Raw genomic sequence first — 57,671 nt, forward strand, 5'->3', positions numbered from 1 at the left:
CGCCTTCGCCATCTTCGCCATGTGGGGGCCGGCCCCGGCGATCGTGGTGCAGACGTGCGCCGCGTCGGTGTCCGCGTGGCGGCAGGCGCTGACCCCGCTGCGGGGCATGTTCCTGGTGAGCCGCCTGATCGTCGCCTTCGCGGCAGCGGAACTGACGGCCTACCTGATACTGGGCGACCGCCCGATCACCCAGCCCGGCGTCGGGCTGGACGGGCGCGACATGATGGCGTTCATCCCGCCGATGGTCACCTGGCTGGTCGTCAGTTTCGGGCTGGGGGTGCTGATCCGCGGGATCTGGCGCAGCAGCCTCCGTGCCGCGATGTTCGGCATACAGAACGACATTCTGAGCACCGCTGTCGCCTTGCTGGTCGTATCGCCGCTCCTGACCACCATTTCCGGATGGTGGACCGCGATGATCGTGATTCCGGTGCTCGTGCTGAACCAGGTGCTGCGCGACGAGGTCAGTTCGCAGGAACGGCTGCGCCGCGAACCGGTGACGGGCCTGCTCAACCGCAGCGGGCTGCTGTACCGCCTCGGGGCGCTGACGGCCGGCGACACGACCGGATCGGCCGGTCCCAGATCCATCGCGATCGTCTTCGTCAACGCCTACGCGGCGTTGACCGTCAGCCACAACCTCGGCCGCGGTGTCTACGAGGACATGATCGCGGCGGCGGGCGAACGGCTCAAGACCGTCTTCGGCGACAACCAGGTGGGCCGGCTGGGTGGCGAGGGATTCGTCATCATGCTGCCGGATCTCACGACCGGACAGGCGCTGGAACAGGCGGACCTGGCGGTCAGAGTGCTGGAACCGGCGATCTACGTCGAAGGAATCCCGTTCGGCGTCGACCCGACCGCCGGCGTCGCGATCTTCCCGCAGCACGGCCGCGATCTCACCACGCTGATCGGGAACGCGGAGCTGGCGGTGGCCGACGCCCACCGGGGCGCCCGGCGGGCCGCGCTCTACGCCCGCAACGCCTCCGACACCGCCCAGTACCGGCTCGACATCCTTGCCGATCTCAGCGCGGAGCTGACGGGAAAGTCCATCCGCAACGGCCTGTCGGTGCTCTACCAGCCGCAGGTCGACCTCGCCACCGGACGGCCGGTCGGCGTCGAGGCGCTGGTGCGGTGGACGCACCCCGTGTGGGGCCCGGTACCCACCGGCGACCTCATCAGCGCGATCGAATCCAGCCAGATCATGCAGTTGCTGACCCGGCGCGTCGTCCGCGAGGCCACCACCCAGCTCGCGGCCTGGAACGAGGCCGGTACGCCGATGCGCGTATCGGTCAACGTCAGCATGAACGACCTGCGTACCGATGTGCTGCCGGACATTCTCCGGGCCGCGCTGGCGACGACGAAGATCCAGCCCGAGCAGCTCACGGTGGAGATCACCGAAGGTGCTGTGATCACCGACCTGCCCAGGATCGGGCTGACCGCGCGCGCCATCACGGCCCTCGGCATCGGCCTGTCCCTGGACGACTTCGGCACGGGTTACGCCTCCCTGCAGCAGCTGCGCCGGCTGCCGCTCACCGAGGTGAAGATCGACCGCGCGTACGTCGCGGACATCGTCACGAACCCCGCCAGCCAGGCCATCATCCGCAGCCTCCACGAGCTCAGCCAGGCCCTGGGCCTCACGGTGGTCGCCGAAGGCATCGAGGACGAGGCCACCGCGGCGGCGCTGTCGCGGCTGCCGGGCATGATCGGACAGGGCTGGCTGTTCGGCCGGCCCATGCCGCCCGCCGAACTCGAACACTGGCTGCGGGAGCGCGGCGGCTGCGAGATCCTCCCGCTGGCCTGACCGGCACTCGGCCCGCACGACCTGAGGGCTCAGCTCGGGGGCAGGCTCAGCCCCTTGGCGATCGCGATGATCAGGTGGCTCACGTAGTCGACGCGTACGGTGCCGCTGGTCAGGGATGCCCGGACGCCGCCGATCTGCCGGTCCGGGTCGCTGAGGCAGGGCGCGTCGGCCGGTCGCAGGATCAGCCGGCGGCACAATCGCATCGCCTCGCGCCACGACCGGGCGTACCGGACCGCGCGGTCGGTGTCACCGGTCGCGATCGCCAGCCGGGCCGCGTCGGCGACCGCCTCGGCGACGAACGCCGTGTGGAAGCCCGGCCCGTCCGGCGACAGGTCGGTGAGGAACGCCCCGGTCGCCTCGGACTGCCAGTCGAGGGCCCAGTCGGCGACCTCGAACGCCGCGCCGGCGTACCGCGGGTCGCCGGTCGCGTCCCAGAGCGCCGCGCCCGCCTGCGGCAGCCACCCCGCCTGCCCCCACCGCCGCACCCGGCGGAACCGGGCCAGCTGCGCGTCGAACACCCGGGCACAGCGCCGTGCCGTCGCACCGGGCAGCGGCTGCCGGAAGCGCGCGAGCGCCAGAACCACCGCGCTCGGCAGGTAGTCGTTGTCGCGCTCCAGGCGTACCGGCTGGCCGTCGGGGTGGACCGAGCCGTCGTCGCGGATCAGGCTCTCGACCCGGTCGGCCAGCGCCGCGAGCCGCTCCGGCGCCGCGTCCCGCAGCCCGGCGTCGCTCACCGCCGCGAGCAGCTCGCTGTCACCCATCGGGCCGCCGCGGTGGCCGGCCAACCTGACCGTCACCGGGGCGTCGTCGCTGATTCCCGCCATCGCCGTACGCAGACCGCCGCGCGCCAGCTCCGTCCAGCCGGACCGGTCCGACAGCCGGCCGGCGGTGTCCAACCCGGACAGTCCGTGGATCTCCCGCGCGGTGCTGCCCTCGGTCCATCGCCAGCCGGGCACGGGCGTCTGCGCGTACAGGGGAAGGCCGGTGTCGTCGATCGTGGCCGCCAGGTACCCGCCCAGCAGGAGAAGGTCCTCGCGCAGCTCGGCGTCGCCCGGCTCGCCCGGCGGTTCGGCGAAACCGAACTGGTGGCTCACGGTCCCGCCGGGGCCGCCCAGCCACGTCGCGGTCCGGTACGTCGTCCAGTCGGCCGGCCCGTCACCGGCACCGGCCTTCGCCAGCAGCCGCTCGACGACCTTCGGCTTCGTCCAGTCGTAGTGCGGGCCGACCGACTCCAGCAGGATCGCCTGATGCCCGCCCTGCGCGACCGCGATGCTGTCGCGACCCAGCCGCATCTTGCGGGCCGCGTACGCGGGCGTCGCCGACCGCAGCCGCTCGGGATCGAACAGCACCGACACGCAGACGCTGAGGTCTGCGGGGTCCGGCCGCCGGTCGGTGAACCGCCGATCGCCCAGCGCGGCGGTCGCGGCGGCCACCACCGCCTCGTCCAGCTCCGCCCGATGACTGACCGCGCACCCGACGACGCCCTGCCGGTAGAGGGTGATCCCGACCCCGCTGACCGGCACCGGAACGAGACCGTCCACGCGTACGCCGGATGTCGGCACCGGATGACCGGCCAGCAGCGCGCGAACGACCTCGACGGCCCGGGCGGTCAGCGCCTCGCCGACGGCGGGGGAGCGGGTCCAGGCGTGCCCGGGACCGTCGGGGACGCCGTACGGCAGCCAGTCGCCGCCCGGCTCGGGATACTTGCGCACGTCATGCCGATAGAGGTCGTACGGTTCGTGCTCGGCCAGCCGGGCGTTGCGCAACGCCAGGTCGAGCTGCTCCCGGTCGCTGGTGAAGACCTGGGTGTTGGGCAGCGCGCCGCCGAGCTTGACCGGCCAGGCCCGGCTCTGCACGAGCAGCCCGTAGCGGGCGAAGTCGACGCCGCCGGGCGTGATGCGCTCCAGCGGGCCGAAGAAGGTGACCGCCAGCTTCAACCGGTCGAGGTCGGCCCGGGTGAGCCCGCCGTTGCGCACCGTCTTCGCGGTCGCCAGCACGACGTCGCGGGCCGGGTCGGCGTCGGCCGGCTCGAAATGCCAGAACCCGTCCCGCGCCGGACGAGTGTCCGTCGCCCGATCCCGGAACGACACCCACGTCCCGCCCCCGGCCTCGTACGCTTTGTCCAAAGTGGCCGGTGGCGTCAGCAGCTCGCCGGAGTCCAGCAGGCGCTCGGCCACCACGCGGGCGAGCACGGCGGGCGCGAGCCCCTCCGGTGCCGCGGCGCCGGCCGCCGGGAAGTCGCCGACCCGCCGGAACCCGGGCACGTAGATCGGCTGCGCCATGCCGAGATCGGCCCACACGTCGAAGAGCGTCTCGACGCGGTAGCCGAGCGCCTCGGCGCGCTCGCGGCCGCCCCGATGCGGAAAATGCACCAGGCAGATCGTGCCCTCCACGGTGAAGCCCTGCTGCTCCAGGACCCGGGCGCCGCTCAGGAACGACCGGCCGGAGCTGAGCGAGTCGTCGATGAGGACCACCGGCCGGGACGGATCCGCGACCCCCTCGATCTGCCGCCCGCCCGGTCCGCCCTTGGGCTCCGGGCGTACGCAGATGCCGGTATACCGGCCGCCGCCGAGCAGTACGCACGCCGTGACCAGCGGAATGCCGGTCGTGCCGAAAGTGGCCAACTGCGTACTGTCGAATCCGGACAGTGCGGCCAGCAGGTTCTCCCCGGCCAGCCGGGCGCCGTCGGCGGTGAGCGAGACGCCCCACGAATAGAACATCCACGGCGCGGTCTCGCCGCGGCGGTCCACGACCGGCTGTCCCGGACCCGCCCACAGGATGCCGTCCTGGCGCAGCAGCTCCCGCAACCGCGAGCGGACGTCCGGCGGCGCGACGACCGGTCGTACGAACCCGACCGTCACTGAGCGATCTCCGGTCGCTCCGGGAACTCCGGAAGTTCAGGCCGTTCGGGAAGCTCCGGCCGCTCGGGAAGTTCGGGCCGCTCCGGAAGCTCCGGCCGCTCGGGGCGTTCCGGGAACTCCGGCCGTTCCGGTAGCTCGGGCCGCTCGGGGAACTCGGGTCGTTCCGGTAGCTCGGGTCGTTCCGGAAGCTCGGGCCGCTCGGGGAACTCGGGACGTTCAGGCCGCTCGGGGAACTCCGGGAACTCCGGGCGTTCGGGCCGCTCGGGGAATTCCGGCCGTTCGGGCCGTTCCGGGAACTCCGGCTGCTCGGGTCGCTCGGGGAATTCCGGACGCTCAGGCCGCTCCGGGAACTCCGGACGCTCTGGGAACTCGGGACGCTCTGGAAACTCGGGGAGCTCCGGGCGTTCGGGCCGCTCGGGGAACTCCGGGAACTCCGGCCGTTCCGGGCGTTCGGGCCGCTCGGGGAACTCGGGGAACTCCGGGCGTTCCGGTCGTTCGGGGAGCTCGGGAAGCTCGGGTCGCTCGGGGGACTCCGGGCGTTCCGGCTGCTCGGGAAGTTCGGGTTGTTCGGGCTGCTCCGGTTGCTCGGGGAGCTCCGGAAGTTCGGGCTGTTCCGCCAATTCCGGCTGTTCGGGAAACTCCGGGAGCTCCGGGCGTTCGGGCTCCTCGGCGAGTCTTCCCTGGACCTCGTTCATCATGGTGCACCTCCACCATCGGTCCCCGGATCAGGGTAAGTGCGGAGAGGCGCTCCGAAACAGACTATTGACCAGGTCAAGTACGTGTACTACCTGCCGCGTCCCGGGACGGCGGTACCGGTTCGGGCCGGGCCGACTCAGACCAGGCCGTGCTCGTACGCGAACACGACGATCTGCACCCGGTCGCGCAGTGCCAGCTTGCGCAGGATGGCGCCCACGTGGGTCTTGACCGTGGACTCGCTGGCGAACACGCTGCCGGCGATCTCCGCGTTCGACAGGCCGCGGGCCACGGCGGTGAAGACCTCGCGCTCCTTGTCCGTCAGGCCCAGGAACGCCGGCGGAGGTGCCGCCTCGGCCTCGAACTGCCGGTCCAGCAGGGTCGCGAGGTCCTGGGGCGCGAGAACCGCGTTGCCGCCGTGCACGGTACGGATCGCGTCGCGCAGCATCAGCGGCGTGGTGTCCTTGAGCAGGAAGCCGCTGGCGCCGTGCCGGATCGCGGTCGCCGCCCGGTCGTCGAGGTTGAACGTGGTCAGCACGATGACGCGGACGGGCTTGGCGCGCCGGGCGATCCGTTCGGGGGCGAAGATCTGCCGGGACGCCTCGACGCCGTCCATCTCCGGCATCCGGATGTCCATCAGGACGACGTCCGGCCGCAGCTCCTCGACCAGGCGTACCGCCTCGATGCCGTTGCCGGCCGCGCCGATCACCCGCATGCCGTCCTGCGCGTCGATGATGACGCGTACGCCTTCGCGGAAGAGCTCCTGATCGTCGACGAGCAGGACGCTGATCTCGTCGCCCATCACGAACCGCCCAGCAACGGCAGGTACGCCGTCACCGTGAAGGTGGTGCCGGCTGCCTGCTCCCGGCTGCGTACGTCGAGGTGGCCGTTGATCGTTTCGAGGCGGCGGCGCATGCCCTCCAGACCGCGTCCCGCGCCGGAACCGGAGCCGTCGGCCGCCCGGGTGTTGGTGACCTCGATCCGCAGCGTGTCGGCGAAGCCGCCGCCCGCGGGACCGGACGGCCAGTGCCGCTCGGCGGTGATGGGCTGGTCGCGCCGGCCGTGCTTGATCGCGTTGGTGAGCATCTCCTGCAGCACCCGGTACGCCACGGTCGCGGTCTCGCGGGGCAGCGCCCGGGGCGTGCCGAGCTCGGTCGCGATGATCTGGTGCCCGCTGCCGCGTACGCCCTCGATGAGGCCGTCCAGCTGGCCGGCGTCGCCGGTCTCCGGGGCCGTGTCCTGGGTCGTGGAGAGCACCTGGCGTACGTCCTGCAGGGACGAGCGGGCCGAGATGGCGATCGTGCGCAGGGTCTTCTTCAGCCTCTCGTTCTCGTCCAGGTACTGGCCGGACTCGGCCTGCGCCAGGATGACCGCGAGCGAGTGGCCGACGACGTCGTGGACGTCGCGGGCCAGGCGGGTCTGCTGATCGCGCAGCTGCGCGATCTCCCGGGCGTGCTCGGTCGCGCGGCGGGCGCCGGCGGCGTCCTCCTCGGCGGCCAGCATCGCCGCCCGCGAGTCGGTGGCCCGTTCGAGGAAGCGCATCACGAGCCCGGCCGGCCAGGGAGCGGCGACGGCCAGCAACCCGACCAGCGACAGGACGAGCTGCACGGTCGGATGCAGGCTGAGGATCCCGCCGAGCTTCGATCCGCCCAGCAGGAGCTGCAGGGTGAGGACGCGCCCCTCGTGCATGAAGAACGCGACGACCACCGCCAGCGGCACGGAGACCGCGCTCATCACGACGGTCGGCGGCCGGCCCCACCGCGCGCCGCCGAAGAACACCGCGGTCAGCGCGAACTCGGCGACCATGATCGGCGCGTCGAGCGTCACGTGGTAGAGGCCCAGCCCCCACACCAGCGCGAGGGCGACGCCGGGCGCCCGCCGGCAGAGGCCGACCGCGAGCGCGACCACCAGGGCCTGCGCGACGCCCTCGAACGCCAGGCGGTTGGCGAACATCAGGCCGTCCGGGGCGGCGAACACCGTGGCGGTGAGGAACGTCTCGGTGAGGCCGACGGCGAGCACCAGGAAGGCCGCGACCGCCTCCGGCAGCCAGGGGCGCCAGCCCGTCTCGCTCATCCGATCATCCTGTTTCGAGGGGAAATGCCGAGGCAAGGGAATCATCTTCGCGGCCCGCCCGGCAATACGGGTGACGATCGCCACGCGGGATCAGGGCCGCAGCGCATCGCGTACGAGGAGGTCGAGCAGGGCTCCGAAGGGCGTTCCGGCCGCGGCGAACATCCTGGGCACCTGCGAGTGCGCGGTGAAGCCGGGCGTCGTGTTCACCTCGTTGAGGACCGGGCCGTCGCCGGTCACGAAGAAGTCGACCCGGGCGACCCCGGCACAGCCCAGGGCGTCGTACATGCCCACCGCCGCCTGTTCGAGCTCCTTGCGGGCCACCTCGTCCAGCGGGGCGGGGACGACGAACTCCGGCGCGCCGTACTTGGCCGCGTGATCGAAGATCTCCCCTTCGCGTACGCGGATCTCCAGGGCCGGCGCCACGATCCGGGATCCGTCGGGGCGGCCCAGGACGGCCACGTCGATCTCGCGGCCGATCACGAGATCCTCGACCAGCACCCGGTCGTCGTGGGCGAACGCGGACTCCAGGGCCGGGCCGAGCGCGGCGGCCTCGCGTACCAGGGTCACTCCGTGGCTGGAGCCGGCGGCGACCGGTTTGACGACGACCGGGTGCGTGTACGCGTACACGTGCATGGTGGCGCGGGTGAGCAGCCGCGCGGGTGCGGTGGCGATGGCGAGCGCGCCGGCGACGAGCTTGGTGGCCCATTTGTCCATCGCCAGCGCGCCGGCGCCCAGCGGCGAGCCGACCCACGGCACCTCGGCGAGGTCGCAGAGGGCGGCCAGGGTGCCGTCCTCGCCGTGCGGGCCGTGCAGGACCGGGAAGGCCACCGCGCAGGAACGCAGGACGTGGACCGCCCCGGCCAGGCCGATCGGGCGGTCCTCCGCGTCACGCCACATGCCGGCGGGATCGATGGTGAGCGGGACGGCGTGATAGCCCGCCTCCCTGAGGCCCTGGCCCACGGCGGCCGCCGAGGCGAGCGAGACGTCGTGCTCGCAGTTGCGGCCGCCGCCGATCACGGCGACGCGGGTGCTGTTCATGAGGAACTCCTTCGGTGCAGCCGGGCGCTGAGGCCCGTGACGATCTCGTGTTCGAGGGTTTCGGCCCAGCCGGCCCAGTCCGCCGTGGTGGGCTCGCCGCACGAGCCCGGGCCGAAAACGGTGACGTGGTCGCCGACGGCCGCGGCCGTGTCCGGTCCCAGATCGACGACGGTCATGTCCATCGAGATCCGGCCGGCGACCGGGCGGCGGACACCGCCGACCCACACTTCGGCCCGGCCTGAGGCCAGCCGGGGCAGCCCGTCGGCGTACCCGACCGGGATCAGACCCAGCCGGGTCGCCCGGCGGGCCGTCCAGGTGTGCCCGTAGCCGACCGGCGTACCGGCCGGGACGCGGCGGACGGTCACCAGTGGAGCGGTCAGCGTCAGCGCGGGCCGCAGCCGCACGGTCCCCGACTCGTCGATGCCCACCAGGCCCGCGCCGATCCGGCTCATGGTGTGGTGCGACAGCGGATCGCTCAGCGTGGCGGCCGTCGCGGCGAGATGGCGGTCGACCGGGCGCAGCCCCGCGGCTTCGGCCACCCGCAGCCCCCAGGCGAACCGGTCGCGGCCCCGCGCGTTGGCCGGATGGCCAGGCCGGTCGGCGCACGGCAGGTGCCCCATGACGCCGACCACGCGGACGAGGCCCAGCTGCTCGGCCACCCGGGCGTCCCGGCAGAGCTGGTCCCATTCGGCGGGCTCGGCGCCGTCGCGGCCCATGCCGGTGTCCAGTTGCAGGTGGATCCGGGCACCCGGCGCGGTCCGGGCGACGGCGTGCAGATGTTCGAGCCCCGGAACCCCCAGCTCCAGGCCGAGCCCCACCGCCGCGGCGAAGTCGGCGTCGAGCGCGTTGAGCCAGCTGAGAACGGGCACGGTCAGGCCGCCGGCCCGCAGCGGCCGGGCCTCGTCGATGCTCGTCACCCCCAGCCGGGTCGCGCCGCCGGCCAGGGCGGCCCGCGCGACGTCGAGCTGGCCGTGGCCGAAACCGTCGGCCTTGACCACCGCCATCACCTCGCCCCGCGTGCGGGCCCGGATGGTACGCACGTTGGCGGTGACCGCGTCCAGGTCGACCTGCAGGGTCGCCTGAGGCCGCAGCGCCAGCAGGTTCACGGGACCACCGGACCGTAATGGGCGGCGCCGGCCCCGGTGGCCAGCGCCCAGTACCGGTCGCCGAACGAGTAGTGCCACCACTCGGTGGGATAGTTGACCAGCCCTTCGCCCTCCAGCACCCGCGCGAGCAGATCCCGGTTGGCCCGTGCCTCGCGGCTGATCCCGTCGGCGGCGAAGTAGCAGCGGCCGCCGGACTGCTCCGGCGTGGCGTCGATCGGAGTGCCCAGATCGAGTTCCCGGCCGGACTCCTCGACCAGGGTCACGTCGACGGCGGCCCCCGCCACGTGCGGCGCCACCGCCAGCGGAGCGACGAACCGGCTGGTGAGCACGTGCAGCTCCGCCTCGCCGACGCCGGGCCGGTCGGCACGGATCTCGGTCGCGTACCGCTCGATGATCTCCTGCTGCCGGTACGCCGTCCGGAAGCCCTCCACCACCCGCAGGCCGACTCCCGCCGGCAGGGCGGCCTGAGCTGCCTCCAACCGACGGGCCAGCTCCGCGCGTACCAGGATCTGACCGGGTCCGATGGCGGGATCGAGGACGACCAGGGGTTCATCGACGGCACGGACGGGGACGGCGGAAACCCTCGGGTCCGACAGCAGGATGGGCATCGCACCACGGTCGCCGCCACGGCCGCCCGGTACCTCCGTCTGAGGTGCCGATCATCGGTCCTCAAGGCTGAGCCGCCGGAACCACGGGAGGAGGCCGCCGGACCCCGCCCCGCACATCATCGAACCATGATCCCGCTGAGCCTCGCCGACATCGCCGCCGTCACCGGAGGCACCGTGAGCGGTGATCCGGCGCTCGTGGTGACCGGCCCCGCGTACCTCGACAGCCGGCTCGCGCAGCCCGGCGGCCTGTTCGTCGCCGTCGCCGGCGACCGGGTCGACGGGCATTCCTTCGCCGCGCACGCGTACGCCGTCCTCGGCTCCCGGCCCACCGGCCGCCCCACCGTCGTCGTCCCCGACCCGGTGGCCGCCCTCGGCCGGCTGGCCCGCCACGTCGTCCGGGCGGTCGCCCCGACCGTGCTGGCGGTGACCGGATCGCACGGCAAGACCACCACCAAGGACTACCTCGCGGCCCTGCTGCCCGGCGCGGTCGCCACCGAAGGCAACCGCAACAACGAACTCGGCGTACCGCTGACCGCATTGCGGCTGCGGCCCGACAGCGACCTCCTCGTCCTGGAGATGGGCGCGCGCGGCGTCGGGCACCTGTCCTACCTGTGCGACATCGCGCCACCCCGCGTCGCCGTCGTCCTCGGCGTCGGCTCGGCCCACGTCGGCGCCTTCGGGTCGCTCGACCTGACCGCCACGGCCAAGGGCGAACTGCCCGCCGCGCTGCCCGGCGACGGCGTCGCGGTCCTCAACGCCGACGATCCCCGGGTCGCGGCCATGCCGACCCCCGCCCGCGTCCTCACCTTCGGGGAGCGGGGCGACGTCACCTGGCGCGGCCTGCACCTGGACCGGCTCGCCCGGCCCACGTTCTCCCTGGGACACGCCGGCATCTGGCATCGCGTACGCCTGCACCAGTCGGGCGCGTACCAGGTGGCCAACGCGTGCGCGGCCGCCGCCGCGGCACTCGCGGTCGGCGTACCGCTGGACACGATCGCGCAACGGCTGTCCACTGTGGAAGAGGTGTCGCCGTTGCGGATGGCGGTGTCGCACCACGCGGACGGCCTCATCGTCCTCGACGACACCTACAACGCCAACCCCGAGGCGATGCGCGCGGCACTCAGGACGCTCGTGTCGATCGGCAGCGGACGCGCGGGCCGCACGATCGCGGTCCTCGGCCCGATGCGAGAACTCGGCGAAGCCAGCGCCTCGGCCCACGCCGGCATCGGCTCGCACGCCCGGGCGCTCGGCGTCGATGTCGTGCTGTCGGTGGGCGCGACGGCGTACGCGAGCGGGATCGGCTTCAGCGACATCCCGTCGGCGGTGCACTGGCTGCGGGAGCACCTCGGCCCGGAGGACACGGTGCTGGTCAAGGGATCGCGTGCGGCAGGACTCGACGCGCTCAGCCGGGATTTGAGGCTCCATCTGAGCAGTCCGACGCCCGCGACAGACAAGTCAGCCTGATACAGTTATTGCAGATGATGCAGTTGGATCAGTTAGGGGCTCGATGTGAGCGATCTGCTAGTACGCGACGCCGAGGCGCTTCATCGAGCCTTGGCCAGGTCTGGTCCCGAAGTGCGAGTGGCCTTGTCGCGAGAGACCGCCGAACTGATGTCAGAGCTGATCGATGCCCGAGCACGCGGCGAGGAGATCGTCGTGACTCCGCGCAGCACCGAAGTCACGCCGACCGAGGCAGCGGTCTTGCTGGGTATGTCGCGCCCCCAGGTACGCAAGTTGATGGATCAGGGGCTGCTGCAATTCCGCAAGGTCGGCACCCACCATCGGATCCGCGTCTCCTCGATCCGGGCGTTCCTCGCGTCCGAGCGTCCGCGCCGCCATGAGGCGCTGGCTGACCTTGCCGCGCTGCAGAATGAACTCGGCCTTACCGAATGACACACCCTGGCGATGAGGCGGATCTCATCCGTGTCGTCCTGGCTGACGCGAACGTCTTGTACTCACGTGTGTTGCGTGACTACCTGCTCTACGCGGCCGACCAAGAGATCATCGCGGTCACGTGGAGCGCTGAAATTCTTGCCGAAGCCACCGAACACCTCCAAGAGAACATTCCTGGTTTCGACGAGGCGGCGGCCGGCCGGCTTGTACGCGCGATGAATCGTGCCTTTCCATTCGCCGAGGTCGAACCCGGTGAAGAGCATCTGCGAATGCTGGTGGGCATTGCCCTTCCCGACGAAGACGACCGGCATGTCCTGGCCGCGGCCTTGGCGGCCGAAGCGACCGTGCTGTGCACGTCGAACATCAGGGACTTTCCGACCGGCGTTGTCGCCCCCTTCGGCATCGAGGTCGTCACGCCCGACCAGTTGTTCAGCCGGCTTCTCGCCGAGTTCGAACCGCAGATGCTCCTCGCACACCAGACGGCCGTGGCGTCGCTGAAAGGGGCCACCGACCAGTCGACGATCGAGGCGCTCCGCCGATCCGGCGCACCGGAGACGGCGAACCTGGTGACCCGCTTGCTCCTGTCCGACGAGTCGTAGCGCCGAGCGTCAGGAGTCTTCTCTCGGCTCCTCGTCGTCGCCGAAGAGCTCGAAGAACTCCGCCATGGTGATCTCCGAGCAGGCGCCGGTCGCCTCGTCCACCCGGATCGGCGATGTGCCGAGCAGGCTCGTGCGCGGGTCGCCGGTCCGGGCGAAGTCCGCCGAGTTGTAGCCGACCACGACGGCGCCGTCGACGCGCCGGATCCATTCGGGTTTCGTGGCGAGCGCGATGCCGGGGTCGACGAGACCCTCGCGGGCCACGTAGGCGAGCGCGGCGTCGATCGCCTCCTGATCGGTGGGCATCAGTTCGTCCTCAGCAATCGGTAGTAGCGCCATTTCGTCGTGTCGCTGGCGATACCGCTCTGGCCGTCCAGGAAGACGATCTTACCTTTGTCGTTGATGACGTTCCAGACGTGTGCCTTCGAGCCCAGCTGCCCGTAGACGATCCCGCGCGCGCCAGGCCCCGCCTTGGCCATCTGCTCCACGACCGCGCTCAGGCCTGACATCGGCACGAACTCGCGGCCGTAGTACTCCTCGATCGGCGTGTAGGGGCCGCCGACGATGTGGGGAAGCGCGCTCGCCGGGTTCCCGGCGAGGGTGGCGTCGACCGCGAGCGCGCAGGCCCGGCAGTTCAGCTTGCCGCGGCCGGGATTGATCAGGTTGTGCAGCGCCGGCGTACGCGGAATGTAATAGGTGCCGCCGCGCAGCGTGGTCGACGCGGGACCCCACCACTGCCGGCCGGAGACACCCGCCGGATCGACGACGACGCCCGGGTCGAGCGCGGTCCCCTTCGGTACGCCCGCCAGGTTGTTGAGCAGTTGCGGCAGCGCGGTCGCCAGCAGCGCGTGCCCGGCGACCGCGGCACCGGCGAGCGCGGTCACGAGGGCGATCCCGAGCGCGGGCAGCGAGCCGTAGCAGCCGGCCAGCCCGTCGGCGACCCCACCGCAGTCGATCGGGACCCCGTCGGCCAGGAAGCTCAGCAGCATGGTCCCCCGTCCTCGGTGTCGACAGTGGTCAGACACACATGTGCATCATTCGCTGCAATATTGGGCTAGGGTAGCGCATCGGGATGACCGGAAGGGGTGTCATGACGGTCCGATCCGATCCGCCGCGTACGCCGATCATCGTGCTGACCGCCCTCGGCGCCGTCGCCGCCCTGATTCTCGCCGCCGCGGCCGTGGCCCTGGCGGTGACCTGGCCGCCCGCGCACCGGGGGAGCGACCCGATCAGCCTGCGCTACTACGCCTACGACCTGGCGACCAACTCGATCGGCTCGACGCCGCGGTCGACGTTCTCCACCGGGGAGATCCCGGCGGCGGCGGTCGACCCCCTGGCGAGCGACCGGTCCGGGGCTCTGCGCGCCACCTGGTACGACGCCTTCGGCTACCGCACCGCCCAGGCCGGGCGTACCGGGCTGGCCGACCTGGCGGCCCATCCGGTGCCGGTGAGCACCACCTCGGCCGTGCCGCCGGGCGACTACCAGTTCGTGCTGGAGGAGCTGGACGCCGGCCGGGTCGTCGCCGTGCTGGCCTGGGGGCACGTGGAGATCAGGCTATGACGGACCCCGTCCCGGCGCCGCCGGCGTACCGGCCGGTGCCGCCGCAGTTCCGGCCGCCGGCAACGTTCGCGCGGATCACGCCGCCGGAGGACCCCGCCGCGTACCGGTTGGGGCGGCTGTTGTCGGCGTTCGCGATCGGACTCGGTCTCGTCCTGCTCATCCTCGTCGCCGCGGCCGTCGCCATCGCCCGCGACGACGAGGAGACGCTGCGCGTCTTCGGCATTGTCAACCTCGTCATCTGCGGCGTCGTGCTCCTCGCCGCGGTCGTGGCGGCCACCGTCGGCTTCTCCGTCGGCGCGTCCACCTCCTCCGCGCGTACGCGCTGGCGGGCCTGGGCGATCGGCGGCGGCCTGGTGTTCGCCGTGCCCGGCGTCCCCCTGCTGTTCTTCGCCCTGGCCGAGATGGGCGTGGCCTGGCGTGGGGTGGGCCTGACGATTCCGACGACCTTGTTCGCGCTGTGGGCGTTCCGCCGCATGCAGCGCAACCACCGGGCGCCCTGGCGGCTGATCCTGGCCGCGTGGGCCTGGGGCGCGGTGGTCGCGTCGTACTTCGCCCAGATGGTCGAGGGCACGCTGCACGTGATCATCCAGCGCGACCTGCTGCCCGGCACCGCGACGATCATCGCCCACGCCGCCGCGGCGGCCGGGCCCGAGGAACTCGTGAAGGCTGCCGGAGTGGTGGTCCTGGTGCTGCTCTTCCGGCGCCGGATCGACGGCATGCTGGGCGGCATCGTCCTGGGCGCCTGCGTCGGGCTCGGCTTCCAGTTCGCCGAGTCGCTGTCCTACATGACCCACGACTTCGACTCCGTCCTGTACCAGCACTGGTACCGGCAGGTGACCGGGCTGCTGGTCAGCCACGCCACGTACGCCGGGATCATCGGCGCCGGTGTCGGCCTCGCCCTGCAACTGCCGGACTGGGGCCGGCGGATCCTGAGCGTCGGCGGCGCCTTCGCCTTCGCCGTCGCCGCCCACCTGACCTGGGACGCGATGGCGATGGGGCACTTCTATCTCGAATCCGCCAACGCGACCCTGCAGCTGTTCGTCATGCAGCCGCTCAACCTCGTCCTCCTCAAAGGACCGGCGTTCGCCGCGCTGATGTTCCTGGTGCTGCTGGCGCTGCGCTACGAGACCCGCGAGGTCTACCGGCTGCTGCTCGCCGAGGCGGCCAGCGGGTCCGGCGCCATCACGGTCGACGAGCTGCCGGCGCTGATCGACCCGCCCCGCCGGTTCCGGCTGCGGCTGGCGGCCCTGCGGGAGGGCGGCCTCACGACCTACCGCCAGGTGCGGCGCCTGCAGGCGGCTCAGCTCGACCTCGTGTTCGCCCGCTGGCGACGCGAGCGCGGCGAGTTCGAGCCGGTCGGCTCCGAGGATTCGCTGCGCCGGCGGATCAGCGGTCTGCGGGTCGCAGCCCACCCCACGCCGGCCCCGGTCACGCCGGCGCCGCTGCCGCGTCCGGGTTCCTAATCGGACGCGACGGTGGTGAGCTCCGCCAGGGTCTTCGCCACCCGATCGCGGGTCGCGAAACCGAGCTGGTCGTAGAGCTCCAGCGCCGCGCGCAGCCGGTCCCGCGCCGCCTGCGGCCGGTCGAGGGCCAGCAGCGCCCGGCCCGCGCCTTCGTGGCCGCGGGCGCGGCCGTCCGGCGATCCGATCGCGGTGGCGATGGCCACCGCCTCGTCATGGCGCAGCAGCGCTTCCGCCGGTCGCCCCTGGGCCGTCAGAGTCTCGCCGTACGAGTTGAGCGCGTGCTGGTGATTGTGCCGGCTGCCGATCTCCTGGCTGATGACCAGGGCCTGCTCGTGGTGCGCGACGGCCTCCTCGAAGCGGCCCAGGCCGGCCAGGGCCCGGCCGATGCTCTCGGTCACACCGGCTTCGCCGGACCGGTCGCCCACCTGCCGCAGGACCGCCAGGGCCTCCTCCAGCTGGACGAGCGCCTGGGCGTGGTCGCCCAGGTCCAGATGCGACAGTCCGAGACCGAGCAGCGACATCCCGATGATCAGCTGGGCGCCCACCCCGCGGGACCGGGCGAGGGCGAGTTCCATGAGTGACAGGGCGGTCTGCGGCCGGCCGAGTTCCCGGTGCATGACGGCCAGATTGATCAGGCAGCGGGTTTCGCCGAGGACGTCGCCGTCCTCGACGGAGATCGCCCGGCTCCGCTCGATGCTCTCGACGGCCTGCTCCCGCAGCCCGAGGCGGCCCTGGATGAGGCCGAGATTGAGCAGGACCCGACCTTCGCGTGCGCGGTCGCCGACCGTGCGCAGGATGTCCATGGCCGCCTCGAAATGCACCTTCGCCAGGGCGTAGTCGCCGCGTCGCATGGCCACGTTGCCGATCCCGTTGTGGCCCGACGCCCGCGCGTGCGGATCGGTGTCGCCGACGGCTGCCGTGTGCACCGTCATCGCCTGCTCGTGCAGGGACCGCGAGTCGAAGTAGCGGAACAGCACGCCGGACAGGTCGCCGGGCGCGTACGGGGCCATGGCGGTGAGGTTCGCCCGCTCGGCGTCGAGCCACTCCAGCGCCGCGCTGCCGTCGGCGTACCGGGGCAGGTCGAGTCCGGTCGGCCCGATCCGCGGGCGGTGGCGCTGCTCGGCCGGGGCGTACGTGTCCATCGCGTGGGCCGCCGCCTCGCGGTAGAAGTCGCGCAGCCGGTCCAGCCCCGCGGCCCGCTCGTCGTCGGCCGCCAACGGTGCGGCGTACTCGCGCAGCAGGTCGTGGAAGCGGTAGCGGCCGGGCGTACGCTGCAGCAGCAGATGCAGGTCGAGGAGCTCTTCGAGCTGCTGTTCGGCGTCGCCGGGGTCGGTACCCAGCAGGGCCGCGACGGCGTGCGGGGTGAAGTCGGGCCCCGGGTGCGTACCGAGCAGGCGCAGCAGGGTCCGGGCCGGCGCGCTCAGGTCCAGGTAGGACAGATCGAAGGCGGCGCGGACGTCGCGGTCGCCGCTGCGCAGTTCGGCCAGCCGCCGGCGCTCGGTACGCAGCCGGGCCGCGAGGAACCCGACCGTCCACGTCGAACGGTGGGCCAGCCGGGAACCGGCCACCCGGATCGCCAGCGGCAGATGGCCGCACAGCCTCAGCACCTCGTCGACGGCTTCGGGCTCGGCGCGTACGCGGTCACCGGCGATGCGGGCGAACAGCGTACGCGCGTCGGTCTCGTCGAGGACGTCCAGCGAGACGGTCAGGCCGCCGTCGAGCGACAGCCGGCGGCGCGAGGTGACCAGGGTGAGGGAGCCGGCGGTGCCGGGGATCAGCGGGCGGACCTGCTCGGCGGTCGCCGCGTTGTCGAGGACGACGAGGACCCGCTGGTGGGCCATGGTGTCCTGCCAGAGCGAGACGCGTTCGGACACCTCGACCGGGATCTTCGCCGGCGGTACGCCAAGCGCGCCGAGCAGGGCCGACAGCGCCTCGCCGACGTCGAGCGGCGGGTGCCCCTCGACGAAGCCGCGCAGGTCGATGAACAGCTGGCCGTCGGGGAACCGGCCGGCCAGGCGGTGGGCGAGATGGACGGCGAGGGTCGTCTTGCCGATGCCCGCCATGCCGTCGATGGCCGCGATGACCGTCTTCGCGGACCCGGCCTCGATGAGGGCCGTGAGCCGGGCGACCTCGCTGTCGCGGCCGGTGAAATCGCCGACGTCGTGCGGCAGCCGGCGCGGCGGCCGGGGGAGCGGGGCGGCCGCGGCGGGCGCGGGCCGGCCGGGTTCGTCGCGCAGCATCCGCGCGTGCAGTTCCTGCAGCTGCGGGGTGGGATCCAGCCCGTACTCCTCGGCGAGCACGCGACGCGCGTCGGCGTACCGCTGCAGGGCTTCGGAGCGGCGGCCGTCGGCCTGCAGCGCGGTCATGAGCTGAGCCAGGAAGCGTTCGTGCGAGGGATGCTCGTCGTGCAGGGCGGCGAGTTCGGCGATGAGCTCCCGGTGGTGACCGGCGGCCAGTTCGCGGTCGAGGCATTCCCCGAGCGCGGTCAGGCGCTCGGTGGTCAGGGCCTGCCGGATGCGCTGGACGGTCGGGGTCGCGCGCAGGCCGGCCAGGGCCTCGCCGCGCCACAGCGCGAGGGCGGCGCGCAGTGCGGCGGCGTCGGGCTGGGCGAGGGCGGCGACGACGCGGGCGCGGAAGTCGACGACGTCCACAGTGTCCGGTCCGGCCGTCAGCGTGTATCCGGCCCCGGCGAGCTCGATGCCGACCTGGGCCGGCCGCAGCGCGGTACGCAGCCGCGAGACGTAGGTCTGGATGAGACCGTGCGGTCGGTCGGGCAGGTCCTCGCCCCACAGCGCCCGGGCGATGCGGTCGACGGAGACGGCCCGGCGGGCGTCGAGGGCGAGGACGGCGAGAACGGTGCGCTGCATGCTCGGGCCGAGCGGGACCGGCGCTCCGCCGTACCAGACGGTGACCGGCCCCAGCAGCCCGATCCGCACGGCCGTCTCCATTGACACAGTCGTCTTCATTGACATCGTGTGACCCCCCGCATTGATCATGCTCGGGGTCATCGTGTCAGAAGGTACGGCCGGAATACAGAGGTATTCAAGTGGCCCTGCCTAGCCTCGCGATCGGTGGTTCCCGATCATGTCCGGAGGCGTGTTCCCCCCATGGCTACGTTCTCGTCCGATCACCGACGATCCCGTCGATCACCCGCATTGATCATCGCCGCGTCCGCCACGCTGCTCGCCGGCCTGCTGGTCGCGCCGCCCCCCGCCGCGGCCGCGCAGGCGCCCTACCGGCCCGCGCCGGTGCAGCGCGAGAAGCCCGTCCCCGGTACGCGCGTACGCCCCGTGGCCGCCGCGGCGACCGGCGGGAAATGGACCCCGCCCGCGCCGGTGTGGCCGGCGGCCGCCAGCGCCGACCTCGATCTGCGGGCGGCCGCGACGGATGCCGAGGAGCACCGGCTCGGCGCGCGGGCCGAGTACACCGCGCAGGCCGTCCGCGCCGGAACGGCACCGGTATGGGTGTCGGGCACCGCCGGCAAGGTGCGCGTGTCCACGTTCGACCACGCGACCGCGGTGAAGGCCGGCGCACAGGCCCTCCTGATGCGCGTCGACGGAACCAGTCCACAAGCGACCGTCGTCGCCGACTACTCCGCGTACCAGTGGGCGTACGGCGGTGGCTGGGCGCAGCGGCTGCGGTTCGTCGAACTGCCCGACTGCGCGCTGAGCACCCCCGACCTTCCGCAGTGCCAGGGCCACGCCGTCGCGACGAGCAACAACGCCGCGACGCGTACCGCCACGGCGACCGTCACGCCGCGGGCGGGCGCGCTGATGGCGCTGTCGGCGGGCCCGTCGGGCGACTCCGGCAGCTACTCGGCGACCCCGCTCGCGTCGTCGGGCACCTGGACGGCGGGCGGGAACTCCGGCGACTTCTCCTGGAGCTACCCGATGCGCAGCCCGCCGGCGCTCGGCGGCCCGACGCCCGGGGTGGCGCTGAGCTACTCGTCTTCCAGTGTGGACGGCCGGATGGCGGCCTCCAACAACCAGCCCAGCTGGATCGGCGAGGGCTTCGAGCTGGACGCCGGCTACATCGAGCGCAAGTACCGCAACTGCTCCGAGGACATGACCGGCGGCAACAACGCCACGAAGACCGGCGACCTGTGCTGGGCGACCGACAACGCCTCCCTGGCGATGTCCGGGCACGCCGGCGAGCTGCTGGTCGACGGATCGGGGACGTGGCACCTGCGGGCCGAGGACGGCACCCGGGTCGAACGGCGTACCGGTGCGGCCAACGGCGCGCGCAACGGCGAGTACTGGGTCGCCACCACCCCCGACGGGACGCAGTACTGGTTCGGCAACAACGCCGCCACCACGCTGAACGTCACGGTCGCGGGCAACCAGACGGGCGAACCCTGCCACGCCGCGGCGTTCGCGGACTCGTTCTGCGCGCAGGCCTGGCGCTGGAACCTCGACCACGTGGTGGACACCCACGGCAACACGATGACCTACGTCTACACCAAGGAGACCGGCAAGTACGCCCGCAACCTCAAGGACACCGACGTGGTGTCCTACGACCGGGCGGCCTACCTCAACCGGATCGACTACGGTACGCGTACCGACCGCTCCGAAGCCGCGCCGATGCAGGTGGTCTTCGACACCGCCGACCGCTGCCTCGCCGACTGCGGTACGCACGACGCGGCGCACTGGCCGGACGTCCCGTGGGACCAGGACTGCACCGGCAGCCCGTGCCGCAACTACTCGCCGACGTTCTGGACGACCAAGCGGCTCGCGAAGGTCACCATGAAGACCGGCGGCAAGGACGTCGAGTCGTGGACGCTGACGCACTCGTTCCCGAACCCGGGCGACGGCACCCGGGCCGGCCTGTGGCTGGACCGGATCTCGCACACCGGCCTGAACGGGACCGCGACCGCCATGCCGGACGTCACCTTCACCGGCGTCCAGCTCAACAACCGCGTCGACACGACCACCGACGGCTACACCGCCATGAACTGGTGGCGGATCAAGGACGTCAACACCGAGTACGGCGGCCGGATTGAGGTCACCTACTCCGACCGTGACTGCGTCGCCGGCTCCCGGATGCCCGACGCCGGCAACCTGGCGGCCAACCACCTGCGCTGCTATCCGGTCAAGTGGGTCCCCGACGGCAAGACCGCGCCGATCCTGGACTACTTCCACAAGTACGTCGTCAAGGTCGTCACCGAGACCGACCTGACCAACTCCAGCCCGTCGCGCACGATCACCCAGTACGACTACGTCGGCGATCCCGCCTGGCACTACACCGACGACGACGGCATCGTCGGCGCCGACTACAAGACCTGGTCGGTGTGGCGCGGCTACGGCGCCGTCCGGGCGACCAAGGGCGACCCCGGCGAGCAGTCCGTCAGCGAGGAGCGCTACTTCCGCGGCATGGGCGGCACGCTGCCGGCCGCGGGCGGCGCCCCGGCGGCCACCGACGAGGAGGCGTACGCGGGCATGACCCGTGAATCGATCACCTACAACGGGACCGCCGAAGTCTCCGGGGTCGTGTCCGAGCCGTGGCAGTCCGCCGCGACCGCGACCCGCACCGTCAACGGCAGCACCGTCACCGCCCGGTACGCCGCCGTCGCCGGCACGCGCACGCGTACCGCGCTGGACGGCGGCCGGGGCAACCGCACCACGAGCTCGTTCACCACGTTCGACGGCTACGGCCTGCCGACCACCGTGGACGACCACGGCGACGACCAGGTCACCGGCGACGAGAAGTGCACGCTGACCGACTACGCCCGCAACACCTCGCTCAACCTGCTCACCCCGGTCTCGCGGGTACGCGGATTCGCCGTCGGCTGCGCGAAGGCGAACGCGGGCGGCCTCACCGACGACGACGTCGCCGCCGACGACCGGACCTACTACGACGGCCAGGCGCTCGGCGCCGCCCCGACCAAGGGCGACGTCACGAAGCAGGAAGGGCTCAAGGCGTACAACGCGGGCAGCCCCACCTACCTCGTCAAGGCCATCTCGGAGTACGACTCCTACGGCCGCTCGGTCAAGGTGACCGACCTCAAGGGCGCCACGACCACCCAGTACACGCCGGCGGCCGGCGGCCCGGTCACCCAGACCCTGACCCGCAACCCCCTCGGCTGGGCGACCACCACGACGCTCGACCCGGCCTGGGGGCTGCCACTGGTCACCGTCGACGCGAACGGCCGGCGTACCGAGCTCGCGTACGACGGGCTCGGCCGGACGACCGCGGTCTGGCTGCCGGGCCGCGACCGGTCGGGCAACCAGACGCCGAACATGACGTTCGACTATCTGGCCCGCAACAACGCGGCCACGGTCGTGACCACCCGCAAGCTCAACGCCGCGGGCGGCTACACCGTGTCCTACCAGCTCTACGACGGCCTGCTGCGGCCGCGCCAGACGCAGAGCCTCGACCCGTCCGGCGCCGGCGCCAACGCCGTGGTCACCGACGCCTACTACGACTCGGCCGGTCGCTCCTCGCGGACCAACGACCCTTACATCTCGGCGTACGCGCCGGGCACCGATCTGATCCGCTCCACCACGGTCGTGCCGAGCCAGACGGTCACCGTCTACGACGGGGCGGGCCGTGCGACGGCGAGCGTGTTCGTCCGCAGCGCGCCGCCCGGCGGAAGTCCCGGCGGCACCGAGATGTGGCGGACCACGACCGCCTACGGCGGCGACCGCACCGACGTGACCCCGCCCCAGGGCGGCATCGTCAGCTCGACGATCGTCGACGCCGAGGGCAAGACCGTCGAGCTGCGCCAGTACCACACCGGCGTCGCGGCCGGCGGGTCCGACCCGGCGGGCTTCGACGCCACCAGGTACGCGTACGACCGCAAGGGGCAGCTGGTCGGGATCACCGACGCGGGGGGCGCCCGCTGGACCTACGCCTACGACCTGCACGGGCGGCAGACCAAGGTGGTGGACCCCGACAAGGGCACGGTCCTGACCACCTACTCCGACGCGGGTGAGGCGCTCACCACCACCGACGGCCGCGGCCAGGTGCTCGTCAACGAGTACGACGCCCTCGGCCGCAAGACCGCGGTGCGTTCGGGCTCGGCGACCGGGCCGCTGCTGACCACGTGGGTGTACGACACCCTCGCGCTCGGCCAGCTCACCAAGTCGACCCGGTACGTCGGAGGCGACGCGTACACCAAGGAGAACCTGGGCCTGACGGTCGACTACAAGCCGACCACGGTCCGCTACACCATCCCCGAGGCCGGTGTCGCCGGCACGTACGACTACACGACCACCTACAACCAGGACGGCTCCAAGTACACCGACCGCGAACCCGCGATCGGCGACCTCAAGACCGAGACGCTCAAGTCCGGCTACGACGCGTTCGGCCAGGCGACCACGCTGCGCAGTGCGTACGGGGTCAGCGCGGAGACCGACCTGGTCACCGCCACCGGCTACACGCAGCTCGGCGAGCTGGGCAACTACACGCTGCGCAACAACAACGGCAACAGCGTCGGCGTCACGCGTACCTACGACCCGGTCACCCGCCGGCTCGGTCAGATCTGGGCCGCTAAGCAGACCGCGCCGACCACGCTGTCCGACGTCCGCTACACCTACGACGACTTCGGCGGCGTGACCCGGATCGCCGACCTCAACACCGCCGACGTCCAGTGCTTCCAGTCCGACCACCTGCGCCGGATGACCGAAGCCTGGGCACCCACCAGCGGCGACTGCACCCAGGCACCCACGACCGCGGCCGGCTACTGGACCTCCTACCGCTACGACGCGGCCGGCGACCGCACGAAGCTCGTCCAGCACTCGGCGCTGGGCGACACCACCACCGACTACACGCCGACGGCCGGCCGGCACACGCTCGCCAGCACGTCCACAGTGGCCGGTGGCAGCACGACGACCGCCGCCTACACCTACGACGGCGCGGGCAACCAGCTGACCAGGCCCAGCGCCGGCGGTCAGCAGACGCTCACCTGGGACGCCGAGGGCCACCTGGCCACCACCAGCGACGCGTCGGGACCGTCGTCCTTCGTGTACGACGCCGACGGCGAGCGGCTGATCCGCCGCGACCCCACCGGCACGACGCTCTACCTGCCCGGCCAGGAGCTGCGCTTCGCCTCCGGTACCGGTGCCAAGACCGGCACCCGGTACTACTCCCAGGCCGGTCAGGTGATCGGATTCCGGGTCGGCGCCGGGCTCAGCTGGATCATCGCCGACCAGCACGGCACGGCCGAGACCTCGGTCACGGCCGTCACCCAGGCCGTCGCCACGCGCAAGACCATGCCGTTCGGCGAGGCGCGCGGCGGCACCGGCACCTGGTCGGCGCAGATGGACAAGGGCTTCGTCGGCGGCACCCGGGACAACACCGGCCTGGTCCACCTCGGCGCCCGCGAGTACGACCCGTCGACCGGGCGGTTCATCTCCGCCGACCCCGTCATCGACACCAGCGACCCGCAGCAGATGCACGGGTACGCGTACGGCAACAACAACCCGGTGACCTACCTGGACGCCGACGGCCGCTGGTCGCTGGGTGGCGCGTTGAAGAAGGTCGGCGGCGCGATCGCGAAGGCGGCCGTGACCGTCGGCAAGACGGTCGGCAACGCGGCCGTCAGCACCTTCAACGAGATCCGCAAGGATCCGCTGAAGTTCGCGACGGGCCTGGTGGTCGGGGCGCTGGTGACCCTGGCGGTCGGAGCGGTCTGCGCGACCGGCGTGGGTTGCGTGATCCTGGCGGCGGCCGCGGCCGGTGCCGCGGCGGCGGGCTCCGAGTACGGCGTCGACGTCGCGCAGGGGGAGAAGGAGTTCTCCATCGGCGAACTCGGCAAGGAGATGGCCGTCGGCGGCGCGGTCGGCGCGCTGACCGCCGGGGTCGGCACGGCCGGCGGCAAGGTCCTGCGCAACGCCCGCAACGCGCTGCGCCGGGGCGACGGCCTCGCCGACGACGTGACCGACGAGGCGGCCGGGGTGGCCCGGCAGGCGCCGGGCTGCCACAGCTTCGACCCGGCGACGCTGGTCCTGATGGCCGACGGGACGACGAAGCCGATCGGCACGGTCGCCCTCGGCGACGCGGTCCTGGCGACCGACCCGGTCACCGGCCAGACCCGGGCCGAGAAGGTCACCACCCTGCACGAGAACCAGGACTGGGACCTCACCGACCTGGACCTGGTGGCGGCGGGCCGCACCGAGACCCTGCACACGACCTGGACGCACCCGTTCTGGGACGTCACGGCCGGCGCGTGGGTGAACGCCGCCGAGCTCAAGGCCGGCCACCGGCTGCGGACCGCGGACGGCTCGACGGTCACGGTCGCGGCCGTACGCAACCGGATCGGCAGTCACGCCATGCGTGACCTGACGGTCGACGGCGCGCACACGTACTACGTGGTCACCATGGCGGGTCCGGTACTCGTCCACAACAACCCCGCCGAGATCTGCCCGATCCACCCCGACGGGGACGGCACCGTGCTGGTCGACAGCAACGGGATGCTGCCGGACTCGCGGTGCATCTGCCGGCCCGTCTTCCGGCTGCCGCGCAGCCGCGAGCTGGACGAAGCCGAGACGATCTCCGGCAAGCTCGACAGCGTCGAGCCGTCCAACAAGGTGGTGACGCGGCAGACCCGCTGGGATGCCACGCGCTCGGGCGTCGGCACCATCGTTCAGCACCACCCGAACGTCATCGACGCCACCGGCGGGGCGATCCTTCTCGCCGGCGTGACCGCCGCGACCATCGCGAACCTGGTCAGACGGGCGGCGGCCAATCTCGCCCGCTGGCGCAACAGCCTCGACTGACGACCGACCGACAACCCCTCATCGAAAGGCGACCGCAACAGTGAGATCCATCCCCGGCGGCAGGCAGGCGGCCCGCTTCGGCGCGCTCCTGCTCGCCGCCACCCTCACCCCGTTCGGGGCGGCGGCCGGCTCGGCCGCCGCCCCGGCGGCGGGATCGTGTGTGGACACCCGACCAGACACCGCCGCCGCCGTGAGCACCGCCGTGGCCTGCGGGCACCGCGTGGAGATTCTCGGCCTGCGTACCGAGACCAGCCAGACGTTCGCGAAGCCCGGCGGCGGGTTCACCACCGAGGAATCGGTGCTGCCCCAGTGGTCCCACCGGCCCGACGGCTCGTGGACCGCGGTCGACACCACGCTCGCGGCGCGTCCCGACGGCACCGTCGGCCCGCGCGCCGGCGCCCTGCCGGTCACGTTCTCCGGCGGCGGCACCGGCCCGCTGGCCACCGTCCGGTCCGGCGACAAGCAGCTCGCCATCACCTGGCCGGGCGGGGCCCTGCCCACGCCGGTGCTGTCCGCTGACAGCGCCACCTATCCCGAAGTCCTGCCGGGTGTCGACCTGCGGGTGACCGCCACGGCGACCGGCTTCTCCGAGGTACTCGTCGTCAAGTCCCGGGCCGCCGCCCGGCACCCCGCCCTCGCCGAGGTGAAGTTCGGCCTGGTGACCCAGGGCGTCACGACCAGCGCCGCGGACGGCGGCCTGGAAGCCAAGGACGACGGCGGCACCACCGTGTTCACCTCGCCCGCGCCGCAGATGTGGGACTCGTCGTCCACTGTGGGTACTCAGGGCCCGGCTGCCGCCCCCGGCAGGCAGTCCAAGCGGGTCGCGATGCCGGTGAAGGCGGCCAGGGGCGTCCTTTCGGTCGTCCCGGACAAGTCCATGCTGGACGCCGCCGACACCGTCTACCCCGTCAGCATCGACCCCTCATGGTCGGGCGGCCTGCGCAACAACAACTGGGCCATCGTCATGAGCAAGTACCCGGAGTCGGCCGGGCTGTCGCTGGACAGCGCCGCCACCAAGGGCAGCGCCGGCCACGGCCAGGTCTGCGACTTCGACAGCAACGGCAACTGCCTGAGCAGCCGCTACGTCGTACGCTCCATGTTCCAGCTCGACCTGAGCGGCGTACGCGGGCACAACGTGACCAAGGCGTCGTTCCTGATCAAGCAGGTGCACTCGTGGACGTGCAGCCCGGCCAGCAATGCGAAGCTGTGGCACGTCGACAACGTCGGCAACTGGGAGAACTTCTCCAACCTCACCTGGAACTACTCCAACGACTGGAACAAGTTCCGCTGGTACGAGTCGACGACCGCGTGGGCGAGCCGGCGGGCCGACAGCGCGTACGGGTGCTCGGGACCGGGCGACGACGAGTTCGACGTGACCTCGTGGACCCACGACGCGGCGGCCGGCTGGGGCTGGTACCTGGGCCTGGCCCTGCGAGCCGACAACGAGGGCGACATCAACCAGTGGAAGCGGTTCGACGCCTCCACCGCCCGGCTCGCGATCGACTACGACGATCCGCCGACCGTCCCCGACGGGCTGCAGGTCGACGGGCACGCCTGCGCGCAGGGCGTGAACCGGCCGGTCGTGCCGACCGCCACCCCGCAGCTGTCCGCCGTCGCCCACGACCCCGACGGTGACCAGATGCAGCTGTGGCTGGGCGCCCAGAAGTGGGGCGGCACGGCGTTCGACGGCGCGGCGGTCTCCGGCTACCAGGACTGGGTCTCCAACGGCACCCGCGGCTACTGGACCGCGCCGGCGCTCGCCGACGGCGGGATCTACGCCTTCCGCGCGCAGGCCAACGACTACGGCAAGGGCGGCGTCGGACCGGTGACGAACCTGCCGGGCAACTGCGAGTTCGAGGTCGACCTGACCGACCCGGTGGTCCCCACGGTCACCGGCGACCTCTACACCGGCGGCTGCTCGGCCTGCGGGGAGATCGGGCGCACCGGCACCTTCACCTTCCGCAGCTCGCCCGACGTCACCCACTACCAGTGGGGCTTCGGCACCGCCAATCAGGAGGTGTGGGCGACCCGGCCCGGTGACCCGGTCACCGTCTCCTGGACCCCGCCGGAGGGCGCGACCCTGCAGCAGAACCTCGTGGTCAAGGCGATCGACCGGGCGGGCCGGATCAAGGACAACAGCTCCACGCCGTTCCAGTTCACCGTCCAGCTCCCGCGGCCCGCCAAGGCCGAATGGACCCTGGACGACCCGTACAGCGGCCTGGTCAACGCCCAGAACCCGGGCACGTTCGACGCCACCCTCAACGGCGGCACCCTCGGCGCGGCCGGCCGGGTACCCGACGGCCAGACCGTGCTGGCGCTGACCGGAGCGAGCACGAACTTCGCGTACACGGCCGGGCCGGTCGTCGACACCAGCCGCAGCTTCTCCGTGGCGGCCTGGGTGAAGGTCGCCGACACGAACGCCGCGCACACCGCCCTCAGCCAGGACGGCACCACCTCGTCGGGCTTCCAGCTGCAGTTCGCCAAGAGCTGCACGTGCTGGCAGTTCGACCTGCCCACCGCCGACGCGACCAGTCCGGCGGCGGCCACCGCCGCCGGACCGGCCGCCCGCGCGAACACCTGGACGCACCTGGTCGGCGTCTACGACTCCGCGGCGAAGACGGCCACCCTCTACGTCAACGGCCAGAAGGCCGCCGCCGTCGCCTCGCCCGCCACACCGTGGAACGCGACCGGGAAGTTCACCGTCGGCCGCAGCCGGTGGAACGGGGCGTCCACCGACTTCTGGCCCGGCGGCATCGGCGATGTCCAGGTGTGGGACCGCGTGATCACCGCCAACGAGGCGGCGGTGGCGGCGGACGCCGGCGACGTGGGCGAGTGGCACTTCGGCGAGCCCGGCAAGGGCCCGGCGACGGACTCCTCGGCGTACGGGCGGGACCTGACCTTCGTCCCCAACGCCAACGTGCCGCCGTCGGGCTCCGGCCAGAACGGCACCGGCCTGCACCTGGACGGCACCGGCTACGCCGAGACCGCCGGCCCGGTCGTCAACACCGACCAGTCGTTCACCGTGTCGGCGTGGGTACGCTACACCGCCATGCCGACGTGGAACTCGGTCATCGCGAGCCAGGACGGCAACCAGTACAGCGCCTTCCACCTGCGGTACGCCAACCAGGGCGGCGGCACGGGCAAGTGGGCGTTCACCTGCCTCACCAGCGACGACGCGAATCTGTCCATGGTGGACGCGTTCAGCAAGAACACGGTGGGCGCGGCCGACCTCAACGTGTGGCAGCACCTCGTCGGCGTGTACGACGCGAACGCCGGCCAGATCCAGCTGTACCTCAACGACGTCCTGCAGAGCACGGCCTCGTGCCGGATGTTCGCCACGACCGGCAGGTTCGCGATCGGCCGGTCGAAGTGGGTCGGTGCGGTCGCCGACCGGCTCACCGGCGACGTCGACGAGGTCCGGGTGTTCGCCGGCGTCGTCGTACCGGCCAAGGTGCTGACCGTCGACGGGACGCGTACGGCGACGCTGCGGATGGACGGCACGAGCACCTGCGCCGCGGACTCCAACGGTGCCGGCGGGGTCGTGACGGCGGCGTGCAGCACGACCGCGGACGCCCAGCGGTTCACCTACGATCCGGCCGGCCGGACGCTGAAGGTGAACGGCAGATGCCTGGACGTCAAGAACTCGGTGGCGGCCGCCGGGACGCTGATCCAGATGTGGGCGTGCAACGGCACGGCCGCGCAGATCTGGGACTACGACCCCGCGGCGCAGTCCTTCAGCGCCCTGGGCATGTGCCTGGACGTGCCGTGGGGCAGCACGACCCCGGGCGTCAGCCTCCAGCTCTACACCTGCAACGCGACCAGCGCCCAGCGGTGGCGCCTGGGCTGACGCCGCGGGTGTGACCGCAACGGCGAAGGGCGGCTCCGCACGGGACCGCCCTTCGCCCTCGGTCCACCCCTGCCACTCACGGCTCAGCCCGGCGGGTCCTCCCTCGGCGGCTCCGGCGCGAGCCGCCGGGCGCCGAGCGCCACACCGAGCTGGAAGCGGTTGTCCACACCGAGCCGGTCCATCATCGAGCGCACGATGGTGGAGACCGACCGCTCGCTGATGTGCAGCTGCCGCGCCGCGCTCGCGTCGGTGTGCCCGTCGGCGAGCAGCTCGACGAGGCGCCGCTCGCGGGGTGACAGGTCGAAATCGGTCACTGACCCCTCCTGGGTCGGCCCTCGCGGGCCGGTCTGATGATCGGCCGAGACCGGCCGGGCCGCCACGGCGACCCGGCCGGCGCGGGTCAGTCGGGGAAACCGCTGCGCAGACGCAACTGCGTGCTGCCGTTGCCGTCCCAGTCATCGGCGTACGCGACGGCGAACAGGCCGTCCGCGCCGACCGCGACGGCCGGCTGGTCCTCGTCGTTGGCGGTCCACACGCTCAGCCGGTTCTCGGCGAACCGGCCCGGGACGAAGCCCGTGGCGAATTTCGCGTCCGGATCGATGCCCCGCGCCCACACGTCGAGCCCGTCGGCGTACCCGGCGATACCGGTGCTGCCGGGCGCCTCCGTCCACGCGACCACCGCGTCGCCGGCCGCGTCCACCGCGATCGCGGGATCGCTCTGCGGGCCGGCCATCGCGCTCACGTCGGCACTCACGACAGCCGGCCCGGCGGCACCCGCGGCGAGCTCGTAGAAGGGGCCGCTGACCGGGGTCGGCGCGAAGCGCGCCACGTTGCCCGGATCGTAGGCGCGTACGCAGACCAGCTGCCGGTACGCCGCTCCCGCCGCCAGCGCCGCGTCGGAGACACAGCCGTGGTCGTCCTGCCAGGCGGCGTACCAGAGGCCGGACGGGGCGATCGCCACCGCGGGGGCGGTCTGCTGTCCGGTGGTGTAGCCGGCGTTGGGCGCGATCGCGGCGGCGGTGAAGGAACCGGCCAGCCCGTCGGTCTTGGCGCGGATGTTGTAGCTGCCGTTGCCGTCGGCGTCGTCGGCCCAGGCGATCACGGCCTGCCCGCTGTCGTTGACCGACAGTGCCGGGCTCGCGTACGCCCCCGCCGTTCCGCCGGCCACGAGCACGTCGTAGCCGTCGGCGCCGGTCGGCGTGAGCTTCGCGTCCGTGGCGCTGAACGCCGCGTACCGGATGGTGTGGGTCTGCGGGGTGAGGTTGTCGGAGGTGTCGGCCCAGGCGACCGCGAACCGGCCGTCGCCGGTGACCGCGAGGACGGGGCTGGTCTGCTGGCCGTCGTGCTGCCCGTTGAGGGTGTAGGCGGCCTTCTTCAGCGTTCCGGTCCCGGTGATCCGGCAGGCCGTCAGGTCGTAGTAGCCGTTGCCGTCGTTGTCGTCCTGCCAGGCGACGACGGCGTTGCCGGCGGCGTCGACGCCGACCGACGGATTGCGGAAGTCCCATGTGGATCCGCTGCCGCTCGTGCGGCACAACGACGTCGTGGTCTGCCCCGGCGGATTCGTGTACGGCCCGCGGACGGGAAGGTCGAAGCTCTGTACGCCGTCCACGTACCTCGCGAGCCACACCTCGTCCCGCCCGGCCGAGTACGCGTCGGAGTCGTACGCGACGTACACCACGTGATGTCCGGCGGCGTCGACGTACGCGGCCGAGGCAGGCTCCTGCTGGTTGCCGGCGGCGACCGTGTTGACCGTGCCGAACCGCGCCGCCGGGTACGCCGACGGCGAGATCTTCACCGCCGCGGTCACGATGCGGTCGAAGGCGGCGCTGTAGCCGTTGTAGACGGCGGCGTCGGACAGCCGCATCATCGCCTCGTCGTTCTTGCGCAGCGCCCCGTCGGTGTAGTTCTCCGACCCGGTGTACACATAGGAATGAGCGGCGCCGTCCTTCCGGGAGACGCCGTTGACGAGCAGGAACTTGGAGTGGATCGCACCGTCCTCGCAGTCCCGGTCGCCGCCGGAATGGGCGAACCACGAATCGCGGCAGCCGCCCGGGGACATCGCGTACGCCGAGACGCCCCGGTCGCCCAGCGCGGCCAGTCCGTCCTGGTGCTCGCCGGTGGCCACCTGCACCGTGCAGCCGGCGTCGGCCTTCTTCGCCAGCGCGTCGATGATGTCCGAACGGGCGTCGTCGAAGTCCCACATCGCGACCTTGACGGTGCCGCCGGGGCAGGTGACGTCGTCGATCGCGGCCGCCACCAGATCCTTGTACGCCGTCGTGCCCCACACCGCGGCGATCTCGCTGTTCTCCGCGGCCGAGCCGACGTTGCGGGGGAAGAACCAGACGCGCTGCGCCCCGGCGTTCAGGTCGCCCGTCTCGTACTGGGTCGCGCCGGCCGCCAGCCGGTTCCAGTAGGCCCGGTAGCCGGCCGCCAGCGCGGTGTTGCCGGTGACCTCGACGAGGTTGTTGAACATCTGCTTCTGCGGCGAGGTCGGGTTGTACGACGTCTGCACCACCAGATCGGTACGCCCGTCGGTCAGCGCGCCGAACACCCAGAACTTGTTGTGGTCGATGCCGTCGGCGCCGAAACACGAGTGCCGGCACTGCGTCACGTGCAGCCCGGGATGCGTCGCCGCTGCGGTGATCAGGCTCTGCACTCCGCTGGACGGCGTACAGGCGCTGCCGACACCGTCCGGGCACGCTTCGACCACGAGGTTCACCGTCGCGTACGCCGAGGCGTTCACCAGCGAGGTGACCAGCGACGTGCTCGTGTCGGTGTAGACCGAGCCGTAGATCGTCGAACCGGACGCGGCCGCCCCGACCAGTGCGTTGAGCTCGTCGAGCAAGCCGTTGTCCTCGTACGTCCCCTTGTTCGACGCCGGGTCGAGGTAGTCGGAGACGCCGGGCGTACCGGTGTCGGTGACCGGGTCGAGGTCCGGGTCGAGGAAGAGCACTTTGACCGTGCCGCTGCTGACGCTGGTGGTGTTCGCGGTGGCGGCCGCCGGCGCGAGGCTCGCGGCCGATGCCGTCGCCAGCGCCAGGAGGACGCCGGCCCAGACGACCGGGATCGGGCGCGCGGCCCTCACCCGGCCGCGGCGGCGCGGGAATGGTGATCTCATGGGGTTTCCTTCCGGGTCCGGCCGGGCCGCCCACGCGGTACGGCATGGTCGGGGGCAGGACACCAGGCCGCGCCGCGACGAGGGACCGGCCGCGGCGAGGTTGCGGGAACCCGCACACCTCCGGCAGCGCCCGCCCGAACTACACGCAGGTGAAGCAGCTCGGGTTCGGCCCGCGCGACGGCGTGGCCACGTACGGCACGAGAACCCGCGGATCGTCCACCGGTATCCGGGCCACGCTCTCGCCGCCGCCCGGCAGCGGCGTCAGCGAGACGCAGGCCAGTCGCGTACCCGGGGCGGCGGCCAGGCAGACCGCGGTGAACGGGCTGAAGTTCCCGAAGAGCACGTAGGCGAACGACTTCGTGTCCAGCCCGCTGTAGTAGCCGAGGCGCCCCTCGGTCGCGCGGCTGCTCGTGTAGCGGACGAGCCCCCAGGCCGCGTCGCCGGCCGGGGCGGCCGGGCCGCACGGCGTGACCCGGCCGGACAGCGACAGCGCCGACAGTTCGTCGTCGTAGGAGAAGGCGGTGTAGTCGCCGGCGGCGCAGACGGTGGGCTGGCCACGGTCCCACGTGGACGGATCGGCGGCCGCCGGCGCGGCGCCGAGTCCCACGGCGGCCGCGAGCGCCAGGACGGCGACCCCGTGTACGGCTGTTCGTCTCATGGTGTTCCCCTTGAACGGATCGGATGCGCGGCGGTACCGCCAGGCGCCGGTGCGGGGCGGTGCGGGTCAGCGGCCGGGTGCCGGCGGAATGTAGGTGGCGCCGCGGGCGCCGAGAACGAGGCCGAGCTGGAAGCGGTTGTCCACGCCGAGCCGGTCCATCAGCTGCCGCAGGATCGACGACACCGTACGCTCGCTGACCCGCAGCTGCCGAGCGGCTCCGGCGTCGGTGTGGCCGGCGGAGAGCAGGTCGACGAGGCGCTGCTCGCGATGCGACAGCGACAGCGGCGGCCCGGCCGGCACCGCGATCGGCCGGGCCTGCCCCCAGTGCTGCTCGAACAGCAGGCACAGCGAGGCGACGACCGCGTCCTCGGTGGCCTCCAGGTAGCCGCGGTCGTAGTCGTGGGCGTCGACGGGGAAGAGCGCCACCCGCCGGTCGATGATGATCAATTTCATCGGTACGCGTTCGGCCTCGCGCTGCTGTACGCAGGGCCCGGTTCCGGCGCTCTCCGGAGCGATGTTGCCGACGGCCGTCAGCTCCCGCACCGCGATGCCCCGATCGAGAAGGCTGCGGTCGAGCGGGGCGGCCGCCTGCGTGGAGGCGACCTCGAAGACCACCTCCGGATTCACGACCAGATGTTCGTGGCGCTCCATCTCCACCAGCGACGCCAGCCGGTGCCGGGTCGCCGCCCGGCTGAGATGCCGCAGCCCCGGCCCCAGTTCGCGGATCACCTCCGGCGCCGGGATCAGCTCGGTCTTGTGCGGCCGCCGCGGCCGGACCAGGCCGGCGATCACCTCGTCGGGCGGACTCGCGTACCACTCACCGGTGCGGGTCAGCGCGACCGCCTGCAGGCTGCGCAGTTCGGCGAGCGCGTCGTCGACCCGCCGCGCGGGGATGCCCAGGCTCCGCCCGAGCATCGACGGCGACTGCCGGCCGAGCGTACGCAGCGTACGGAAGATCAGGTCGGCGTCCGCGGACACGCCCCACCGGACCAACGACGGTATCGAGGCGCCGAGGACCACCGAATCCCTGCTGACACCCTGCATGCGACCTCCCCGCTCGGCCCCATGAGACCACGGTGATCGAGGCATCGACAAGAAACCTGTCCAAACCGTTGCCGAGGACTGCGGGATCCCGCAAAGAAGCTGCGTACGTGGCTTTTCCGGGCCGCCGGGTCAGTCGTCGTCCTCGGACTCCCGGTGGATGCTCTCCGCGATCGCGGCCACGTCCCAGCCGCCGTCCGCGCCGCTGTCGCGCCACGCGGCCACGGCCTCGTCGGCCTCCTCGTCATCCCAGTCGTACTCGTCGACCAGGGTCCGCGCGACCAGCCGGTCCAACGTCAGATCGTCCATGACATGGCACCTTACCGGCGCGCACTCCGCCCCTGCGGGCTTCGGCGACTCCGTGTCGTCGCCCTGGCCCTGATCGTGGCCGCCCCCACGGTCGCCGCCCCCGCGGCGCTCGCCGACGACGCCAAGACCCCGGTCGTCAGCTGCCGGACGAGGTACGCGGGATCATCGCCTCGACGAGCGTGCCGGTCTACCCGCACGCCGCCGCGTACGCCGACGCCGACCTGACCGCCCTCGCGCAGCGGGCCGCCGCGCTGACCGGTGTGACCCAGGCCGGCCCGCGTCCGGACGCTGGTCGGACGACCACCCCGCGATCTTGCGCGAATGTACCGGCATTCCGGGCATTCGCCGCGAAATTTGGGACATTCGCGCAAGATCGTCGAGAAGGGGAGGTGGTGATTATTCGAATCGGGCGGTGTCGGTGCGGATGAGCATCCGCAGCAGCGGCAGCGTCGAGCAGATCACCGCGAGCGACAGCACCAGCCCGCCCCCCGTCGCCAGGAAGTACGCGCCGCCCGGCAGCGGAATCCCGGACTTCTTGCCGAGCGTGTCCACCACGACGGCGGCGAGCACGTAGCCGGTCGCGGCCGCCAGTATCGCGGCGGACACCAAGGGCAGCAACGATTCCAGGAGCACCACCCGGGTCAGGCCGGACATCGGCGTACCGGTGAGGCGCAGGAGGGTGAAGGGGCGCCGCCGTTCCACCATGCCGGCCCCCGAGCTGACCGCCAGGCTGCACGCGGCGATGAGCAGGGTCAGGCCGACCGCCCCGTACGCGATCCGTTCGAGTGCGTCGTACGCGCCGGCCCGCAGGTCGGAGATCTCACCGAAGGTCGCGGGCAACCACGCGTTGCCGACCATCTGCGCCGGGGTCATGCCGAGGGGGGTGGACCAGGGGGCGTGCACGGTCAGGAAGGTGCGGACCCGTTCCAGGGTGGCCGCATCCGGGGCGGCGACCAGCAGAGTGCCCAGCCGCAGCGTTCGCACGTCGCCGGTGAAGCCCGGATTCGTCGCGTCGACCGCGGGCAGCCGGACGGCGGACGGGTTGTCGACGAACAGGCCGCCCGACATCACCTTCACCTGCTGCTGACCAGCCGCGCAGCGGCCCAGGACGGGAAGCCTCGCCAGCGCCGTGCAGTCCACGACCGAGTCGTAGATCTTTCGCGGGTCCGGTGGTTCCTTGCCCGGCCCCATCTCGGGCAGCTGGTCGTCGGGCAGCCGGTACATCGGGATGACCGTCGTCCCGGCGTACCCGCTGATGGTGTCGACGACGGTGGCACCGTCCTGTGCGGACAGACCTGGGCCGGCGAGGCCGTAGCCCACCCGCAGGACGTCGCGCAGCGCCGGGTCGCCGCCGGTGTTCGGCTGGGTGAGCAGGCTCGGCATGAGCACCGCGATGGCGGTGCCGAGGAAGACGGTGAGGACCAGGCCGCTGACGGTGCGGAAGGCGCCCTTCGGGTCCCCGCCCAGCCGGCGGGCGGCCAGCAGCGCCGAGGCGCTGCCGGAGACGGCGGCGAGCAGGCGTGCGGCGACCATGGTCAGCCACGGGCCGGCGATGACCAGCCCGAGCATGATGACGATGAGGCTCGGATAGATCAGGGCCTCGGACGGATTGTCGCCGCCGGCGGCGAGGCCGCCGATGAACAGCGCGGCACCGACGGGCAGGGGCAGGATCCGCCAGGCCCGCGGGGGCCGCGGGGTGACCTTGCGGGTGACGCCGAGCGGCGAGACCCGGACGCGGCGCAACGACCACAGCGCGGCGACGACCGACGCCACCGGTACGCCGATCACCACGGCCAGGTATCCCCAGCCGGTCGGGGTCACGTAGCGGGGCAGGAACGGCGCTCCCGTGATCGACACGGTGGCCAGCCAGGGTTCGACGAGCAGGAACAGCCCGACCCCGACGGCGGTGCCGAGGACCGCCCCGAGGGCGGCGTCGATCGACGCGATGACGCTGATCTGGCGGTTGGTCGTACCGACCAGGCGCATCGCGGCGAAGCGCTCCTCGCGACGGGCGGCGGCGAGCCGGGTCGCGGTCGCGACCAGAACCATGATCGGCAGAGTGAGCGCGATCGCGGCCAGCCCGAACCCGAACTGGTACATGGTGGTCGTGCCGAACGTGTCGGCCTGCGTACGCACGGCGGTGACCCGCTGGACTCCGGTCATCGCGGCCAGTTCCCGGGGTGTGTGCCCGATGACGATCACCAGTTCGTCCGGTGCGGACAGCGCGTCGTCACCGAGTACGCCGGTCTGCCGGCCCGGGAACCGGTCGCCGAGCTGGTCGTGTGCCGTGTGCGCCAGGAGATCGGACAGCGCGGGCGAGACGGTGAACTCGCCGGCCGCCGGCAGCTGCGACAACCCGGGGATGAGGGGCGGATGGGAGCCGAGCGCCGCCACGTCGAGCCGTTCGACCTGCCGGTCGGCGAAGTAGTCCGTCGACAGCCGCCACAGCTCCGCGCCGTCGCCGGACTCGACCGTGCCGGGTGTGACCTCGGTACCCAGCGTGCATTCCCAGCACGGGCGCTGCACGGTCGTCTGGAACGCGTGGAAGTCCGCCACGACCGCCAGCAGCACGGTCACGCCGATCGCGACCCCGGCCGCCGTCGCCAGCAGGCGCATCAGGGACTCGCCGCCGCTGCGCAGCGACAGGCGTACGCCCAGGCGGATCATCGTCCCACCGCCCCGACCGTCAGGGCCTTGCCGTCGCGCACCATGATCTCGCGGTCGGCGTACGAGGCCACCCGCGCGTCGTGGGTCACCAGCACCACGGCGGTGCCCTCGGCGCGCACGACGTTCATCAGCTCGTCCATCACCTGCTCGCCGGTCAGCGAGTCCAGCGAGCCGGTCGGCTCGTCGGCGAACAGCACCCGCGGCCTGGTCACCAGGGCCCGCGCGATCGCCACCCGCTGCGCCTGCCCGCCGGACAGTTCGCCGGTACGCCGCCCGCCGAGCCCGGAAAGGCCCAGCCGGTCGAGCCACTCCTCGGCCCGCGCGTACGCCTCCTTGCGCCGGACCTTGCCCAGCAGCAGCGGGAGGGCGACGTTGTCGGCGACGGTCAGTTCGGGGACCAGCTGGCCGAACTGGAACACGAACCCGAACGCCGTACGCCGCAGCCGGGTGCGCGCGGTGTCGTTCAGACCGTCCACCCGGGACCCGTCGAACCGGACCTCACCGCTGTCGGGCAGGTAGATGCCGGCCAGGCAGTGCAGCAGGGTGGATTTGCCCGAGCCGCTCGGGCCCATCACGGCGACGACCTCGCCGGCCGCGACGGCGACGCTGGCCCCGGTCAGGGCGGGCGTCGTGCCAAAGGACCGGTGCACGTCCACCGCTTCGATCAACATGTTCGTGCTCATGCGTTCTTCCCCGTTTCCGCGATTCTCACGGTCTCCGCGAGCGTGCCCAGCCGGGCGGTGGTCAGATCGATCCATCGGAGGTCGGCCTCCAGGTGGAAGAGGCCGTAGTCGGCCAGGAGCAGTTCGGCCGGCCCGCCGGTGCGCTTGATCTCGGTCAGTTCGCGCATCCGGGCCAGGTGCGTGCGGCGCTGCAGGTCGAGGTAGCCGGCCGCGTCGCGATCGAGCAGCAGGGCCAGCACGACCTTGACGAACAGGACCGTCTGCAGGTGCGGCGCCGGTTCGACCGGCTCGCCCAGCCACTCGGCCACCTGGCCGTGGCCGGCGTCGGTGATCGCGTAGCTCTTGCGGTCCGGCCCGTCGCCCGGCTCGGCCCGGGACTCGATGAGCCCGTCGCGGGTCAGCCGGCCGAGGGACGCGTAGACCTGGCCGAACGACAGCGGCTTGTCGTTGCCGAACAGCGTGTCGTAGTGGCGTTTGAGGTCGTAACCGTGACTCGGCGCGCGGTCCAGCAGCCCGAGCAGCGTCAGTGGAACGCTCATGTCATCACCATGCGCTGAGCGTATACGCGGAGCGCATACCCAGGTAGCAGGGTTGCCCCCGACATGACCCTGAGTCGACCCCGAGATTTCGCCCCGCGCGGGCGTACTACCGGCTGACCGCCGACGGCCTGGCCGCCGCCCGGCAGGCCCTCGCGGAACTGCACGAGAGCACCCGGCGCGGCGTCGCCGCCGTGAACTCGAAGGAGGTGACGGCATGATCGGCTGGCTGTGCGACGGAATGCTCGACACCACCGCCCGCCGCTGGCCGGCGGAGACCCGCGCGGAGATGCGCGCGGAGTGGCGGGCGGAACTCGCCGCCGTGCCGAGCGCCTGGCGGAAGATGCGGTTCGCGGCCAGCCTCGCGGCCGCCGGCCCCGACGGCCCACGCCCCTTCTCCGCGGTACGCGTCATCCCGGCGGTCCTCGGTTCGCTGCTGGTCGTCGGAGCGCTGCCGCAGGCGTACTTCGTGATCGCCGTCCGGTGGGTCTCGTTCCTGGCGGACGACACCATCGGCCGGCACGCCTGGGTGGGGGTGGCCAGCTTGGTGCTGGCGATCGGGCTCGGATATCTGGCGGCCCGGCTGACCGCGCCGCTCACGCGGCTGGTGACGCCGTGGCTCGTGGCGCCGTGGACCTTCGGTGCTGCGCTGGTGATCTGGCTGGGCGACTACGCGTACCACGGCTGGCTGGTCCACGCCGACGTGATCGACCTGTCGCTGTGGGCGCTCGGTGGGACCCTGTTCGTCGGCGCGAGCGTCGTGCTGGCCCGGCGCGGCAGCCGGGTCCTGTCCTGGCTCGCCGGACTGCTGGCCGTGCCGGCGGCGTTGTTCGGCGGGTTCACGCACGGCGGGCTTGGTGTCGACGACCAGTTCATGTTCCACCAATGGCTGCCCGCGTTCGCGTTCGCGGTCACCACCTCGATGTTCGTGCACGCGACCGTCTTCCTCATCGTCTACGGTCGCACCCTCGGCGTACGCCGGGCCTGAACGAACGGGGCGCCCTCCGGCTCGGGGGAGGAGGGCGCCGCGTTCGTCCGCAGCGACGGCACCACCGCCGGTACGCGCGCCGCGTACCGCTCGTATTCGGCGCCCAGATCGGCCCGCAGGTCCCGTTCCTCGAACCGGATGCCGACCGCGATGTACGCCGTCGACGCGACCGCGAAGAACAGGTGCCCGACGGTCATCCGGGGCGCCGCCCAGAACGCAACGACCAGCCCGAGCATCATCGGGTGGCGGATCCACCGGTACAGCCACCGCTCGGAGAATCCCGGCGGCTCGTAGTGGGCCCGGCGCAGGTGCCGGTACGCCTGCTTCAGGCCGAGGAAGTCGGCGTGGTCCACCATGAACGTCGACCAGACGACCAGGGCCCAGCCGGCCGCGTACAGCAGCCAGATCATGATCGACCAGGGCGGCGCGACCTGCCACAGGACGGTGGGGACCGGCTGCCACCAGACGAACGTCGCCAGTAGTAACAGGCTCGCGACCAGGACGAACGTGCTGCGCTCGGCGGCCCGCGGGACGACCCGGGTCAGCCACCGCTTGAATCCGGCCCGGGCCATGATCGTGTGCTGGACGGCGAACGCCAGCAGCAGCGCCGCGTCGACGGCCAGCGCCGCCCAGGCCGGCCGGGTCGCCGGCCCGTCCACGGACGTCGGCGCGCCCCGGTCGGCCAGGAAACCGGCCGCCCAGACGGCGCTCAGCACGAAGGCCCCGTACGCGACGACCGCGTACCCGGCGATGGCGAGGCGGGAGAAAGTACGCATGCCCCCATCGTCGCGAGGCCGGGTGCCGGGGGCAGGCGGGAAAATACCTCAGTTTCCGCCGGCGGCTCAGTTCCCGCCGGCGGCTCAGTTCCCGCCGGCGGTCGCGACGTACCAGGCGGCGATCTGGGCCCGCGACCGGAAGTCCATCCGGTAGCGGATCCGCTCGACGTGCGCCTCGGCCGACCGCTCCGCGATGCCGAGCCGCTCGCCGATCTCCCGGTTCGTGCACCCCTGCGCGATCAATGCCGCGACCTCGCGCTGCCGGGAGGTCAGCGTCGGCGCCCCGCCGCGGTGGCGCCCCGGCAGCCCGAGGAACCGGCGCACCGCGCTCGTCAGCGGCGCCACGTCACCGATGTAGGGCAGATGCGACCGTCCCGGCACCGTCTCGAACCGCGCACCGGCGATGCCGTCGGCCAGCCGCCGGCCCTCGGCGACCGGCGCCGCCCGGTCACCGTCGCGATGCACCACCAGCGTCGGCGCCCCGATGCGGGCCAGCAGCTCGCCCACATCCACCTGGTAAGCCAGCGCCAGCATCGCGCACGCGGTCCCGGCACTGGCCGACTCCCGCTGATAGCGCGTGAACGCGGTCCGCGTACCGGCGTCGGCGTCCGGCGCGAACAGGTCCGCCAGCAGGTCCGAGGCGAGCCCCCAGTGCTGGCGTACCAGGCCGATCACGTGCCGCTGCAACTCCGGCGCGGCGACGTCCCGGCCGCGGGCCCAACCGCCGTACAACACCAGCCGCGACACCGACTCCGGCTGGTCCGCCGCCCACGCCGCGGCGACCGCCGCGCCCAGCGACACCCCCATCAGATCGAAGCGGTCCAACCGGTTCGCCGCGACCACCGCCCGCAGCGCGGCCAGCTCCTCCACCATCGTGTACGCCGAGTCAGCCGCTCGGTCCGACAGCCCGCAGCCGGGCTTGTCGTACCGGATGAGCGTCCGGCCGTCGGCGAGCGCCTCGTAGAAGGCCCGCTCGGCCGGCAGCGCCCAGCTGAGTTCGAGGTGGCTCAGCCAGCCGGACACGTAGACGAGCGGCGGCCCCGATCCGGTGACCGCGTACGCGATCCGCGTACCGGCCGAGGATCTGGTCATGGCGACGCGCTGCCCCACAACATCAGCTTAGGGCTGGTGCGCGTGTCGGATCGCGAAGCCGGGGGCCGCCGCTCGCGTCGCCGTGGACGTCCCGCCGGCGACCGCCGGGTTCCGGAACGTGCCGACGACGTCCACCAGCACGTCCGTACGACCGGCCCGGTTGTAGACGTTGAAGCCGTCGGCCGGCCCGATGAGGGTGTACACGGCGTTCGGGATGATCTGGCCCTGGGCCGGGTTGAGGTTGCTGACGTCGGGCCGGCCGACGCCCGCGATGCCGCTCGGCCACACCGACAGGAAGGTCGACGCCGTCGGGGCGACCGCCGTCACGTTCAGCGCCAGGCCTTCGGTCCCGGCCGTCGCGACCGAGCCGGGCGCGGTCACGGTGGCGGTGGTGTCGGGCCCCAATGCCGGGACCGGATCCCCCTGGCGGGTGTCGGCGATGCGTACCGGGGTCAGGGCCTTGAACCGCAGGCCGCCCAGGGTGCTGTCGTCGAAGAAGCCCATGACGTCCACGATGACGTGCGAGGCGGCCAGGGTGTAGACGGCGATCGAGGGGTAGCCGCCGCAGCACGTTCCCACCGGCACGATGGCCATGTTGGGGACGGCGACGTCACCGGCCTTGTAGTTCAAGGTCGACGTGCCGGGCCGGACGCCGGTGTCGTTCCAGGTCGTCAGGAAGCCGTCCGCCGAGGGGCTGACGGCCGTCACGTTGACCACCAGCGCGCGGATGTGCGGATTGGTGTCCGCGCCGAAGTCGACGCCGACCGAGACCGCCTCGCCGGCGGCCAGCCTGGTGCCGGGACCGGTACGGCTGTCGAAGATCCGGCCCGGGATGACGGGCTGGTACTCGCCGCCGGTCCCCCGGGTGGCGGCGACGGTGCTGTCGGCGGCGTAATAGCCGACGACGTCGGCGATCACGTGCGTACTGCCCGCGTGGTTGTAGATGTTCACCTTGCCGCCGGACCCCAGGGCGACCGTGACGGAGTTGGCGCCCGTCCACCCGGGGACCAGGTTGAGCGACGAGGTGGTGGGCTGGGGGAGGCCGGCGGGGTACACGGTGAGGAAGCTCGACGCGGTCGCGCCGGTCGCGGTCACGTTGAGGACCACGGCCGACACGCCGGAGGCCGCGACGCCGCCCCGGCCGGTGACCTGGAGGCTGATCGTCGACTGCGGTCCCATGGGGGCTGCCGGGGAGGTCCCCAGGCCGCTGCGGGTGTCGAGGATCCGCGCCGGGGTGACCGGGTAGTAGGTGCCCTTGTTGTCGCTCACGACCAGGGTCTCGCTCAGGGCGTGCGTGACCGTTCCGGTCGCGATGATCGTGATCGCGTAGCGGCCCGCGACCACGCTGCCGGCGGCGGTGAACGTGGCGGTGGACGAGCCGCCGGTGGGCAGGGTGGCGGGGCTGAAGGCGGCGGTCACGCCGGTGGGCTGGCCGGCCGCGGACAGCATCACGGTACGCGCCGCGCCCGCCGTGATCGGCAGCCGGACCGCTGTCGTCCCCGTCCCGCCCGGCGAGGTGACCACCAGGCCGGCCTGGATGTCGAAGTCGTCGGCCGCGGGCGGCGGCGTGGGCGTGGTTCCCGTGTAGAGCAGGACATCGGGCGAGCCGCTGCCGCGGCCGACCACCAGGCTCGGCGTGGCGTTGCCGAGCACCTTCGCCGACACCTGGGCGGGGGTGAACGCGGGGTTGTCCGCCAGCACCAGCGCCGCGGCCCCGGCCACATGCGGCGACGCCATCGACGTACCACTGAGGACGGTGGACGCGGACGTGCCGGCGATCGACGCCGAGGTGATGGCGACGCCGGGCGCGAACAGGTCGACGCAGGAACCGAAGTTGGAGAAGCTCGCCCGGTTGTCGTTGCGGTCGGTGGCGCCGACGGTGATCGCGGCCGGCAGGCGGCCGGGTGAGTCGCCGCAGGCGTCGACGTCGCTGTTGCCCGCCGCGACCACGTAGGTGATGCCGGACGCGATCGAGTTGCCGACGGCCGCGTCCAGCACCGAGTCGCCGGAGCTTCCCAGGCTCATGTTCGCCACCGCCGGCTTGACGGCGTGCGCGGTCACCCAGTCGACGCCGGCGACCACGCTCGCCGTCGAACCCGTGCCGGTGCAGCCGAGGACCCGGACCGCCACCAGCGACACGCCCTTGGCGACGCCGAACGTCGTGCCGCCGATCGTGCCGGCGACGTGCGTACCGTGGCCGTTGCAGTCGTCCGCGCTGCCGCCGGGGGTGATCTCGTCGACCCCCTTGACGGCCCGGCCGCCGAAATCGGTGTGGTTCAACCGGATACCGGTATCGATCACGTAGGCGTGCACGTTGGCCGCGGTCGTCGCATAGCTGTACGCGCCGTCCAGCGGAAGCCGCCGCTGATCGATGCGATCCAGGCCCCACGACGGCGGAGCGGCCTGGGTCGCGTCGACGCGGATCTCCTGGTTCTGCTGGATGTACGCCACATCCGGCGCGCCGGTCATCGCCAGCGCGTGCTCGGCGCTCATCGTGGCCGCGAACCCTCGGACGGCCGCGGTGAAGATCCGGTCGACATGGGCGTCGTACTGCCGGGCCAGTGATCGCGCCACCTCCTCGACGGTGTCGCCGTAGCCGGAGGGCTTCAGGACGACGATGTAACTGCCAGGGATGGCGTGGGGACTGCCGGCCCCGATGATGGTGCCGTGGGTCGCCGGTGCGCCGGCGGCGACCGGCCCACCGGCCGCCGCCAGGCCCACGGCCGCCACGAGGAGCAGGCCGGCTCCCCACCAGGGGCGACGCCGTACGGTTCGGGAAATCTTCATCGGGCCCTCTTCCGGTCGCGTCCACGGGAGTGGCGTTGGAAGACGGTCGCCGTGGAGATCTCGGCTGATGGTACGGCCAGATGACCGGATTGTCGGGTATGCCGGTCTCAGGGTTGGGTTGTCAGCACGTTGAAGACGGCCTCCGCCCGATCGCGCCGGGCGTACAGGTCCCAGGCGGCGTCGGCCAGCGCATCGGGGTCCAGCACCGGCAGGCCCGCGGTCGGCCGGGCGCTCATGAACCGGTGGATGTCGCCGCGCTCGATCAGGCCGCCGATGGTCAGCGTGCCCGCGTACACGCCACGGTCGGCGAGCGCGGCGTGCAGCGTCACGGCGTAGTTGCGCAGGGCGGCAGAGGAGAGGGCCAGGCTGCCGAGGGCCGGCATCGGCAGCACGGAACTGAGCCCGCCCGCGAACAGCAGCCCGCCGTCACCCCGTTCGAGCATGCCCGGCAGCACCGCGCCGACGAGGTCGACCGCCGCGTACACCCAGCTCATCGCCGCCCGCACGGACTCGCTGTCGGACTTCTCGATGCCGGCCGGCATCCGGTCGGGTTCGAGCGCGGCCGGGCCGTAGTACACGATCTCCGGCTGGTCGAACCGCTCGGTGATCGCGTCGACCGCGGCGGCCAGCCGGCCCGGGTCGCGGACGTCGGCGACGAACGAGGCGGCCTCGATGCCTTGTGCGGCAAGCGACGCGAGATATCCCTCGTGCCGCTCCGCCGTACGCGACACCAGCGCGACCCGGTGCCCCTCCCGGCCGAAGCGGTGTGCGATGGACAGGCCGAGCCCGGGTCCGGCACCGAAGACAGCCAGCGTTCCCACGGTTCCTCCTAAGTTGAGGGGGTCCTCAGATTAAGCCGACCGTAGCATGAACCTGAGGGAGCCCTCAACTTTGTAGGATGGTGGGCGTGACCACCGGAACCAGGCCGCTGCGCGCGGACGCCGCCCGCAACCGCGACCGGCTGCTCGCCGCCGCCGGCGAGGTGTTCGCCGAGCGCGGCCTGGACGCCCCGCTCGAAGAGATCGCCCGCCGCGCCGGCGTCAGCATCGGCACCCTCTACAACCACTTCCCAGCCCGCGATGACCTGTTCGACGCGATCTTCCCGCCCCGGATGGCCGTCCTCGACGCCGCCGCGCAGGAGGCGCTTGCCGACCCGGACCCGTGGTCGGGATTCGCCGCCTTCACCGAGGCGCTGTTCGCGCTGCACGCCGAGGACCGCGGCCTCAACGACGCGCTGGCGCAACGCGTACCGCTGTCACCGGAGGTCGTGGAAGCCTGCCACCGCTGCTTCGCGTACATCGAAAGGCTGGTGGCGAGGGCGAAGGAGAGCGGGCAGCTGCGGGCGGACTTCGAGGCGGCCGACTACGCCGCGCTGATCTGGTCGATGTCGCAGGTGATCCGCGAGACGGCGGGCGTGGCGCCGCAGGTGTGGCGGCGGTGCCTCGGGTTCTTCCTCGACGGCCTGCGGGCGGGGGCGGCGCATCCGGTGGGCGTTCCCGGGCTCACCCCGGAACAGCTCGCCCGCATCATGGCCGCGCCCCCGGCGTAAGGGCCCGGAACAAGCCGGCCGGCCCGGTCAGGCGGCGACGGTGACGACGACCTTGCCGGAGGCGTGGCCCGCCTCGACGTAGCGCATCGCCGCCGGCAGTTCCGCGAACGCGTACGCGCGGTCGATCACCGGTGTCACTTCGCCGCTGTCGGTGAGCCCGGCCAGTTCGGTGAGGTTCCGGGCGCTGGACGGTCCGATGTGCGTGTCGGTGATGACGACGCGCCGCGTACCGAACCTGCCGATCAGGGTCGCCCCGATCATGTGGTCCATCGGCCGTACCCAGCGTCCGGCCTTGCCGCCGATCACCACGTACGTCCCTTGTGGACGAAGTGTGCGCCGGGCGGCCGTCACCCTTGGACTTCCGGCGATGTCCAGCAGGGCGTCGAAATCGCGGGCGACCTTCGTGAAGTCCTCGGTCCGGTAGTCGATGACGGTGGCCGCGCCGAGGCCCCGGACGAGGTCGGCGTTGCGGCCGCCGCAGACGCCCGTGACCTCGGCGCCCGCGGCCCGGGCCAGCTGGACGGCGAAGGTGCCGATCCCGCTGGACGCGCCGTTGACCAGCAGCCGCCGGCCGCCGGTCAGCCGGGCATCGTCGCGCACGGCCTGCAGCGCGGTCACCGCGGCCATCGGGTACGCCGCCGCCTCCTCGAAACTCAGCCGCCTCGGCTTCGCCGCCAGCAGGTCCTCGCGTACGCAGGCGAATTCCGCGTACGCGCCGTGCTTGACGAGCGCGTACACCTCGTCGCCGGGCTGGAAGAGCGTGACGCCGGGGCCGGTGGCGGCGACGACGCCGGCCAGGTCGCAGCCGATGATCGGCTGGAGCGGCCGGCGCTTGCCGAAGCCGCCGGGGGTGAAGCGGGCGGCGAGCGGCTCGCCGCGCATGTGGTGCCAGTCGTAGGGATTGATGGACGTCGCCCGGACCCGCACGAGGACCTCGCCGGCCGCGGGTGTCGGGGTGGGAACGTCGCTGAGCAGCAGATTCTCCGGCGGTCCGTACGTGCGGAGCAGGTACGCCTTCATCGAGCACTCCTGACCTTACGTTGTAAGTCTTACGTTGTAAGGTAGCCTTACGCCGTAAGAACGGTCAAGGGGTCGGCGGAAAATCGGCGCAGCCTTGACTCGGCGCGCGGTCAGATCGGCGCGGTCAGATCAGCGCAGCCGGTCGGCGCAGTCGGTCAGCGCAGCCGATCGAGGCCGTCGAGGACGATGTCCAGCCCGAACTCGAATTCGGTCTGGTCGTCACACCAGCCTATGGTCGATTCGGGGTCGTCGTGCGCCACCTCGGACAACATGCCGACAAGATGGGGCAGGCGCGCGGCCATGGCCACCATGACCGGATCGGGCTCACCGGTCGTCGGGCCGCCGCCGGGATCGAACAGCTCCTGGCTGAAGCCCAGTGCCCGGCTGCCCAGCGCGTGCATGGCGTGATGGCACAGGTCGTTCGAGAAGCCGCCGTCGCGCATGATCCCCACGAGGGCGTCCATGTGCAGCAGGACCGCCGGACTGGCGTTCTTCCGGGACTCGATCACCCCCGGTGCCCACGGGTGGCGCAGCAGCACCTCACGCGCGGCGAGGATGTGCACGCGGGCCGCCTTCTTCCAGTCGTCGCCCCGGCTCGGCAGCGTCACGCGCGCGGCGGCCTCGTTGATCTCCGCGCCGATCACGTCGACGACGCCGTCGAGGACCTGCTCCTTGTTGGCCACGTGGTGGTAGAGCGACATCGCCTCCGCGCCCAGCTCCTCCGCGAGGCGGCGCATCGTGACGGCGGAGATGCCGCCGGAGTCGGCGAGCTGGACCGCGGCCCGCAGCACCCGGTCCCGGCTCAGGGCAGGCCTCGACACGCAGCCAGCTTACAAGGTAAGACGGGTGCCCCGCCGCGTCCGCGACGGGGCACCCGTGGCGCGTTCAGCCCGCGTACACGCCGAACTCGAGCAGCGAGTAGCCGTACTGGGTGGCGCGGGTGGTGCCGTACATCCGGACGTACCGGCCGCTGCCCGTGATGTTCAGGGTCTGGGTACCACCGGCCGCGGTCGTGGTGCTGTAGATGCTCGTCCAGGTCGTCCCGTCGGGCGACGTCTGGATCTGGTACGCCTTGCCGTAGGCGGCCTCCCACTGCAGCACGACCTTGCAGATCGACTGCGTCGAACCGAGGTCGACCTGCAGCCACTGCGGGTCGGCGAAGGCGCTGGACCACCGCGTACCGGCGTTGCCGTCGACCGCGTTGGCCGCGGGGAAGGCCGCGTTCTCCTGGGACGACGCGGTCGCCGGCCGGCCCTGCGCGATGTTCGTCGTGCCGCAGGTGCCGGCCGGGCTCACCGTCCACGTGAACGAGGTCGAGCCGGACGCGCCGGTGGTGTCCTGGGCGGTCACCGTGACGGTGGACGTCCCGGCGGCCGTCGGCGTACCCGAGACGAGGCCCGTCGAGGTGTTGATCGACAGTCCGGCCGGCAGGCCCGTCGCGCCGTAGGTCAGCGTCTGCCCGCCGGCCGAGTCGGTGGCGGCGATCTGCAGGCTGGTCGCCGTCCCCACGGTGGCGGTCCGGTTGCCCGGGTTGGTGACCGTGACCGTGTTGCCGCTACCGGAGGACTGGGCGTACGCCTCGAACTCCCACAGCGAGTAGCCGTACTGGGTCGCCCGCTGGGTTCCGTTCATCCGCAGATAGCGGCCGGTACCCGTGACGGTGAGCGCCTGCACCCCGCCGGTTCCCGTCGTGGTCGAGAAGATCGTCGTCCACGTGGCGTTGTCGGCGGACACCTGCACGGAGTACGCCGTCGCGTATGCCGCCTCCCAGTTCAGCACCACCTTGCACAACTGGTACGCCTGTCCGAGGTCGACGGTCAGCGTCTGCGGGTCGGAGAAGGCGCTGGACCATCGCGTACCCGTGTCGCCGTCGACCGCGTTGCCCGGTGCGGTTCCGGCGTTCTCCTGCGTACCGGTCACCGGCTTGCGCAGCGCGACATCGGTCGTGCCACACGTCCCGCCCGTGCCGCCGGTGACGGTCCACGTGAACGTCGCCGCTCCGCTCGCCCCGGTGGTGTCGTGCGCCGAGATGGTGACGCTCGACGTTCCGGCGGCCGTCGGCGTACCGGAGATGAGGCCCGTCGTGGGGTTGACCGACAGCCCGGCGGGCAGGCCGGTCGCCCCGTAGGTCAGGGTCTGGCCGCTCGCCGAGTCGGTGGCGGCGATCTGCAGGCTGGTGGCGGTGCCGACCGCGGCGGTCCGGCTGCCGGGGTTGGTGACGGTGACCGTGTTGCCGGTGCCGCCGCCGGGCAGGGTCCAGATCTGCTGCGCGGAGCCGGTGCACGTCTCGATGTCGAGCCGCGAACCGGTGTTGGCGCCCGGGACCGTGAGGCAGAGCCCCGAGTTCGGGTTGACCAGCGTGCCGTTGGCCTGCTTGGTCCAGCCCTGGGCCGCGGACGCGTTGCACGGATACCAGTCGACCTGCGTGCCGCTGGTCTTGCCGGCCGCCACGACGTCCAGGCAGCCGCCCTGCGTCCGCAGCGTGCCGTCGGTGTACGGCGACCACGCCTGGCCGGCCGTGCCGTTGCAGGCGACGACGTTGATCGGGTTGCTCGCGACGTTCAGCGAGTTCTGGTTGGCCAGGCACAGGCCGTTGAGGCCCTTGACCTGTCCGGTCGCCGTCGGCGTGCCGGTCGGCGTGGAGTTGCCGCCCTGCTCGTAGACCGCCACCCAGGCCGCGCTCAGCGTCCCGCCCGAGGTCGTGGCGGCCGTCGGCGTGGCCGACCCCTGGATGCCGTCGGGGTAGTTGCCGCCCATCGCCAGGTCCCAGATGATGAAGAAGCCGTGGTCGATGGCCGCCTGCCAGGCCGCGACGCCCACCGACGCCTCGGTGATCGTGCTCTCCACGACACCGTCCATGAGGAACTGCAGGATCTCGGCGTTCGTGTCGGTGCGATCGATGATCACCGCGTACGTGTGGTAGCCGGTCTGGCAGCTCGAACCCGCGCCGGGGCACGGGATGAGCGCGTGGCCGGGGCTGGGACCGCTGGTGTGCAACGTCTGCGACGCCTCGTTGAGCGCGTTGACGTCCTCCATCATGTCGATCTCACCCGACTGCGGCCACCCCCCGCCGGTACGCATCGGGGCGCCCAATGCCCAGAACGCCGGCCAGTAGCCCAGGCCGCCGGCCGGGTTGGGCTGCTGGACCGAGGCGATCATCTCCATCTTGCCGCCGGGCGGGGCCTGGAAGTCGCTGCGGGTGCTCTCGATCCGGCCCGAGGTCCAGGTGCCGCCGCTGTTGACGGCCTTGAGCACCAGATGGCCGTTGCCGTCCAGGTAGACGTTGTCGGTGGAGTTGGTCGTGTGCTCCTTCTCGCCGGTACCGAAGCCGGTGCCGATGTCGTAGAACCAGTTCGCCGCGGCCGGCGCGGATCCGGCCGGACCGGCGAAGTCGTCGCTGAAAACGGTCGTCCAGCCGGCCGGCGGCGGGGGTGCCGGGTCGGCGTACGCCGCCGGGCTTTCGACGACCGAGGCGGTCAGGGCGACGAGGACGCCGGCGGCGAGCAGGGTCAGCGCGGCCAGGGCGGAGCGTGCCCTGCTCGCTGTCTGCCGTGGGGCGGGGGGCCGGACGAGGCCCGGAATGAAAGACACGGTGCCTTCCCTTCAGCGCGCGGGCGCGCGCTTACGGCTCCGGGGCGGACGCACCCGGTGACCGCGGGACGGCGGCGGTCGGTGCATCGGCCCGGACGCCAGTGTGGGCGATGAGAGAGAGCGCTCTCCCATTCATCGATGTCTACGGCTGTCCCGCGGGAGTGTCAAGGCTTTGCCATCTCGTGCCATGCCGGACCAAGACCTCAAGATCGGCGTACGCGAAATTGGGTTGCAACCGGGGGGCCGGGTCGCACGTGGTGTGTTCGCGAGCGGGACATGCCCGACGCGACCAGGGGAGGAAGGACAGTGTGGACACAGTGATGGCCGACGGGGTCCGGGCGCGGACAGGCGTCGGCGCGGTGGGCGCGGTGCACGACTTCGACGACCTGTACGCCGCGAGTTTTCAAGGATTGACCCTCCAGCTCTACGCCTACCTCGGCGACCTCGCGGAGGCGCAGGACGTCGTGCAGGAGGCCTTCTGCCGGGCGTACGCCCGCTGGAAAAGCATCCGCGACTACGAAGACCCGGTCCTGTGGGTACGCCGCGTCGCCTGGAACCTCGCGACGAGCCGGTTCCGCCGGCAGCGGACGGCGGTGAACTTCCTGCGCCGCCAGCGGGAGGAGAAGGTGGCGGAGCCGAGCCCCGACCGGGTGGCCCTCGTCCGGGCTCTGGCGAAACTGCCGGCGCAGCAGCGTCGGGCGGTCGTTCTGCACTACATGGCGCAGCTGTCGGTCGCGGAGATCGCACAGCAGGAGGGCGCCCCCGAGGGAACCGTGAAGTCGTGGCTGAGTCGCGGCCGGGCCGCGCTGGCCGGGCAGCTGACCGAGAAGGGGATCTGATGATGGACGAGTTCGAGCAGGACGCGCTGGTGTCGGGTGCCTTCGCGGAGTTCGGCGCGGCCGTCGCGCCCTCCGTTCGCCCCGCGGGCACACTCGCCGTACGCGGTGAGGTGCAGCACCGCCGCAAAGTACGCGCGACGGCGCTGGGCGTGGTGATCGCGTTGGCGATCGCCGTTCCGGTGGCGGCCTACGCGGCGCTCGGCCGGGGGTCGCAAGCCCCGCCGATCCCGGCCGCGACCGGTTCGCCGAGCCCGGTGGCGTCGCCGGCCGCGTCGGCCCCGGCATCCTCCACGGATCCAGGAGCGGCGGCGCCGGACGGTCAGCTGACGATCGCGCAGCTGACCGCGGGGAAGGTGGACATCCCCCGGTGGACGCAGCGGGCGAGCTGCCCGTCGGGCCAGCAGCGGATGACCAGGCAGGCGGGCGTGCCCGTACGCGCCGGCGCCAAGTCGATCGGCATCTACGCGGTCGCGTACGCCAATCTCGACAGTGACCCGGCCCTGGAGACGGCAGCCCTGGTGAACTGCTCGATCGGCGAGGTCTCCACCACCCGGGTCCTGGTCTTCGACCGCGACGCCCACGGCGGGATCGTGACCGAGGGCGAACTGGCGAACGGTTACATCTGGAGCATTTCGGCCGCCGCCGGCGGTGTGGCCGTCGACATCTCCGACACCGTCGCCTGCTGTGACGCGCCGAAGGCCACCGAGATACACCAGACCCGCACCTACGGCTGGAACGGCACCGCGTACGCCCAGATCAGCGGACCGAAGGCGTTCAGCATCCACACGAAGCCGACCGACCTGGAACTCCGCGTCGTCAGCGCGCAGTGGCAGGCGCCCCGGAACGGCATGCGGACCGGGACCTTGAAGTTCAAGGTCGTCAACAACGGGCCGTACGCCTCCAACATGTACCTCGTCACGGACTCCAGCCGGCTGTCGACCGCCAGTTACCCGCAGCACGCGGGACTGGCCGCCGGAAGCTCGGCGACGGTGACCATCACCGTCCACATTCCGGAAGGTTGGCCCGCGACCAACCTCTACATCACCGTGACGGAACTGGGCGTGGGCGGCGCGACGGGCGACCGGGCGCCGCAGAACAACTGGAAGAACCCGCCGGGCTGGTGACCGGCGAACGCTGAAGCGCCCCCCGCGACCAGGTCGTGGGGGGCGCTTTCTGGTCCAGGCCCGTCGTCGTTGTTGACAGTCGCGGTTGACAGTCGCGAGGTCAGCCCCAATACTTAGGCGTGTGCCTAAGTATCAGGACGGTCTCGACCGGATGTTCCACGCCCTCGGCGACGCCAGCCGCCGGGCGATGGTCGAGCGCCTGGCGCGCGGCCCGGCGTCGGTGAGCGAGCTCGCGAGCCCGTTCGACATGGCCCTGCCGAGCGTCGTTCAGCACCTCGGCGTACTGGAGGCCGCCGGGATCGTGTCGTCGACCAAGGTCGGCCGGGTGCGCACCTACCAGCTCGTGCCCGACGCGCTGACGCCGGCCGGCGAATGGATCAGGCGGCAGCGACTGCCCGCCGAGCGCCGCCTCGACCGGCTCGGCGCGTTCCTCGAACCGGGCAGATCCGAACCGGCCAATTCCGAACCGGGCGAATCCGAAGCACGCAATTCAGAACCGGGCGAATCCGAAACAAGCAAATCCGAAACAAGCGAATCCGAACCGGCAAAATCCGAAGGGGACAAGTCATGAACGACACCGTCAACCGCAGCCAGACCCACGCCACCTTCGTCATCGAGCGCGCTTTCGCCGTGCCGCTCGCCGAGGTGTGGCATGCCTTGTCCGACAACGACGCCCGCGATCAGTGGTTCGGCGGCGGCCCGGCGTTCGCCATCGAGAACAAGAAGCACGAATTCCGCGTCGGCGCGGGCGGGCTGGAGGAGGGCCAGTGGCACGGCGGGCCGCGTTCGCGGTTCGCGTCGACCTACACCGACATCGTCGACCAGCGTCGCATCGTGTTCACCTACGACCTGTGGGTCGACGACCAGCACCTGTCGACCTCGCTGACCACCATCGCGGTCGAGCCCGAGGGCGACGGCACCCTGCTGACCTACACCGAGCAGGCCGTGCACTTCGACGGCCTGGACAGCGTCGAGGGCCGCGAAGAGGGCACCCGGGGCATCCTCGACGGCCTCGCCGCCTTCCTGGCGCGCGGGCGTTGATCATGACCGGCCTCGATACCGGTCGAGTCACCGGGCGAGTCGCGGCGCCGGTCCGTGCCTGGGCGCCCGGCCGCCGGCTCGCCGTGATCGCCGCCGCGCTCGCCGGGCTCCTCACCGTGAACCTGGTGATCTACGCCATCGGCCGCGCCCTCGGCGGGACGTTCCGCTATACGCAGAACGGCGGCAGCGTACCGGTCGAGCCGGTCGCGATCACGTTCCTGTCGCTCGGGCCGCTGGTGAGCGCATTGGTCGTCACGGCGGCACTGGCCCGCACGTGGCCGGTGTTCCTCCGGATCGCGCGGATCGCCGGCCCCGTGTTCGCCGTGGTCACCATCGGTGTGATGACCCTTCCGGCGGACTTCGACATGACCAGCACCGTATGCCTCGCGGCAATGCATCTGGTCACCATTCCGGCCATGTTGGTCGCGTTTGACGCCCTTGCGCGTCGCCGTCCCCGAACCGCCGGGTAGCCGCCTGCCGGTACCGCCGGGGGCAGGCGCATCGGGTGTCCGCCCCCGGCTTCGCCTGCGTGGCGCCTCCGTGCGCGTAAGCGTGGCCGCGCATCTGCCACCGGGGAGTCGCCCACCAGGCGGTGAGGATCTACAATCAGCACCGTAAAGGCAGTCAACCCGGCAGCGTTGACGGACACGCCACTAGAGTGGGCGCGCGGGATGTTAACGGGCGCGGCTTGCGGCCGGGTTTTCCCGCGCCACGAAATGGAGTATGAGTATGGCCACCGGAACCGTCAAATGGTTCAATTCCGAAAAGGGCTTCGGCTTCATCACGCAGGACGACGGGGGCCCGGACGTATTCGTTCACTACTCCGCGATCGCCACGAGCGGCTTCCGTGAGCTCGGCGAAGGCCAGCGCGTGCAGTACGAGGTGAAGCAGGGCCAGAAGGGTCCGCAGGCGGACAACGTCTCCGGGATCTGAGTCTTCGGAATCTGAGTCTCCGGGATCTGAGCTGGATACAGCTCTACACCGCCGGGCCGGCTGATCGCGGGTCCCGGCGGTTTCTTCTTCACCTCACCACCGCGCCCGATGTGTACGCCGCATCCCGCCGCGCCGACCATCGGAGGCACCATGACCCCCGCTCGTCCACGGACCGGTGCTTCAACCCCCTACACCGGCACGCCCGCTCCCGACCACCGGCTCGCCAGCGCCTTCACGCGCCGGCCCCGTGGCGAGGGCGACACCGGACTTCGCATCGGACTGGCCGGCCCGTACGCCCCGTCCGGCGGCCCGGCGTCCCGTCATGCGCGGCTGCTGTTCGAGGGCTTGAACTCCGCGCAGCTGTCCGTTCAGGTCGTCCGGGTCGGGCAGCCTGAGGGCAGCCCGGTAGACCATGAGGAGATCGTCTTCGACCTCACCGCGGGCCTGGACGCGGGGGAGAAGAAGGCCGCGGAGATCCTCAACCGCACCGACATAGTGATCATGGAACACGAGGTCACCGGTGCCGACGCCCGGGATCCGGAGCAGAACATCCGGCTGCTGGAATGGCTGTGCGTACCCGTCGTGGTCGTGATCGGTCCGCTGGCCAGCACGTTGTCGGCCACGCACCGGACCGTGCTGACCGAACTGATCCGGTCCGCGGACGTCCTGGTGACCGTCTCCGAGTCCGACCGCGGCCGGCTGCACTCGCAGTTCGGTGCCAGCCTGCGCCAGGTGCTCGTCATCGATCAGGACGCCACGGTCGCCCGGTTCCAGGAGCTGATCAACGCACTCCTGCGGCGCCGTCCCTGACGCAGCGCCGATGACCTCGCGGGCCGCTACTCGGGACGGCCGTCGGCGAGCCACTGGGCGAGGCCGCGCAGCCCCACCGCCCACCGCCCGAGGTCGGTGACCTCCGCGTGCCCCGTGACGACCGTCAGCAACTCGGCCACCGCCTCGTCCGACCGCTTCGCCTCGTTGAGGGTCAGCGCGCGGAAGACGCGTACCGAGTCGGATTCGGGGAACTCCGCGCGGGCCCGCTCCAGCACCGCAAGCGACGCGTCCAGATCGCCCAGCCAGCGCAGCGTGCTCGCGTACTGGCACAGGCAGCGGCGCAGGACGTCGCCGTCCAGGCCGAGGGCGAGGGCCCGCTCGTAGTAGCCGCGGGCGGTCGCCTCCTCACCCGCGCTGTCGTAGGCGCCGCCCACCTCGTAGACGAGGACGGGGTGGTCGGGGTGCTCGGCCAGCAGCGCCTGGAAGTAGGCGATCGTGGGCGCCATGTTCGCCCGGTCGCGCTCGTCGTAGCCGCGCTGGATCGCCGCGGCCAGTTCAGGCGTCAGGTCGGTCGTCATGTGTCGCTGCCCCCAGGTCGCTGCGTTTGAAGATCAACCCACCCTATCCTGTACGCGGATCAGCGCGGCCGGGTGTTACCTTCCAGCAAGATCACAGGTGGGGAGGTGGGGCGTGCTGCACTTCGGCGTACTGGGGCCGTTCGTGGCGCGGCGCGGGGACGAGCCGATCGCGTTCCCGACCGCGATGCTGGCCCGCCTCGCCGCGATCCTGCTGTGCTCGCCGCACGCCGCCCTGCCGGCCGACACGCTCGCCGACGCGCTGTGGAACGGGGCGCCGCCGCCCAGCGGGCGCCGGACCCTGCTGGTCTACGTGAGCCGCCTGCGCCGGCTGCTCGGCGACGACCTGGTCGTCCGCGAGGTCGGCGGCTACCGCATCAACCTGGACGGCGCCGGCCTCGACTCGGCGGACTTCCTGGCCCGCCTCGCCCGGGCCGACTGCTCGCCCCGCGATCTCGACGAGGCCCTCGCCCTGTGGCGCGGCGACGCGTTCGCCGGCTTCGAGGACTGCGATTTCGTCGTACGCCACGCGGCCGACCTGACCGGCGAACGCGTACGCGCGCTGCGGTTGCGGGCCGACAGCAGGGTACGCGCCGGCGCGTACGACGAGGGGGTCGAGGATCTGCTGCAGATCGTGGCGCTGCGGCCGTACGACGAGTCGGCGCACGCGGCTCTGATGCGGGCGCTGGCCGGCGGCGGGCGGCAGGCGGAGGCCCTCGACGTCTTCCGGCGGCTGCGCGAGCGGCTGGTGGACGAGTTCGGCGCCGAGCCCGGCGAGGAGCCGGCCCGGCTGCACGGCGAGATGCTGCGCGGCGAGGCGCCGCGGGGCTCGGGACCGTCGTTCCTGCCGCACGACATCGGAGATTTCGTCGGCCGGCGCGACACGCTGGAGGAGCTGGACGCTCTCCTGCCGGCCGGGGGCGCGCGGCCGATGGTGGTCCTCGGCGCGGTCGACGGGATGGGCGGCGTGGGCAAGACCGCGACCGCCGTGCGGTGGGCCCATCGCTGCAGCGACCGCTTCCCCGACGGGCAGCTGTTCGTGGACCTGCGGGGCTACGCCGCCGAGCGGCCGGTGACGAGCGCGCAGGCGCTGGCCTCGCTGCTGCGCTGCCTGGACGTGCCCGCCGAGCGCATCCCGCTCGACGTCGACGCGGCGGCGGCGCTGTTCCGGGCGAGGGTCGCGCACCGCCGGATGCTCCTGCTGATCGACAACGCGCGGGGCGCTGACGACGTGCGCCCGCTGCTGCCCGGTACGCCGACGGTGACGACCATCGTGACCAGCCGGGACCGGCTGTCGGGACTGGTCTCGCGCAACGGCGCCCGGCGGATCACGGTCGGGCTGCTGGGCGAGGACGAATCGCGCGACCTCCTGACCGCGATCGCCGGGCCAGAGCGGATCGCGTCGCAGCCGTCCGCGACCGCCCGGCTCATCGCGCTCTGCGGCGGCCTGCCGCTCGCGGTGCGCATCGCCGCCGCGTATCTCGTGGACCATCCACAGACGACCGTCGACGCGTACGTCGGGCGGCTCGCGGACACCGATCTGTCCGGCTGGGCGGTCGAGGGCGATGCCGCGTACGGCGTGGCGGCGGTGCTGCGCCAGTCCTACGAAGCCTTGGACGGCCGGGTCCGGCGGATGTTCCGCCTGCTGGGCCTGCTGCCCGGGCCGCATTTCGGGGTACGCGCCGCGGCGGCCCTCGCGGGCGTCACGCCGACGGAGGCCGGCCCGGTGCTCGACTTGATCCATAGTGGACATCTGCTGGACCGGATCGCGCCCGACCGGTTCGCTCTGCACGACATCGTCCGGCGGCTCGCCCGGGAGATCGCGTACGCCGATCCGCGGGAGGTCGCCGCCGCCCGCGACCGGATGCGCCACTTCCACCTGGCCGCCGTCCGCCAGGCGGCGTTCCTGCTGCGCCCCGGGCCGAACGCCACCGAGATCGAGAACGTGCTCGATCTGACCTCCGGCGAGCAGGCCGCCCAGTGGCTCGACGCCCACCTGCCCGTCGTCCTGGCCCTGGCCCGCGAGGCCGGACCGGACGACCAGCTGCCGGTCGAGCTGCTGCGCGACGCCAGCGTCTACCTGGCCCCGCGCGGGCACTGGCAGGAGACCGCCGAACTCGCCGGGCTGGCCGAAGCCGCGGCCGTCCGCGTCGGCGCCCACGGCGACCAGGCGATGGCCCTGACCGCCGGCGGCATCGCCGAACACCGCGCCGGCAACCCCGAACGCGCGCTGCGCATGGTCGGCGACTCGTGGGAGATCCGGCGTACGCGGCTGGGCCCGTCCGCCGAAGCGGCCAGCCTCGACATGCTGGGCGTCATGCAC

Annotated in this window: 45 protein-coding genes (2 of these 45 running past the window's edge); 19 read left to right on the top strand and 26 right to left on the bottom strand. The window is 72.2% G+C overall.

All coding sequences use genetic code 11. The annotated features are described in order from the left end of the window. Positions 1-1,795: the 3' portion of a putative bifunctional diguanylate cyclase/phosphodiesterase gene (locus G401_RS0123730; RefSeq protein ID WP_169734241.1), read on the top strand. It extends 221 nt beyond the left edge of the window; 1,795 of the gene's 2,016 nt are visible here — the last part of the coding sequence; the start codon falls outside the window, past its left edge; it ends in the stop codon at positions 1,793-1,795. Between the two features lie 29 nt (positions 1,796-1,824). On the opposite strand, the gene G401_RS56110 is transcribed toward G401_RS0123730, so the two are convergent. From G401_RS56110 to G401_RS0123765, 7 genes are all read right to left on the bottom strand, one after another. Further along, positions 1,825-4,656, bottom strand: a complete 2,832-nt coding sequence (locus tag G401_RS56110; protein WP_027344453.1) for an AMMECR1 domain-containing protein — start codon at positions 4,654-4,656, stop codon at positions 1,825-1,827. Then, positions 4,653-5,354, bottom strand: coding sequence for a hypothetical protein (locus G401_RS57855; protein ID WP_051367051.1), 702 nt, complete (start codon positions 5,352-5,354; stop codon positions 4,653-4,655). Before G401_RS57855 ends, G401_RS56110 begins: the two co-directional genes overlap by 4 nt. A 134-nt stretch (positions 5,355-5,488) precedes the next feature. Beyond that, positions 5,489-6,151, bottom strand: coding sequence for a response regulator (locus G401_RS0123745; protein WP_027344454.1), 663 nt, complete (start codon positions 6,149-6,151; stop codon positions 5,489-5,491). Next, complete coding sequence (locus G401_RS0123750; RefSeq protein WP_027344455.1) at positions 6,151-7,422, bottom strand: sensor histidine kinase; 1,272 nt, start codon at positions 7,420-7,422, stop codon at positions 6,151-6,153. The genes G401_RS0123745 and G401_RS0123750 overlap by 1 nt, the downstream gene beginning before the upstream one ends. Before the next feature lie 90 nt (positions 7,423-7,512). Then, entirely contained in the window at positions 7,513-8,460 is a 948-nt protein-coding gene (locus G401_RS0123755) for a D-alanine--D-alanine ligase family protein (RefSeq protein WP_027344456.1), read from the bottom strand. After that, positions 8,457-9,566 (bottom strand): alanine racemase, encoded by a 1,110-nt coding sequence (alr, locus tag G401_RS0123760; protein WP_051367052.1) that lies wholly within the window; start codon positions 9,564-9,566, stop codon positions 8,457-8,459. The genes G401_RS0123755 and alr overlap by 4 nt, the downstream gene beginning before the upstream one ends. Beyond that, entirely contained in the window at positions 9,563-10,174 is a 612-nt protein-coding gene (locus tag G401_RS0123765; protein ID WP_027344458.1) for a M15 family metallopeptidase, read from the bottom strand. Before G401_RS0123765 ends, alr begins: the two co-directional genes overlap by 4 nt. A gap of 126 nt (positions 10,175-10,300) precedes the next feature. On the opposite strand from G401_RS0123765, the gene G401_RS47900 reads away from it, so the two are divergent. From G401_RS47900 to G401_RS47905, 3 genes are read left to right on the top strand one after another with little or no spacing between them, the layout of a single operon-like run. Then, complete coding sequence (locus tag G401_RS47900; RefSeq protein ID WP_051367053.1) at positions 10,301-11,638, top strand: UDP-N-acetylmuramoyl-tripeptide--D-alanyl-D-alanine ligase; 1,338 nt, start codon at positions 10,301-10,303, stop codon at positions 11,636-11,638. A 45-nt stretch (positions 11,639-11,683) separates the two neighbouring features. Beyond that, positions 11,684-12,067, top strand: a complete 384-nt coding sequence (locus tag G401_RS0123775; RefSeq protein ID WP_027344459.1) for a helix-turn-helix domain-containing protein — start codon at positions 11,684-11,686, stop codon at positions 12,065-12,067. After that, a complete protein-coding gene (locus G401_RS47905) occupies positions 12,064-12,666 on the top strand; it encodes a PIN domain-containing protein (RefSeq protein WP_051367055.1) in 603 nt (200 codons plus the stop codon). Before G401_RS0123775 ends, G401_RS47905 begins: the two co-directional genes overlap by 4 nt. A gap of 9 nt (positions 12,667-12,675) precedes the next feature. Here the strand turns inward: G401_RS47905 and G401_RS0123785 are convergent, their stop codons facing one another. Beyond that, complete coding sequence (locus G401_RS0123785) at positions 12,676-12,969, bottom strand: hypothetical protein (RefSeq protein WP_027344460.1); 294 nt, start codon at positions 12,967-12,969, stop codon at positions 12,676-12,678. Then, positions 12,969-13,652, bottom strand: a complete 684-nt coding sequence (locus G401_RS0123790; protein ID WP_027344461.1) for a toxin glutamine deamidase domain-containing protein — start codon at positions 13,650-13,652, stop codon at positions 12,969-12,971. Before G401_RS0123790 ends, G401_RS0123785 begins: the two co-directional genes overlap by 1 nt. 101 nt (positions 13,653-13,753) lie before the next feature. Here G401_RS0123790 and G401_RS56840 point away from each other — a divergent pair, with 101 nt between their 5' ends. Together G401_RS56840 and G401_RS0123800 are read left to right on the top strand one after the other, a co-directional pair. Further along, a complete protein-coding gene (locus tag G401_RS56840; protein WP_027344462.1) occupies positions 13,754-14,224 on the top strand; it encodes a hypothetical protein in 471 nt (156 codons plus the stop codon). After that, on the top strand, positions 14,221-15,687 hold the full coding sequence (locus tag G401_RS0123800; RefSeq protein WP_027344463.1) for a PrsW family glutamic-type intramembrane protease: 1,467 nt from the start codon (positions 14,221-14,223) through the stop codon (positions 15,685-15,687). Before G401_RS56840 ends, G401_RS0123800 begins: the two co-directional genes overlap by 4 nt. On the opposite strand, the gene G401_RS47910 is transcribed toward G401_RS0123800, so the two are convergent. Continuing rightward, the gene (locus tag G401_RS47910) at positions 15,684-18,635 is read right to left on the bottom strand and encodes an AfsR/SARP family transcriptional regulator (protein WP_051367056.1); all 2,952 of its coding nucleotides are present in this window, start codon (positions 18,633-18,635) and stop codon (positions 15,684-15,686) included. The two genes, G401_RS0123800 and G401_RS47910, sit on opposite strands and share 4 nt — an antisense overlap. 207 nt (positions 18,636-18,842) lie before the next feature. On the opposite strand from G401_RS47910, the gene G401_RS47915 reads away from it, so the two are divergent. Continuing rightward, a complete protein-coding gene (locus tag G401_RS47915) occupies positions 18,843-25,403 on the top strand; it encodes an RHS repeat-associated core domain-containing protein (RefSeq protein WP_051367057.1) in 6,561 nt (2,186 codons plus the stop codon). Positions 25,404-25,443: 40 nt separating this feature from the next. Beyond that, entirely contained in the window at positions 25,444-29,250 is a 3,807-nt protein-coding gene (locus tag G401_RS0123815; protein WP_027344464.1) for a LamG-like jellyroll fold domain-containing protein, read from the top strand. An 83-nt stretch (positions 29,251-29,333) separates the two neighbouring features. Here the strand turns inward: G401_RS0123815 and G401_RS0123820 are convergent, their stop codons facing one another. The 5 genes from G401_RS0123820 to G401_RS56115 form a co-directional block, all read right to left on the bottom strand. Further along, on the bottom strand, positions 29,334-29,564 hold the full coding sequence (locus G401_RS0123820) for a helix-turn-helix domain-containing protein (protein ID WP_027344465.1): 231 nt from the start codon (positions 29,562-29,564) through the stop codon (positions 29,334-29,336). An 86-nt stretch (positions 29,565-29,650) separates the two neighbouring features. Continuing rightward, positions 29,651-32,368 carry a phospholipase D-like domain-containing protein gene (locus tag G401_RS58385; protein ID WP_084557534.1) on the bottom strand — a complete coding sequence of 906 codons (2,718 nt, stop codon included), beginning with the start codon at positions 32,366-32,368 and terminating at the stop codon, positions 29,651-29,653. Between the two features lie 139 nt (positions 32,369-32,507). Beyond that, the gene (locus tag G401_RS0123830) at positions 32,508-33,026 is read right to left on the bottom strand and encodes a hypothetical protein (protein WP_027344467.1); all 519 of its coding nucleotides are present in this window, start codon (positions 33,024-33,026) and stop codon (positions 32,508-32,510) included. A gap of 66 nt (positions 33,027-33,092) precedes the next feature. Next, positions 33,093-34,070, bottom strand: coding sequence for a helix-turn-helix transcriptional regulator (locus G401_RS53225; protein WP_169734244.1), 978 nt, complete (start codon positions 34,068-34,070; stop codon positions 33,093-33,095). 129 nt (positions 34,071-34,199) lie between these two features. Further along, a complete protein-coding gene (locus G401_RS56115) occupies positions 34,200-34,376 on the bottom strand; it encodes a hypothetical protein (RefSeq protein WP_157546231.1) in 177 nt (58 codons plus the stop codon). A 3-nt stretch (positions 34,377-34,379) separates the two neighbouring features. Here G401_RS56115 and G401_RS56120 point away from each other — a divergent pair, with 3 nt between their 5' ends. Continuing rightward, entirely contained in the window at positions 34,380-34,601 is a 222-nt protein-coding gene (locus tag G401_RS56120; RefSeq protein ID WP_157546235.1) for a hypothetical protein, read from the top strand. Positions 34,602-34,772: 171 nt separating this feature from the next. Here the strand turns inward: G401_RS56120 and G401_RS0123845 are convergent, their stop codons facing one another. The 3 genes from G401_RS0123845 to G401_RS0123855 are packed head-to-tail and all read right to left on the bottom strand — an operon-like array spanning position 34,773 to position 38,265. Further along, complete coding sequence (locus G401_RS0123845; RefSeq protein ID WP_027344469.1) at positions 34,773-37,043, bottom strand: ABC transporter permease; 2,271 nt, start codon at positions 37,041-37,043, stop codon at positions 34,773-34,775. Beyond that, a complete protein-coding gene (locus G401_RS0123850; protein ID WP_027344470.1) occupies positions 37,040-37,726 on the bottom strand; it encodes an ABC transporter ATP-binding protein in 687 nt (228 codons plus the stop codon). The genes G401_RS0123845 and G401_RS0123850 overlap by 4 nt, the downstream gene beginning before the upstream one ends. Further along, positions 37,723-38,265, bottom strand: a complete 543-nt coding sequence (locus G401_RS0123855; protein WP_027344471.1) for a PadR family transcriptional regulator — start codon at positions 38,263-38,265, stop codon at positions 37,723-37,725. Before G401_RS0123855 ends, G401_RS0123850 begins: the two co-directional genes overlap by 4 nt. A 214-nt stretch (positions 38,266-38,479) precedes the next feature. Between G401_RS0123855 and G401_RS0123860 the strand changes: the two genes are divergently transcribed. Then, complete coding sequence (locus G401_RS0123860) at positions 38,480-39,250, top strand: hypothetical protein (protein ID WP_027344472.1); 771 nt, start codon at positions 38,480-38,482, stop codon at positions 39,248-39,250. On the opposite strand, the gene G401_RS47925 is transcribed toward G401_RS0123860, so the two are convergent. From G401_RS47925 to G401_RS0123880, 4 genes are all read right to left on the bottom strand, one after another. Further along, positions 39,217-40,026: a methyltransferase family protein gene (locus G401_RS47925; RefSeq protein ID WP_051367058.1), complete on the bottom strand. Its 810-nt coding sequence runs from the start codon at positions 40,024-40,026 to the stop codon at positions 39,217-39,219. The genes G401_RS0123860 and G401_RS47925 overlap by 34 nt on opposite strands. 84 nt (positions 40,027-40,110) lie before the next feature. Continuing rightward, positions 40,111-41,136 (bottom strand): alpha/beta fold hydrolase, encoded by a 1,026-nt coding sequence (locus G401_RS0123870; RefSeq protein WP_245601818.1) that lies wholly within the window; start codon positions 41,134-41,136, stop codon positions 40,111-40,113. Between the two features lie 9 nt (positions 41,137-41,145). Beyond that, on the bottom strand, positions 41,146-43,905 hold the full coding sequence (locus G401_RS57185) for a S8 family peptidase (RefSeq protein WP_051367059.1): 2,760 nt from the start codon (positions 43,903-43,905) through the stop codon (positions 41,146-41,148). A gap of 107 nt (positions 43,906-44,012) precedes the next feature. After that, on the bottom strand, positions 44,013-44,726 hold the full coding sequence (locus G401_RS0123880; protein WP_027344474.1) for an SDR family NAD(P)-dependent oxidoreductase: 714 nt from the start codon (positions 44,724-44,726) through the stop codon (positions 44,013-44,015). An 86-nt stretch (positions 44,727-44,812) separates the two neighbouring features. On the opposite strand from G401_RS0123880, the gene G401_RS0123885 reads away from it, so the two are divergent. Continuing rightward, positions 44,813-45,454, top strand: a complete 642-nt coding sequence (locus G401_RS0123885; RefSeq protein WP_027344475.1) for a TetR/AcrR family transcriptional regulator — start codon at positions 44,813-44,815, stop codon at positions 45,452-45,454. A 27-nt stretch (positions 45,455-45,481) separates the two neighbouring features. Here G401_RS0123885 and G401_RS0123890 read toward each other — a convergent pair whose 3' ends face one another. The 3 genes from G401_RS0123890 to G401_RS53235 all read right to left on the bottom strand — a co-directional run bounded on the left by G401_RS0123890 (position 45,482) and on the right by G401_RS53235 (position 50,065). Further along, on the bottom strand, positions 45,482-46,474 hold the full coding sequence (locus G401_RS0123890; protein WP_027344476.1) for an NAD(P)-dependent alcohol dehydrogenase: 993 nt from the start codon (positions 46,472-46,474) through the stop codon (positions 45,482-45,484). 155 nt (positions 46,475-46,629) lie between these two features. After that, complete coding sequence (locus tag G401_RS0123895; RefSeq protein WP_027344477.1) at positions 46,630-47,295, bottom strand: TetR/AcrR family transcriptional regulator; 666 nt, start codon at positions 47,293-47,295, stop codon at positions 46,630-46,632. 64 nt (positions 47,296-47,359) lie between these two features. Next, a complete protein-coding gene (locus G401_RS53235; RefSeq protein ID WP_051367060.1) occupies positions 47,360-50,065 on the bottom strand; it encodes a discoidin domain-containing protein in 2,706 nt (901 codons plus the stop codon). Positions 50,066-50,385: 320 nt separating this feature from the next. On the opposite strand from G401_RS53235, the gene G401_RS47940 reads away from it, so the two are divergent. The 7 genes from G401_RS47940 (at position 50,386) to G401_RS0123935 (ending at position 54,812) form a co-directional block, all read left to right on the top strand. Then, positions 50,386-50,904, top strand: a complete 519-nt coding sequence (locus G401_RS47940) for a SigE family RNA polymerase sigma factor (RefSeq protein WP_051367061.1) — start codon at positions 50,386-50,388, stop codon at positions 50,902-50,904. Next, positions 50,904-52,028 (top strand): hypothetical protein, encoded by a 1,125-nt coding sequence (locus G401_RS53240; protein WP_157546238.1) that lies wholly within the window; start codon positions 50,904-50,906, stop codon positions 52,026-52,028. The genes G401_RS47940 and G401_RS53240 overlap by 1 nt, the downstream gene beginning before the upstream one ends. 151 nt (positions 52,029-52,179) lie before the next feature. Then, the gene (locus G401_RS54990; RefSeq protein WP_157546241.1) at positions 52,180-52,599 is read left to right on the top strand and encodes an ArsR/SmtB family transcription factor; all 420 of its coding nucleotides are present in this window, start codon (positions 52,180-52,182) and stop codon (positions 52,597-52,599) included. Then, positions 52,596-53,069, top strand: a complete 474-nt coding sequence (locus G401_RS0123920) for an SRPBCC family protein (protein ID WP_027344478.1) — start codon at positions 52,596-52,598, stop codon at positions 53,067-53,069. The genes G401_RS54990 and G401_RS0123920 overlap by 4 nt, the downstream gene beginning before the upstream one ends. 2 nt (positions 53,070-53,071) lie before the next feature. After that, the gene (locus tag G401_RS0123925; protein WP_051367063.1) at positions 53,072-53,539 is read left to right on the top strand and encodes a DUF6069 family protein; all 468 of its coding nucleotides are present in this window, start codon (positions 53,072-53,074) and stop codon (positions 53,537-53,539) included. Positions 53,540-53,798: 259 nt separating this feature from the next. Next, complete coding sequence (locus tag G401_RS0123930) at positions 53,799-54,002, top strand: cold-shock protein (RefSeq protein ID WP_027344480.1); 204 nt, start codon at positions 53,799-53,801, stop codon at positions 54,000-54,002. A gap of 150 nt (positions 54,003-54,152) precedes the next feature. Beyond that, positions 54,153-54,812 (top strand): glycosyltransferase family protein, encoded by a 660-nt coding sequence (locus tag G401_RS0123935; protein ID WP_157546244.1) that lies wholly within the window; start codon positions 54,153-54,155, stop codon positions 54,810-54,812. A gap of 26 nt (positions 54,813-54,838) precedes the next feature. Here G401_RS0123935 and G401_RS0123940 read toward each other — a convergent pair whose 3' ends face one another. After that, on the bottom strand, positions 54,839-55,351 hold the full coding sequence (locus G401_RS0123940) for a tetratricopeptide repeat protein (protein WP_051367064.1): 513 nt from the start codon (positions 55,349-55,351) through the stop codon (positions 54,839-54,841). Between the two features lie 97 nt (positions 55,352-55,448). On the opposite strand from G401_RS0123940, the gene G401_RS0123945 reads away from it, so the two are divergent. Beyond that, positions 55,449-57,671, top strand: the 5' portion of a protein-coding gene (locus tag G401_RS0123945) for an AfsR/SARP family transcriptional regulator (RefSeq protein WP_169734245.1). Its footprint extends 600 nt past the window's final position; 2,223 of the gene's 2,823 nt are visible here — the first part of the coding sequence; the start codon lies at positions 55,449-55,451; its stop codon lies beyond the right edge, outside the window.

Origin of the sequence: Hamadaea tsunoensis DSM 44101 (assembly GCF_000428945.1) — a bacterium.
Taxonomy (GTDB): Bacteria; Actinomycetota; Actinomycetes; order Mycobacteriales; family Micromonosporaceae; genus Hamadaea; species Hamadaea tsunoensis.

Bases quoted from the DNA above. Each gene is read 5' to 3' on its own strand.
- G401_RS0123800 (WP_027344463.1), top strand. From the start codon at position 14,221: ATGACGGACCCCGTCCCGGCGCCGCCGGCGTACCGGCCGGTGCCGCCG.
- G401_RS47900 (WP_051367053.1), top strand. From the start codon at position 10,301: ATGATCCCGCTGAGCCTCGCCGACATCGCCGCCGTCACCGGAGGCACC.
- G401_RS47925 (WP_051367058.1), bottom strand. From the start codon at position 40,026: ATGCGTACTTTCTCCCGCCTCGCCATCGCCGGGTACGCGGTCGTCGCG.
- G401_RS57855 (WP_051367051.1), bottom strand. From the start codon at position 5,354: ATGATGAACGAGGTCCAGGGAAGACTCGCCGAGGAGCCCGAACGCCCG.
- G401_RS0123845 (WP_027344469.1), bottom strand. From the start codon at position 37,043: ATGATCCGCCTGGGCGTACGCCTGTCGCTGCGCAGCGGCGGCGAGTCC.
- G401_RS0123745 (WP_027344454.1), bottom strand. From the start codon at position 6,151: ATGGGCGACGAGATCAGCGTCCTGCTCGTCGACGATCAGGAGCTCTTC.
- G401_RS0123920 (WP_027344478.1), top strand. From the start codon at position 52,596: ATGAACGACACCGTCAACCGCAGCCAGACCCACGCCACCTTCGTCATC.
- G401_RS53225 (WP_169734244.1), bottom strand. From the start codon at position 34,070: ATGCAGGGTGTCAGCAGGGATTCGGTGGTCCTCGGCGCCTCGATACCG.
- G401_RS0123855 (WP_027344471.1), bottom strand. From the start codon at position 38,265: ATGAGCGTTCCACTGACGCTGCTCGGGCTGCTGGACCGCGCGCCGAGT.
- G401_RS56120 (WP_157546235.1), top strand. From the start codon at position 34,380: ATGGCACCTTACCGGCGCGCACTCCGCCCCTGCGGGCTTCGGCGACTC.
- G401_RS47940 (WP_051367061.1), top strand. From the start codon at position 50,386: ATGGCCGACGGGGTCCGGGCGCGGACAGGCGTCGGCGCGGTGGGCGCG.
- G401_RS54990 (WP_157546241.1), top strand. From the start codon at position 52,180: ATGTTCCACGCCCTCGGCGACGCCAGCCGCCGGGCGATGGTCGAGCGC.
- G401_RS0123925 (WP_051367063.1), top strand. From the start codon at position 53,072: ATGACCGGCCTCGATACCGGTCGAGTCACCGGGCGAGTCGCGGCGCCG.
- G401_RS57185 (WP_051367059.1), bottom strand. From the start codon at position 43,905: ATGAAGATTTCCCGAACCGTACGGCGTCGCCCCTGGTGGGGAGCCGGC.
- G401_RS0123850 (WP_027344470.1), bottom strand. From the start codon at position 37,726: ATGAGCACGAACATGTTGATCGAAGCGGTGGACGTGCACCGGTCCTTT.
- G401_RS0123830 (WP_027344467.1), bottom strand. From the start codon at position 33,026: ATGAGACGAACAGCCGTACACGGGGTCGCCGTCCTGGCGCTCGCGGCC.
- G401_RS56115 (WP_157546231.1), bottom strand. From the start codon at position 34,376: ATGGACGATCTGACGTTGGACCGGCTGGTCGCGCGGACCCTGGTCGAC.
- G401_RS0123890 (WP_027344476.1), bottom strand. From the start codon at position 46,474: ATGAAGGCGTACCTGCTCCGCACGTACGGACCGCCGGAGAATCTGCTG.
- G401_RS47910 (WP_051367056.1), bottom strand. From the start codon at position 18,635: ATGGAGACGGCCGTGCGGATCGGGCTGCTGGGGCCGGTCACCGTCTGG.
- G401_RS0123860 (WP_027344472.1), top strand. From the start codon at position 38,480: ATGATCGGCTGGCTGTGCGACGGAATGCTCGACACCACCGCCCGCCGC.
- G401_RS58385 (WP_084557534.1), bottom strand. From the start codon at position 32,368: ATGAGATCACCATTCCCGCGCCGCCGCGGCCGGGTGAGGGCCGCGCGC.
- G401_RS0123935 (WP_157546244.1), top strand. From the start codon at position 54,153: ATGACCCCCGCTCGTCCACGGACCGGTGCTTCAACCCCCTACACCGGC.
- G401_RS0123785 (WP_027344460.1), bottom strand. From the start codon at position 12,969: ATGCCCACCGATCAGGAGGCGATCGACGCCGCGCTCGCCTACGTGGCC.
- G401_RS0123940 (WP_051367064.1), bottom strand. From the start codon at position 55,351: ATGACGACCGACCTGACGCCTGAACTGGCCGCGGCGATCCAGCGCGGC.
- G401_RS0123750 (WP_027344455.1), bottom strand. From the start codon at position 7,422: ATGAGCGAGACGGGCTGGCGCCCCTGGCTGCCGGAGGCGGTCGCGGCC.
- G401_RS0123765 (WP_027344458.1), bottom strand. From the start codon at position 10,174: ATGCCCATCCTGCTGTCGGACCCGAGGGTTTCCGCCGTCCCCGTCCGT.
- G401_RS56840 (WP_027344462.1), top strand. From the start codon at position 13,754: ATGACGGTCCGATCCGATCCGCCGCGTACGCCGATCATCGTGCTGACC.
- G401_RS0123755 (WP_027344456.1), bottom strand. From the start codon at position 8,460: ATGAACAGCACCCGCGTCGCCGTGATCGGCGGCGGCCGCAACTGCGAG.
- G401_RS0123790 (WP_027344461.1), bottom strand. From the start codon at position 13,652: ATGCTGCTGAGCTTCCTGGCCGACGGGGTCCCGATCGACTGCGGTGGG.
- G401_RS53240 (WP_157546238.1), top strand. From the start codon at position 50,904: ATGATGGACGAGTTCGAGCAGGACGCGCTGGTGTCGGGTGCCTTCGCG.
- G401_RS0123930 (WP_027344480.1), top strand. From the start codon at position 53,799: ATGGCCACCGGAACCGTCAAATGGTTCAATTCCGAAAAGGGCTTCGGC.
- G401_RS47905 (WP_051367055.1), top strand. From the start codon at position 12,064: ATGACACACCCTGGCGATGAGGCGGATCTCATCCGTGTCGTCCTGGCT.